This window comes from Floridaenema aerugineum BLCC-F46, assembly GCF_041929345.1.
GTDB classification, from domain to species: Bacteria; Cyanobacteriota; Cyanobacteriia; order Cyanobacteriales; family Aerosakkonemataceae; genus Floridanema; species Floridanema aerugineum.
Genome location: NZ_JBHFNQ010000090.1, coordinates 1 through 57,671, shown reverse-complemented (window position 1 = coordinate 57,671; position 57,671 = coordinate 1). Strand labels below are relative to the sequence as shown.

The window sequence follows — 57,671 nt, the reverse complement described above, 5'->3', positions numbered from 1 at the left end:
ACAAAATGTACTTGGCGACCGTTACGTTCAAAAACTAAACAGGTAACTATGGCCCGATCGGAATTATGTAATCCATAAACTAACTTTCCTGCTTGATACTGACTTTCTAAATATTTGGTTAATTGCTGCCTTTGCTCTGAATTACCAGCAATAACCATACGTAGTATATCATCAAACTTTTTATAATCTGTAGAATCTAAGAAAATATTTTTATATTCTCCCCAATCTGTGTCCCTAACTTTTAGGTTTAAATTCATAGAAAATGCTCCTAAATAGTTTTCCAGCTTGATTTTTGACAAATACCATTGCTGTTGTAACCAATTACCTACTGGCGATTCGCTTTGCGATCCCTTCGGGAATCGCACTTTTGCCTCCTGCATCAGTTTTCTTTCATCAAAACTCAGTTTCAGATTGGCGATTGGAATCGGATGAAAATCGATCTCTTGACCGTAAATTTTCCTAAATTCATTTAAAACTTCCCTGTAAATATAATTACCTTTTTTCTCTTCATCAGTTGTTGCAAATACCAAAAAACTGACGATTTCACCACGTTGACTAGGAATATCTTGCCAACGACATTCCAATCCAGAAAAATCTGCTTTTGGCTGATCTTCTGGATCTTTAATCAAATAAATATCAGCATAATCAGGGTTTTTAACTAAATCTGTGGCATGAGTTAAACCATAACTATTAAAAACTGCTTGATGATAATGTTCCGAAATTTTTAACTTGGCAATTTTGAGATGATAGCCATTTTTATTTACTGCCGAAACCGGAACAATTCCCACTCGTAAATCTAACTTAAATTCCTGCTTCGCTAAAATCTTAGTAGCTAACAAAGCTTGTTTAGTTTCGCGTAAAAGTGAAGGCGGAATTAACAGGGAAGCACCATCTCCACCGAATACAAAAGGCACTTCAAAATTTTTCGCAATATTTAAAATCGCTACAATTGAACAAGCACCAATTAAGTTAACTTCCTTGTAACGACCGGACTCGATCGCTTTCGTAGAACCCACTATATCTGTAACAATCACTTGCCAGTCAGGAGGTACAGAAACGTAATTACTGGAATTAGTAATTTCCAGAAAATCTGCTAAAGCGGGTAACTCAGAATAAAAATAATCGCTGGACATACTTTTCCTAATTGCCAGTTCAGGGTTGAATAAGTAAGGTACCTTTAGTAATTCTCAAGAGTTTGTGTCTGGAATCAAGAAACCCTCTCGAACTTTAGTTAACATTGCCGGAATTGTAGCTGTAGCAACCCTGATCAGTAAAATTTTTGGATTAGTGCGTCAGCAAGCGATCGCCGCCGCCTTTGGAGTTGGCGCAGCTGCCAATGCCTACAGCTATGCCTACATCCTCCCAGGTTTTTTATTAGTATTGCTAGGTGGCATCAACGGCCCATTTCACAGTGCTTTAGTTAGCGTACTAGCGAAACGGGAAAAAGAAGAGGCTGCCCCTATTGTAGAAACAATTACGACCTTTGTCAGCGGGATTTTATTACTAGTTACGATCGCTTTAATTATTTTTGCTGAACCATTAATGGATTTAGTGGCACCCGGATTAAATCAAACCCAAGGAGTCACCGCAGCACAAGCACAGACATTTGCACTTACCAAAGCGATCGCCATTCAACAACTACAAATTATGGCACCAATGGCGTTATTTGCAGGTTTAATTGGGATTGGTTTTGCTACATTAAATGCCGCAGATCAGTATTGGTTGCCTTCAATTAGTCCCCTATTTTCTAGCATTACAGTTATTGGAGGATTGGCAGGTTTAGCCATAGTTTTAGGTGGCAAAATCACCACTAATGAATATGCAATGTTAGGTGGACAAGTGTTAGCGATCGGCACTTTAGCCGGAGCTATTTTACAATGGTTAGTGCAGGTAATTGCTCAATGGCGATCGGGTTTAGGAACCTTACGTTTGCGCTTTGACTTTCACAATACTGGAGTCAAAGAAGTGCTGAGAATTATGGCACCTGCCACCTTTTCTTCCGGGATGTTACATATTAACGTTTACACCGATTTATTCTTCGCTTCTTTCATCCCCAAAGCTGCTGCTAGTTTAAGCTATGCCGGACTATTAGTACAAACTCCATTAGGCATTATTTCCAATGTTTTATTAGTTCCCTTTTTGCCAATCTTTTCCCGACTTGCCGACCCTAAAGATTGGTCAGAATTAAAAGACAGAATTCGTCAAGCATTAATTCTCACTGCCCTGACAATGTTACCATTAGGGGCAATCATGGTTTCTTTAGCAATGCCGATCGTCCAAGTAGTTTATCAAAGAGGCGCATTCGATAAACAAGCATCTCAACTAGTAGCATCTTTGCTAATTGTTTACGGCATTGGAATGTTTTTCTACTTAGGGCGAGATGTCTTAGTCCGAGTATTTTATGCCTTGGGAGATGCAGATACACCCTTTAGAATTAGCGTTTTTAATATCTTTCTCAACGCCCTGTTAGACTTCATTTTTTTCAAACCTTTTGGCGCACCAGGATTAGTCTTAGCCACAATGGGAGTTAACATTACTTCCATGATCTTTCTCACCTGGAAATTGCATCAAAAACTCAATGGTTTACCCATGAAACAATGGTCATTAAAAATCGGCGCTTTAGGTGGCGCTAGCGTCTTTACTGGCGTAATTTCTTGGGGTGTTAGTTGGAGTTTCCAAAGATTTATTCCCCAGCAAAACTTGTTAATTCAACTCTTAGAATTGACTATTGCTACATTAGTTGGTTTAGCCGTTTTTGCCTTCTTCGCCACAAAATTGAAACTACCAGAAGTAGATATTTTAGTTTCTCGGATTAAACAAAAAATCCGTAGGTAAGCAAAAAGACTTCTTGCAAAAGTAAAATATCCGCATTTTCATCTGTGTTCATCTGTGTTTATCTGTGGATATCTGTGGTAAAAAAATCCCAGAACTCTGACTTTTGCAAGAAGTCCAAAAGAATTCCTACATATTGCGTTGAAATTCTTCCAAAATATCCATCAAATTTACTTGACTAGCAGTAGGAATCAAATCTGCCAAAGGAAGATCGCGTTTGCCACCAATTTTTACCGGAATATCCGCCAAAATTTGCAACACTTTGCTTTCACTTAAAGAGTTATCTTCAAGCATTGGATAAACCTGTTCAGCAACCACAGTATGCAAATGTGCTTCGCGTAAATAAAGATGCCATTTGGCAATATCGATATAAACATTACTGCCAATTTCAGCTGCGAGAGATTCGATCGCTTGTGAAGTATTTGTCTTAGCCATAATCACTTATTCTGGTAAAATTGCTCAGAAATCTAGTTTTATCCTATTAAATCAAACTCGATTGGGTTGCAACATCCCTGAAAAGTCAGAGAATTTATCTTAACCAGAGGAGGATTTAGAAGCAGTTTCATCCGTTACAATTGTGGGTTGAGAGTAATTAGCGATCGCAAAAATATACAAAGCGTGGGCAAACAAAACTGTCGCCCATCCGCCTGTCACCCAAACTGCCCAAGGCCAATCAGCCTTTTGGAAATTATGGAAAAACCATAACCCGGAATTACAGGCAGCAAAAATTGCTACATGAGTGGCAAAATTCATCCGGTCATCGAGTTTGCGGAAAGCGGGGTCATTGCGATCGGGTTTTCGGGGCCAACGAGGAGGCATAAAATATTTCTAGTAAGTTGAACAACGTTAGTACTTATTTAAATTGTAGGGTAAGGGTTGCGCGGGTGAAGCGATCGCTCCCTTTGTAGGGTGCGTTAACGCCAGTGTAACGCACCATTCCACTATTCTCTGAAAATCGGCAATGCTTTTAATATCTGAGATATTTTCTTCGTCAAATTCGTCAAAATCATAATACATTTGTCATAAACTTAGACTCACTCAACCCCGCTAGCCTGTTGTTGCCTAGCCTCTCTAATTTCGCGCATCCGTTTTTGATATTTGAAAGCGATCGCACTCGCCCATTCACTCATTTCTCTAGCTTTTACTTCAGCATCTTTAAATACTTCAAGCATTTCCAGTAATATTTTTTCATCAGGTAATTCTTTCATGGTAATGCCTGTAACTTCTTAGCAACTCTAATTTCAGCTAAACGTTTTTCATACTTTTGGTTGATCTCCAAAGTAAAATCAGCTAATTCCTTCATCTGATTCTCGGTAATTTTAGCTAATTCGAGCAATTCTTTCATTTTGGCTAATTCGCCTTCACTCATAGATGGTTGTGTCACGCTCAGTCCTCCAAACGAGTTTTTAGTTGATTAGCATTCATTTTAGCTTCTAAAACCCTTCCTAGAATTAGTCCTAAATCTTCACCAGCATCTTGAACAACTTCAGCAGGTACATCGTTAGGTGAAATTTGCTCGACAAGATTGCTAATTCGACTTCTGTTAATTTCTACGAAAAATAGAGTATTGCTCAAGGCAGCAAAAAACTGCATCAATATTTCATTTTCTGGAAAGAGAGACAATCTTTGCCTGACTAAGTTCAGTCCTGCGATCACATCTCCCTCAGTCTCATCTAACTCGCGGTTGAGTCGGTCAATTAGTGCTTGAATTTCTGATGGAATAGGCATCTAAACTTAATTTTAGGGGCTGTTCTCAGAAGTTTGATTACTGCGATCGTCTAGTTTGCGGAAAGCGGGGTCTTTGCGATCGGGTTTTCGGGGCCAACGAGGAGGCATAGAAAAACTCTAAATAAAAGGACAATTGATTTGTTTACTTTAATTTTAGAGTAATATTAATCCCTGATTGGAAACTTCCCCTTGGCATCGGACAACATTTGTAAATATCTCACCGAAAAGTACCCAGCACAATTTGTCCGCTGGTTACTTAACAAAGAACCCCAAAATATCCAAGTCCAGAAAACTGAATTAAGCGTCGAACCAATTCGCGCCGACAGCCTAATTTTATTACAAATTGACGAGCAAATACTCCACCTAGAATTTCAAACCTTACCCTATTCCCAACCCCCACTCCCATTTCGGATGCTGCAATATTGGGTAAGACTGCAAGCACAATTTTGGGGCAAAGAAATAGTGCAAGTGGTCATTTTCCTCAAAGAAATTGCCTCCGATGCTGTCTTTACAGACTCTTACCAAAGTACTAACATCAGCCATCAATATCGCGTGATTCGTTTGTGGGAACAAGATGCCGCACCTTTCTTAGCAGATCCAGGACTTTTGCCGTTAGCTAGCCTAACTAGAAGTAATGAGCCTAACATTTTATTAGAGCAAGTTGCCAGCCAAATCGCTAGGATTGAAGAAATAGAACAGCGCCGTAATATTTCAGCCTGTGCTGAAGTTCTCCCTGGGTTACGATTTAATCAAGCTTTAATTCGTCAATTAATTAAAGGGGAATTTATGCGGGAATCTGTAATTTACCAAGAAATCCTTCAAGAAGGTGTACAACAAGGAAAGAAACAAGGAGAATTAGCTTTAATAATGCGCCAGCTAAACCGTCGATTTGGTTCAGTTGATCCCCAGTTACAAGAAAGCCTGGAAAACTTATCGATTTCTCAATTAGAAGAATTAGGTGAATTGTTGTTGGATTTTTCGACAATTTCCCAATTAACTGATTGGTTGGAACGCCAGGAATAATTAATTTAACCCTAAGAAACCGGGTTTGATAATCTGAAATAAACCCGGTTTTTTCCTGGGAAGTTCGATCGCCATTAGCTAGACTGACTCTCTGCTATTGACTGCACTTGTGCGATCGACAAATCCAACGCCTCTGCAATTTGTTCCACCGTCAAACCTAACGCTAATAACCTTGGTACAGCCTCTAATTTTGCTTCCTGTTTACCTTCCTGTTTACCCTCTTCCAAACCTTCCTGTTTAATTGATTGATACATCCTTGTTTGCCGAAATTCATCATCTATTAAACCCAACATTTCTGCTAATTCCTCCCGACTTAACTGAGTAAGTTTGTACAACAAGATAGTTTCGATTAATTCTAATATTTCTCGCGTAGTCGCTGCATCTTCAATTTCCTCCCTTGTTTGCAAAATTAATCTTCTTGCCCGTTCAACAGCCGTTTCTTCCCTCTCAACTATTAATTGTACAATGCCAATTCCCAGCGATGTAGTTTCTCCCAATTCATTTAGGTAGATGCGCCTAACTCGCTGACTATCAATTAATTCTTGATAGGTTGCTAAGTCATCTGCCTCAACACTGCGATTAGGATAAATTACAACCACACGCCATAAATTCACCCCCGGATTTTGCCGGAGATAAAGAAAGACTTCGGCGAACAAACGGCGATAAAATGACAAATCTAACTGAAACTGAACTTCTACAAAATAAACTGGTTGTCTGGTGACATCGGATTTGGGAACAAAAACTCCATCCATCCGAAAAGCAGTTTGCTTGAGTTCCACAGAGGTAAATTCATAATTTCTCGCCTCGTTATATTGGCGATCGATCAATTCAAAAAATATCCCCGGAAACTCTTGAAACAACCGATAAAAAAGCGTATCTGTTCTCAATTTCTTACCTCAATCTGCCCTTTGATAATCTCCCGACTTCCCACCCGTCTTACTAATTAACCGAATCGCCTCAATTTGCATCGATTTTTCCAAAGCTTTCGCCATATCATAAAGCGTCAACGCTGCCACAGAAACCGCAGTCAAAGCTTCCATTTCCACACCAGTTTCCGACTTAGTTTTTACTCTTGCCCGAATTTGATATCCCGGCAATTCGGCATCTGCGGTAATCTGCACCTCCACCTTTTGCAAGGGTAGGGGATGACAAAGGGGAATTAACATCGAAGTCTGTTTCGCTGCCATAATTCCAGCAATCCTCGCTGTTCCCAATACATCTCCTTTGGGGGCATTTCCCGATCGAATTGCCTCCAACGTCTGCGCTGACATCCGCACCTGCGCCGCTGCTACCGCTTCCCTGACAGTGGCTTCTTTGGCTGAAACGTCTACCATACGCGCTTCCCCGCTTGCGTCCAAATGAGTTAAAGGAGAATTTTCCCAAAAGTCTTGCATAATTTTGAAAACCTGTGTTAATATAAGATTCTGTGAGTCAAACACAAGGGCTTGTAGCTTAGCGGATTAGAGCGTGTGGCTACGGACCACAAGGTCGGGGGTTCGATCCCCTCCAAGCCCGTCTCTGAAGGATAAAGGAGTTAATCCTTTATCCTTTATTTTTGCTTTTCTCGTTCCCCGGTTCAACCGGGGAACGAGGTGAAAGGAGGTTCTACCTCCATTGCTGCAAGATCTGAGTTTATCCTTTATTTTTTTAGCTATTGGTCAAAGTCATTTGTAATAACCAATAACTAATAAACATCTGAACCTTGTAGAGACGTTGTATACAACGTCTCTACAATTGACAAGTAACAATACTATCTTGCTGTATTTTGCCCGATCGCACCCACCACTTCCCTCACCCGATAGATCGGTCTTCCTTGAGATTCATGGTAAGTTCGCATTAACAACTCTGCCAACAATCCAAAACTAAATAATTGCACACCAGCTAGTAACAACACAACTGCTAAAACCAACAAGGGACGATTGCCAATTTCTTCTCCTAATACTAATTTGACAAAAGTTAGATAACTTCCAATTGTAATTCCTGCAAACATGGAGATTAAACCCAACCATCCAAAAACGTGCATGGGACGGGTGAGAAACTTCTTCATAAACCAAATAGTTAACAAGTCCATTAATACCCGAAAAGTTCGCCCTAAACCATACTTACTTTGACCAAAACGACGCGCATGATGACGTACAGGAATTTCGGTAATTCTCGCACCTTCAATGTAAGCTAATGCAGGTAAAAAGCGATGTAATTCGCCGTAAAGATTCATGTCTGCAACTAGTTCGGAACGGTAAGCTTTTAAAGAGCAACCATAATCATGTAATTTTACTCCTGTAACTTTGCCAATTAACCAATTAGCAATTTTAGAAGGTAGCAGTCGGTTTAAAGCAGCATCTTGGCGATTTTTCCGCCAACCACTTACTAAATCATAACCTTCTTCCAACTTGGCAATTAATAAGGGAATATCGGCGGGATCATTTTGCAAATCGCCATCTAAGGTAACAATAACCTGTCCTTTAGCGTAGTTGAAACCTGCTGCCATTGCCGCAGTTTGACCGTAATTTCGCCTTAGTAAAACTGCTTTTAAATCTGTTCTTAGTATGGCTTGTTCGCGGAGTAGTTGGCTAGAACCATCTTTGGAACCGTCATCTACTAAAATTATTTCGTAGCTGAGTCCTGAATTTGTTAGGGAATTAGCGATCGCATCAATCAAATGCGGTATACTTTCCACTTCATTATAAATCGGCACTACTACCGATACATTTAGTTGATAGGGAAAAGCATTCTGCCGAACCGTGTTTTGGTAAATTATCGCAGTCATGATCACTCCTCAAAAAATTTTAACTGCAATTCTGTTTGGCAAAGATTAGTTGGGAAAAACTTCCTAATCCTGCGCCAGCAGTTTCCGCCAAAATACTAATTAAGCGGTATAAAGCAACAGTGGCTAACATTATAGCGGGAGAAAAGCTGCCACCTAAAATTGTGAGTATTGTAGCTTCAAATACTCCGAGTCCTCCGGGTGCCCCTGGCACTATTAAACCCAAAAGCCAAGCTAAACTAAAAGCTGTGAATAGTAATGGTATTTTACTGGGTTCGATCGCACTCAGCGCCCTTAATGTTAACAAAAACCCTGTCCCCCTCAATCCCACAAAGCAGATTTCTCCCAGCAAAGGTACTAGAGGGTAACTTGCAACTGGCAAAGCAGTTCCCTCAACATTTACTGATCCAGACTTTTGTTTTAACTTACTCAGTTTTTCAATCACTGGGTTTAAAATTCGCGGATGAATAGCTATTAAGACTACCACTAATCCAAAAAGTTGCCAACCGAAAAAAGATGAATTTTTAGACCCGATCAAGGGAATGCCAATTATAGCAACAATTAGGGCGCTGGCTGCCATCAACAAAGGTTCTAATAATACAGCAACAGTGGCTATTTCTAGAGAAACACCTTGTTGTTTAGCGGCGACAATGCGACCATAGAAATGCCAAACATTTCCGGGAATATACTTAGCAATATTCGTTTTTAGGTAAACAGGAATTGCCCAAACTGCGGTAATTGGTTGTTTCAGATGATGAAAAATCCACACCCAAACCCAAGCCGACCAAATATGTGCTAGTAAGGTGATGGTAAGTGCGATCGCTAAAATTCCCCATCCTCGATCGCTAATTCTAATTGCCGCCACTCCCGCCGCATGATCCTTCAATTGTTGCGCCAAAAAAAACAGCGTCCCCCCCAAAATCACCCAGCGCAAATAAGGCTTAAATTTTGCATATCCTTGTTTTATCAAGTTACTTATTCTCATTATTTCCCAATCCTGTAGGACAGGCATCTTGCCTGTCAACATCCCTGTCAACATCAATACCCAATCCCCTCACCACTCTGCCAAAACCTCGTAATTGCTGATAATAATTTTTGCTAACTTCATCATCTCGATCGGAAAGTGAATCGATCGCAATTCCATTCCGCCCTAACTTTTCCCCAGAACTGTGAATATAACAGTTATTGCCTAAATAAAGTCCCACATGAGTTGCCTTTTCACTATTACCAAAAAAGACAAAATCCCCCGGTTGTAACTCTTCAAAAGTCACCTTTTCTAGAAAAGCTTCCTGTTGATAAGCATCTCTGGGAATCCAAATTCCCGAAGCAGCAAAAACAGCTTGCATCAATCCCGAACAATCGTAATTTGGCCCTAATGTACCACCCCAGAGGTAACAATTGGGTTGTTTCATGGCATTTTGGGTAAAAGCAATGATTTCGGGTAACTTATTTTGAATTTCTTGGGGAGAAAGCGCGATCGGCTGATATGCTACTTCTGCCTGTACGAGAAACTTTAAATCATTCTTTAACAACCATCCCGGATAATTATCCTCCACCAAACAAACTGAAACCGCCATTTCCACTTCATTTGGCAAAACTTTCAGGTAACGTCCCACTTTAGCTTGAGTTGCCAAACGATTACAACTAGGAGAATCATATATATTGAGGTCTGTTTGGCAGATGTACTCAATTGATAGACTAAGATTCATAACACCTACTACTTTCAGGAGTGCTTCAGAGATCGGAAGTGACTTTGCCTAAAATATTTCTGGGTAAAGTTAAAAATCAACCATGAACAATTTACATCTAGCAATAGAATGAGCTTTTTCCGCAAAGACGAAAAACTAGAAAGTCTGGGTAATCAGATTTTACAGGCAACTTGGGCAGAATTCCCCGAATTAGGTCACAACCAAGTAGCCATGACTTGGATTGTCTACGATCCTCCCGTCGTAGTAAACACTGGAGGGGCTTTAAATCCCGAAACCTTTTGGCAACATCAAGTTCGGGGTTTTAATTATCGGGGATTCGATCGCATTTATCCCGCCAGCATCGTCAAGCTATTCTACCTCGTTGCCGTTTACGAATGGATCGAAAAAGGCATGATCCAAACCTCCGCCGAGTTAGAAAGAGCCATCCGCGATATGATCGTAGACTCCAGCAACGATGCCACCAGCTTAATAGTCGATGTATTAACAGGCACCACCAGTGGGCCAGAACTCACAACAGGGCCTTTTGAAACTTGGAAATTACAGCGAAACTTAGTTAACCGCTACTTTCATTCTCTAGGATGGGCAGAATTAGAAACCATCAACGTCAACCAAAAAACTTGGTGTGATGGTCCCTACGGGCGCGAACGCCTGTTTGTCGGAGAAATGATGGAAAATCGCAATATGCTGACCACCAACGCCACCGCCCGCTTGCTACATAGCATTATTGGCGGAGTTGCGGTATCCTCCAGAGCATCCCAAGCAATGATGGCATTAATGAAACGTGACCTGAAACGGGTTGACTTAAACAGCGAAGACGAAAATCAAATTACAGGTTTTCTCGGTGGAGGACTTCCCCAAAACGCCCAAATTTGGTCAAAAGCTGGTTGGACAAGTCAAGTGCGTCATGATGCTACATACATTGAGATTCCCGACAAACCACCTTACTTGTTAATCGTCTTTACCGAAGGCAAAGTCCACAGTCAGAACAAAGCCATTTTACCTTTCATCTCTCGGCAAGTACTTGCCGCTACCAGCAACCTATGAGTTTCTGAAAAAGCTTTTGGGTTATCACTGTAGGATGGGCATCTTGCCCGTCCTCTTAACTTGTGGGAAAATTCTTCCTTTAGTTGGTAGCAAAACTTATAAAAACACCCTAGATTAAAATTATAGAATGAATTTAGTATAAAAATTCACAGATCTTTTAAGATAGAACTAATTTGTTTGTGAGGAGTAACAGTGAATAACCTTTTTTTGCCACGCGCTGTTTTTCTGCTTAGTCTTACAGCTTTTGCTGGTGGGATTGGTAATTTACCCGCTAAAGCTGAAACAGCAAAAGTGAAATTTTCGGGTAACTCTCAGTGGATGGTTGCCCAAAGTAATCAACAAAATTCGGTACAAATATCATCAAGTAACTTAGGGGAAGTTGACCAATCAAATATAGGATCTGCGATCGATTCGGCTGAACAACAATTAAAAAATTCTTCATCTGACGACAAAAAGTCACCAGTTCCAGGCACAACTGTTACATCGGCGGCAAATCTGCTAGGTCAAACTGTTACTAACTCTAATTCCCGAACTTCTACCGCTACAACAGAGAACACTAGAACCAGTAATTCTCGAACCAAAAAGGGGACTCAAGTAGCACAGTTTGAAATAGAACCAGGTCGAGAAACTCGTTCCGGTTCTAGCTACGTTGGTGCTGGCGGTAACATCGGTTTAAGTGGTGAATCGGGAATCGGAGAAAATGGTTTTGCCTTATTTAGTAAAATTGGTTTAACCAGGGCATTATCTGTGCGACCAATGGTGGTTTTTGCTGGTGATACTGACTTTATCATCCCGATAACTTACGATTTTGCGATCGCCGCCGAACCATTCCAAAGAATTAATTTAGCTCCTTTTGTCGGTATAGGCGCAATTATCACCACCTATCGCGAACGCAATGCTGGTCTTGCCTTAACGGGCGGTGTAGATATTCCCATCACCGCGAATTTTACCGCTGTAGGTAGCGTCACACTAGGTTTTGTCGATACTACCAGTGTGGGTATATTGTTGGGTGTGGGTTATAACTTCGGTCAAGGATTTAGATTCTAAGATTTCGTGAATGGGGGCAATTGTCAGCCGATTCTCCAGAAATGTCGATTGCACCCCTTTCTTTGCACAAGGGGGTTTGCTTCCTAAATTACCTGAGAAATTCTCAGGAAAAATACTATTGATAAATCAAAGAAAATTATTTACAGAATTTTGTCAACTTATTGTATAGGTGCTTACCAGAAATTGTTAGTTGAAGATTTTAGTAGCCTTAAGTAGTAAATTTTATAAAAATTGCTCAATGCGAAAATCAACCATATAGAATAAAATTAATCATAGTGTGATTTTGACTTTTGGCAATAAACCAAGTCTTTGTGAGGAGTGACCGTGAGTAATATTACAATTGATTTCCAGAAAAACCTTTTTCTATATGTTGGTGCGATCGCTAGTGGATTAACTGTATCCCTAACTACTCTTAATGGATTACCCGCCCAAGCTCAAACAGTTAATAATAGCAGCCCTTCGATTCAACAAACCGTTAACAGCAACATATTTAACCCTGACCTAACCTTAACATCAGAAGAAATTTCCCCATCCCCAAAAGCAGCTGCTTTCAACATTCAATCAGAAGCAACACAAACCGAAATCCCAAAAGCAGAAGCAAAAAATCAACCCTTTCCGGGAACAACAGAAACCTCAGCCTCAGTTTTGTTAGAACAACCTCAAACAAAAAGTCAACTCGCACAATTTGGCGATGTTGAACCTAGTCGGACAACTACTGGTAGCGGTTACATAGGCATAGGCGGTAACTTAGGAGTTGCAGGCGGCACAGCCATAGGAGATTTAGGCTTTACCCTGTTTGCCAGATTTGGCTTGAGTAGAAATTTTTCCGTCAGACCAGCCTTAATAATTGGCAATGATTTCGACATTCTCTTGCCCATAACATACGACTTTGCCATAGAAAATACTCCTTTCCTGCCTTTCGTTGGCGGTGGCTTGCTAATCACAACTGAAAGTGGCAATGTCGGCGGCTTAATTACTGGCGGAATTGATGTTCCCATCAGCAGGCAATTTACCGCCACAGGTCGCTTGAACGTTGGCTTTACCACTAAGGATGCCGCACTTGGATTCATCTTCGGTATAGGCTACAACTTCGCCCCCGGATTTGGATTCTAAGGGACTGGGGACTAGGGACTGGGGACTGGGGACTAGGAGGTGGGGAGAGGGAGTCAGGAGGTAGGGAGAGTTTCTCGTAAGGAGAGTGAGAGAGTTTTGAGTTAATAATCGAACCCATCTCCCCATCTCCCCATCCCCCCTGCACCGAATGCACCGAGAGCCCCTACTTTGGGCTAACTTTCCCTGTGACCTTCAATTTACCGTCATCTAAGACAGTCCAAACATCGTAGCTGCCGATGACATCGCCATTTTCATCGATGTCAACGTTGCCGCTAGCACCTTGGTAATTAATGTCTTTGCCTTGACGAACTAATTCCAAAGCTTTGCAAACGTCGGTTACTTCTTCACCAGGGGCATTCGCAACTTCGCGAATTTTACTTTTAATTCCTTCCCCGGTGTTTGATTTAGAAGCTTGTGCTGCCAATGCTAACAAAGCAGCCGCATCCCAAGAGTGGGGAACAAAAGCGCTTACCGGGCGTTTTTCCTTTGCTTCCCAAGATTTGGTGAACTCTGTAAGTGATTGACCGCTGGCACCGGGAACAGTTCCGATCGCATTCGCTAAAATAAACTTACCATCACTAGTTTTGCCCACTTGTTGCGGAAATTCAGGAGAATACACACCATCGGTAAGCATTACCGTGACTCCCTTCATTAACCCTTGTTCGTAAGCAGACTTGAGCAACAAAGAACCAGTTTCAGCATACAAAACTGCTACTACCGCATCAGGTTTACCAGCAAAAGCCCCAGCTGCTTCTGATTCAAAAGTAGTCGCTTTTGGGTCATAACGAGTCGGTTTAGCTTCGTTGACTACCGTTCCCCCTAAAGCTTTAAAGGCTTTGACAAATTCCTGTTCAAAACCTACACCGTAATCATTATTAATTACAACCGTAGAAACTCGCTTAAAGCCTCTTTCACTCGCTAGTTTAGCTAAAGCTTGGGCCTGATAAGTATCTGGTGGGGCAGTCCGCGCCCAAAAACCTTGGAAATCACCCTTTTTGGCTCTTTCGGTAAATACTGGACTCGTACTACCAGGAGAAATTAACATTACTTTGTTCCGGGCCGCAATATCTACAGCCGCACTAGATACACTGCTAGCAAAAGAACCCACAACTCCGGCAACTTTATCCACTTCTGCTAGTTTAGTCATTGCCGCTGCCCCAGCTTCCGGTTTCGTTTGGTCATCTTCCGAAATTAAGGTGACAGGTTGACCGTTGACACCACCACATTTATTTACAGTTTCCACTAACAACGGCACAGAGGCAATCATCGGTTGTCCAATGGATGCTAAGTCCCCTGTGGAAGGTAGCAAAGAACCAAGTCTCAACCCATTTCCCGTCGCCGCTGGCGTTGGCGCAGCCGTAGGGGTAGTGGCAGCGTTTTGGGCGGCGGGAGTGGGAGTCGTAACACCAGCGTTGTTGGTAGTGGTTGTTTGACAAGCAGCTGCCAAAAAGCCTGTAATTAAAGGGATAATGGCGAGAGTAAGTTTTGTTTTTAGCTGTAGGATAGGCATCTTGCCTGTCTCACTTGGTTTTTTCGGTCTTTTCATCATTTGGCTACTGAACTTCTCCACAGTCAACTACAAATACAGGGCAAAATTGGCTCTTTGATTTTAACCTTCAGTTGGTTGACAAAAACTTTATCATCTTCTATGTGTTTCGCCAAAATTACTCAGATCTTACAGCAATGGAGGTTCTACCTCCTTTCACCTCGTTCCCCGGTTGAACAAATGGAACGAGAAAAAAATAAGTACCGCTCTTTGTATAAAATGAACATTGTCGATCGGTAAGCGAACATTAGCTAGTCTTGAGTTTTCCAGGTAGTTCACCTCTCAATGATTCATAATATAATCAGTTTCTAAAGTAAAATATTCTATTGCATTTTCCTCTAAGTCTTTTCGCTCTACAACTAAAGCGCCTGTGTATTCTGCTCCTGGTTTAAATTCAGTACAAAACCACTGATTGTTGAGTAAAATATTACTTTCTGTACTGGATAAATTAATTGCGTTTTCCGGTGTAATAGAAACTGCGATCGCTTGCAGTCCACTCAATCCCTCACCAGTCGCTTTGAGATAAGCTTCCTTAATAGTCCAAAACCGAAAAAATAGTTGTTGCTGTTGTGATTCTGGCAGCGCATTAATTAAGCTAGATTCACTTCGGGAAAAAAAGCGTTCTGCTAATTGTTGTACATCAGCGATCTGCCGCAAATACTCTAAATCAATTCCGACTGCACGATTAAGCGCGATCGCATAAACTGCTAAATCTTGCGAATGAGATACATTAAAACACAGCCTCGCTTCAGTATCAATATTATTGAGCTCCGGCTTCCCTTGCTGCGAGTACCTAAACTCTAGTCGATCCGGTTCTATATTTAAATAGCCACTCAAAATAATTCTTAATAATCCCCGACTGGCAATATACTTCTTTTTATCTCGTTCAAAATAAAACCTGTCCGCCCTCTGCCGTTCATCTAAAGACAAATTTACCGCTAACTTTGTCAATAACTCTGGCCGTAAATCTATATCCGCCCGCCAAATATGCAGAGCGTTTTTTAGATTAGTTAAATTAATTAAATTTTTGCTGGGATAATGCCATAATATCATAAAAGTGGAAAATGTCTTACTCTTGGATTAAAATAAATTATTAAACCTAGATTAGGAGTTTAAATGTAAAATATCATAATCTTAAAGCCACCAAGCTGAAAGAGCAAATATAGAACACCATTTTACAACCTTAGTGTCAATGCCCAAACAATAATTTACAGATAAATTGAGAATCAGAGGGAAAATTTTCAGGTAAAGAAGTGACGGTTCTTGACTTATATGTTTTCCTAAACCTTATCCCCCTTTGACCGATCAAATGAACAGAACAGGAAATCATAACTCTTATTCCTCTGCGATTTGGCGCTATAGTATAGCGATTTTAACAGTAAGCTTGGTTCTGGGGATAAACTTACTCCTTGAACCGTTGTTCGACACAGAAAGTCCATTTCTCCTGTTTTTTACCGCCGTGATTATTAGTGCGCTGTATGGGGGAATTAGGGCAGGAGTCTTAGCTACAATTTTGTCAGCATTAATTTGCAATTGCCTGTTTTTCTCCCCGCTTGGTTACTTTTTTGTTCCCAGTGCGGGGCAAAGTGTGAAGTTGATTTTATTTATCTGGGAAGGCATTTTTATTAGCTACATTATGGGGCAATTAAATCTAGCGAAGGATCGAGTAAAAAGGGGACAACAGGCATTAGAATCAAATCAAAGAATAAATACTTTAGAAAGGGAAACAGAGCCAAATTATGCGGTTTTTTTGTTAGATGCAAAAGGGGCGGTTGCTAGTTGGAATCAACAGGCAGAAAATCTCAAGGGATATCAAGCAAAGGAGATTATTGGAAAGCATTTTTCTTGTTTCTATCCCCAGTCAGATATTGCCCAAAAAAAACCCGATCGCTACTTGCAAATCGCCGCCACAGAAGGACATATAGAAAAAGAAGGATGGCGAATTCGCAAAGATGGTTCTCTGTTTTGGGCAAACGCAATAATTACTGCTTTGCGAGATGAGAAAGGAAATTTGACAGGATTTTGCAAATTAACGCGAGATTTGAGCAGTCGCAGACAAACGGAAGATTCTTTGCCACAGCCAAACAATAACTTAAACTTAGAAACGCGCATCCAAGAACGCACCGCCCAACTAACAGCAGCAAATCGAGAATTACAGCAGCAAATCGAAGAAACAAAGAAAGCAGAAGCAGCATTGCAGATCAGCGAACAACGCTTTCGGGCTATCTTTAATCAGACATTTCAGTTTATTGGATTGATGAAATCAGATGGCACTTTAATAGAAGCTAATGAAACAGCCTTAAAATTTGGTGGATTAAAGCGAGAAGATGCGATCGATCGCCCATTTTGGGAAGCCCGATGGTGGACAATTTCCAGAGAAACCCAAGAAAGATTAAAACAGGCAATTCAACAAGCCGCCAACAACCAATTTATTCGCTACGAAGTAGAGGTTTTAGGTGCAAAAGATACAGTCATAACGATCGACTTTTCCATTAAACCAATATGCGATGAATCCGGGCAAGTAGTATTATTAATTCCCGAAGGGCGAGACATTAGCGAACGCAAACAAGCCGAACAAACATTGCAAAGCTTCTTCGACACAGCCCCAATGATGATGGGCATTGTAGAACTAATCGACGATCGAGACATCCTGCACATAGCTGATAATGCTACCACAGCGAACTTTTTTGGGATTCAAATTGAACAAATGCGAAACGCCACAGCCAGCGTTATAGGAGCCCCAAAGGAACATATTCAACAATGGATTAAACATTACCGAGAGGCAGAACGCACCCAAGCCCCCGTTCGCTTTGAATATACTCATGTTACTCAAGAAGGAGAACGGTGGCTATCAGCAACCGTTAGCTTAATTCCAGCAAAATTGAGTAGCCGTTCCCGGTTTGCTTATATTGTGGAAGATATTACCGATCGCAAACTTGTCGAAGCCCAAATTCACCAACTGAACACCGAATTAGAACAACGAGTCCAAGAACGCACCGCCCAACTAGAAAGAGAAATAGATGCCAGGGAACTCGCCCTCAAAGAACTACAGCAAACAGAAGAAGCACTACGCCACAGCGAACAACAGTTTCGCATGGTAGCCGAAACAATGCCCCAAATAGTTTGGACAGCCTTACCCGACGGTGCGGTAGACTACTACAACCAACGATGGACAGAATTTAGCGGCACTCCCCAAACAGCAGGATACAACTGGGGTTGGCAACCTATTCTACATCCAGAAGATGAAAAACGCACGGTAGAAGCCTGGAAAAAAGCAGTGCAAACTGGAGAATTCTACGAATGCGAACACCGCCTCCGAAGAACCGATGGCGAATTTCGCTGGTTTCTCAGTCGCAGTTTACCCCTTTGCAATAGTCAAGGGCAAATAATTAAATGGTTTGGTACTGCTACTGATATTCACGAACAAAAGCAGGTGCAAGAAGCCTTAAGGCAAAGCGAACAAAGATTCCGGGCAGCAGTTAATAATATCCCTGATACTTTTGTCATTTACGATGCGGAACGTCGTTTGCAGTTCGTTAATGCCGAAGGTTTGCGCAGAATTAAAAAGCCACTAGAAGCATTGTTAGGTCGTCGGGATGAGGAAATACATCCACCCGAAGTTACAGATGACTATCTACCATTCTTACAGTGGTCAGTGGAAACTTTGACTACTCAGAGTTTTGAATGCACTACTACCCTACCTAGCTATGGTACTTACACCGCAATTATTTCCTACATTCCCTTACTTAATGACCAAGGGGAACTCTATCAAATTCTTGGTATAACTCACGATATTACTAAGCGCAAACGTGCTGAAGAAGCTTTGCGGTTAAGTTTAGAACGCTTCCGCATTGCTTTAGAAAATTCCCCGATCGCCGTTTTCAACCAAGACCGAGAACTCCGCTACACTTGGATTTACAACCCTCGATTAGGCTACAAGGCAGATGAAGTTCTGGGCAAAACAGATGCCGATCTCATGCACCCAGATGATGCTGCTAAACTAACCGAAATTAAGCAGCGGGTACTTTTAACCGGGAAAGGAGTGAGGGAAGAAGTTCACGCCAGTAAAAACGGAGAGTTTTCTTACTATGAACTAAATGTAGAACCATTACGGGACGAATCCGATCGAATTGTTGGTATTACAGCTGCTGCGATCGATATTACCGAACGCAAACGCACAGAAGCACAGCTGCAAATTCGGGCAAAACAACAAGCGGCGATCGCACATTTAGGACAAAGGGCATTATCTGGCATAAACTTAGATGAATTGATGAAAGAAGCCACAAGTTTAATTGCTCAAACCCTGAATGTTGAATATTGCCAAATCTTGGAACTTTTGCCCGATAGACAACAAACGATCGTGCGTTCAACCTTTGGCTTCCCGGAAAGCGTCATCGGACAAAGCATATTTAATACAGGTTTGCCATCTCAAGCTGGTTATACAATAGATGCTTGTGAACCAGTAATAGTCAATAACTTAGCGTCTGAAACTCCCTTTACTCCTTCCCCCTTGTTCCCAGAATATCAAATTATCAGTGGACTAAGTACAATTATTGCCGGAGTTCCCCAACCCTTCGGTGTTTTACAAGTTCATACCACTAAGGAATACACTTTTACTGAGGATGATATTAACTTCTTGCAAGCTGGGGCAAATATCCTCGCAGAAGCAATTCAAAGACAAAAAGCGAGTGTTATTTTACAGCGACAATCAGAAGAGTTAGCTTTAGCAAATCGCCTCAAGGATGAGTTTTTGGCAACTATTTCTCACGAACTGCGGACTCCGCTTAATTCAATGTTAGGCTGGGCGAAACTTTTGCCTACCAGGAATTTTAGCCCGGAAACTGTGAGTAGAGCGATCGAAACTATTGCCCGCAATACTCAAGCTTTAGCACAAATAATTGAAGATGTGCTAGATATGTCCGATATCATTCGCGGTAGGCTAAATTTACAAGTTGAGCCTGTGTCATTGGATCTAGTGGTTGAAGGGGCGATCGCTTCCATTAATCTAGCAGCCGAAGCGAAAAATATTCAAATCTGCTCCCAGATCGATTACTCTGTAGGAATTGTTTTGGGTGATGCCAGTCGCTTACAACAAATAGTTTGGAATTTGCTCTCTAACTCAGTCAAATTTACCCCCAATGGTGGGAGAGTAGAAGTAAGGCTGACTACAGTTAATCACCTTGCCCAAATTCAAGTCAGCGACACCGGAAGAGGCATTAGTCCTGATTTTCTGCCTCATGTTTTCGATCGCTTCCGTCAAGAAGATGGTTCCATTACTCGTTCTTTCGGGGGTTTGGGTTTGGGGTTAGCGATCGTCCGTTACCTAGTCGAACTACACGGCGGTACAATTCTCGCCGAAAGCTCAGGTCATGGACAAGGCGCAACCTTTACCGTCCAACTTCCCCTCCTGTAAGACTCTAGGTGCTGGGGGGCTGGGGGGCAAGAAAGTAGGGGCAATTCATGAATTGCCCCTACTCAAAACTTTCCCAGTCTCCAGTCCCCAAGACCAGCCTAATTGTACAAAAAACGGAGAGGGAGGGATTCGAACCCTCGGATGGGTCTTACGAGTCCATCAACAGATTAGCAATCTGCCGCTTTCGACCACTCAGCCACCTCTCCAAGGTGACATTAATTTATAGTAGCACGCTTTTGATAGATAATCCAGCGAATTCCCAAAAAAAGTTTTGCACTTTCCCACCCTTGTCTAGCCTGCCCCCCTACCCGCAAAAGGTTCGGTTAACATTACTTGTCTGAGATCTGGCATAACTAGAACGCCAGTCCAGTAAAAGCTCTTGACAGAAAAACCAGCATAAGTATTGTGTAGGGGCGAAGCATTCGGGCGACAATTTATTGTACAAAACCCAAGATTTTCTGTCCGAATGCTTCGCCCTGCTGCGGCCTGTACAACGACCCACATTTAGTTCTTTTTGTCAAATACTTCTACTGGACTGGCGCTCTAGGAGGTGGAACCTCCTGTGTCCTCGTTCCCCGGTTGAACAAATGGAACGAAAAAAGCCCAAAGTATTTTAATTTACCAGATTATTTCACTCTTAAGTAATATCTTCACTTGCGCCGATCAATCTCTCCCTTAGCTGATGTTATCAGATCAATTGCTCCTTACTGTAAATATCAAAAGCTCAAATTTAACACTTGAGCTAATCAGGCGGCTACTAATTTTAATAATCTCTTGTTTCGGCTTTCATTTAATTACACCAACAGTTACAAAACTATGTTTTCCCCAATCAAAAAGCACATTGCTCTCATATCGGTGCATGGAGATCCAGCGATCGAAATTGGTAAAGAAGAAGCTGGCGGGCAAAATGTTTATGTGCGTCAAGTAGGTCAAGCATTAGCACAAAAGGGTTGGCTAGTTGATATGTTTACCCGCAAAGCTAATCCTCAACAAGATACGATTGTACAACATAGCCTTAATTGTCGAACAATTCGTTTAAATGCAGGCCCGGAAGAGTTTGTGCCAAGAGATGATATTTTTGGATATTTACCAGAGTTTGTGGAGAATTTTCGCCAATTTCAGCAAGAAAATCAAATTACTTACCCGATCGTTCATACTAATTACTGGCTTTCTGCCTGGGTAGGGATGCAACTGAAAAATAAACTTGATATACAACAAGTGCATACTTACCATTCTTTAGGTGCAGTTAAATATAAGTCAGTCACCACAATTCCGATGATTGCTACTACCCGCTTAAGCACAGAAAAAGCGGTATTAGAATCAGCCCAGAGAATTGTGGCAACTAGTCCGCAAGAAAGAGATCACATGAGAACTTTAGTTTCTCAAAAAGGCAAAATTGACATTATTCCTTGCGGTACTGATATTAGTCATTTTGGTTCTATTAGTCGGATAGCAGCTAGAGAACAATTAGGAATTGACCCAGAAACTAAGGTAATTTTATACGTGGGTCGTTTCGATCGACGCAAAGGAATTGAAACTTTAGTGCGGGCGGTTGGTCAATGCCAAGCTAGGAAAAATCACCAGCTAAAATTAATTATTGGGGGCGGATTTATCCCCGGACATAGTGATGGGAAAGAGTCCGATCGCATTGCCAGCATTGTAGACGAACTGGGTTTAAACGATCTAACAATTTTCCCCGGAAGATTGAGTCGAGAAGTTTTACCAAATTACTACACTGCGGCTGATGTAACTGTTGTTCCCAGTCACTATGAACCCTTTGGGTTAGTAACAATTGAATCAATGGCTTGTGGTACACCAGTAATTGGCAGCGATGTTGGTGGTTTACAATTTACGATCGTACCAGAAGAAACTGGTTTACTCTGTCCGCCTAAAGATAACGCAGCTTTTGCAGCGGCGATCGATCGCATTTTGGGCAACCCAGAAAGGCGCAACAAATTAGGAATAAATGCCAGAGAACGAGTCGAAAAAATGTTTAGCTGGGATGGAGTTGCTGCTCAATTAACTAACCTTTACCTTGACTTACTCAAACAACCAAAAGCGAAACAATTCAGTAGTGTGAGTGCTTAGTAATACCAGTTGTTGTTTGCTCAGATCTTTGCTCAGATCCCCGACTTCTTGAAGAAGTCGGGGATCTAGATTCGGGTCTAGATTCAGCTTATCTTAGTCCTCTGCCTTTTTACTTCACCCACAGCTACACGGGGGAGGCGATGTTTAAAACTGCAAAGAATTTCCCAAGAAATAGTACCTAAAATTTCTGCCCAATCATCAGCGCCAATTTGAAAATTGCCATCTTTGCCTAAAACAGTGACTACTTCTCCTACTTGTAAATCAGGAATCGCACTAACATCGAGCATTATTTGATCCATTGTAATCGCTCCCACTTGGGGTACTTGCTGACCGCGAATTAAAACTTTCATTTTGTTAGAAAGGTTGCGGGGAATGCCGTCTGCGTAGCCAATTCCGATTACTGCTAAACGCATTTCTTGCTCAGCAATGAATTGATAACCGTAGCTTACACCAGTACCAGCAGCAATGGTTTTCACTTGAGTAACTCTGGCTTTTACCTGCATGACTGGTTTAAGTTCTACCACTTGTTTTAAATGAGTTGCTGGGTAAAGTCCGTAGGTAGCCAAGCCAACTCGTACCATATCATAGTGTAAGTTGCGACTAGTTAAAGCCGCAGCTGTATTTGCTAAATGTAGTCGGGGGAATTGCCTACCTAAGTTGTTAATTTTTCTGTTATTTAAGCGAGTAGCAACTGCATTTTTCGCTGCTTCAAACCGCCGCTGTTGGTCTTTCATAATAGTTGGATCGGGACTATCAGCGGTGGCTAAGTGAGAATAGATACTGGCTATTTCTAAATTTGGACAATGATAAACTAGCTGGACAAAATCAGCGGCTTCTTGCCAGTTAGTTCCTAATCGTGACATTCCCGTATCTAATTTAATATGGACAGGTAAATTTTGATTCAGGGAAGCCAAAGTTTCCGAATAAATTAAAGCTTGTTGGGGAGTGCAAAGGGTGGGTTGTAATTTCCATTGTGCGATCGCTTCAATTTGCTCCGGCGTATTTGTTGCCCCTAAAATTAAAATTGGCGCATTTATCCCCGCTTGGCGTAACTCTATTCCCTCTGGTATTGTCGCCACTCCCAGCCAACTAGCTCCCGCTTGTAAAGCTGTTTGCGCTACAACACAAGCACCATGTCCATAAGCGTCTGCCTTTACCACCGTCATCAGTTGCGTTTGGGGTGCTAAAAGACTTTTCATTTGCTCTACATTGTGAGCTAAAGCTGCTAAATCTATTTCTACCCACGCACGTTCGCATCGCATCGCAGCTAAAGCAGAAGTTTGCTCCCAACTTAACATTCCGTCTCACTCCTTCATCACTCACACTCGATCGCCATTTGCCCAGCATTATCGGACAATACCTGACTGGTTTGGCAAAATTAAACCACTAAATTGATACTAGATTAACTTGTAAGTAAGTAAATTTTACATTTAGCTAACAGATAATGCCAAGGTGAATTTCAGTATTAATATCATTCTACAAATAATTTTTTTACTTCAGGAAAGGGGAATGATTTCAGTTAAAGGTAAAGGCGAAATGAAAACATATTTTTGGCAAGACAAGCTTTAAAAATGACAAAATAAAAGCAGTTGTCTGGCAAACTACGTAAAATTAGATAATTCAATAAAAGCAACAGCTAGTCCAGGGGATAGAGGGGTGTTTTTGCCGGATAATTCGGTAAATTTAGCTAAATTCAGCCAGAAAACTAAAATTAGCTAAACTGTCAGGGTAGCGTTCTTACTGACTCATTGTTTGACCGATGAAAATTCAATTAGTACGACAATCGATTAATGTATATCTATGAGAATTCGCCTTTTACCCTACATAGCAGCATTATCAGCAGGAATGGTAGTTCTAGCTGGTGTCTGGATGATCGATCGCTCAGAGGGAAAGCGCTTCCGGGAAAGTAATCGCGCCGATGTGTTGCATCAACTCAGCACTGTCCGCGCCAAATTAGAAGGCGCTTTAAACTCCCGATTATTTCTGGCGCGAGGGTTAGTCGCTTATGTTTCCAATCATCCAGAAATTGACCAAGCAGAATTTGAACGCCTTGCCAAAGTGTTAGTTTCGCAACAAACTGGCATTGGGAGCGTGGCATTGTACAGAGATTCGATCGTAACTCACATTTACCCATTAAAAGGTCATGAAGCAGCGATCGGATTCGATCCTTCATCAGTACCCGAAGAACGAGAGGCGATTCAACGAGCAATTAACAGCAGAAAAACCGTAATTGCAGGGCCAGTAAACTTAGTAGAAGGGGGTGTAGGTTTTATCAATCGCACTCCCATTTTTCTTTCACCCCCCAACGAACCCCCGGAAAGTGGAAGATATTGGGGATTAGCAGGTGTAATCGTGGACAGAGACACGATTTTTCAAGAAGCAGGACTGATAAATTCGGGAAATCAACCAAAAAATCTTCCCCAATCTCATCAACAAGTGGAATTTGCTTTGCGGGGAAAAGATGGATTAGGGGAACAAGGGGAGGTATTTTTCGGTAATGGCGCAATTTTTAGCAAAAATCCGGTAATTTTAGCAGTAAAATTGCCCAATGGTTACTGGCAAGTAGCAGCAATACCTGTGGGTGGTTGGTCAAAACAAGCGCCGATTTCCCAATGGTTGCGAATCGGTGGCGGAATTTCAGCTTTATTAACTGGTATTTTGGTGTATATTTGGGTGCGATCGCCAGAACATTTACGCCGAGCAGTACAAAAAGCCACGATCGCTTTAAAAGAATCAGAAACTAAATATCGGGAATTAGTTCAAAATGCCAACAGCATAATTTTAAAGCTAGATCCCCAAGGGAATATCACCTTTTTTAATGAATTTGCTCAAGGTTTCTTTGGGTATTCAGAACAGCAAATTATTGGCAGAAATATAGTCGGAACCATAGTTCCCTTTACTGGCAGTTCAGGTCAAGATTTAGCAGGCTTAATTAAGCAAATTTTCCTATCTCCTGAGATCTACAAACATCAAGAAAACGAAAATATTCGCAGCAATGGAGAAAGAGTGTGGATAGCTTGGCAAAATAAAGCTTTATTCGATCGAGATGGTAATTTTACAGGATTGCTTTGTATTGGTACAGATATTAGCGATCGCAAACAAGCCGAAGAAGCCTTAAGAGCTTCCCAAAAAATGTTGCGGTTGGTGATGGATAATATTCCCCAAGCCCTCTTTTGGAAAGACCTTAATTCAGTTTATCAAGGTGGTAATCAAAAGTTTGCCGAAGATGTTGGTTTAGGAGAGCCAGCCGCAGTTATTGGGAAAACTGAGTATGATTTTTGTGAAAGTGAAACCCAAGCCGAATTTTTACGAGCGATCGATCGACAAGTGATGGAAAGTAATACTCAAGTCACTCAATATTGTGAGTATTTTCACTTCAAAAATGGTCGAGAAGCTTGGTTAGAAACCAGTAAAATTCCCCTGCATGATGCTGCGGGAAATGTAGTCGGAATTTTAGTAACTTATGAAGATATCACTGAGCGCAAACGCACCGAAGAAGCCTTGCGGGAAAGTGAAAATAAATTCCGCTTATTATTTGAACAGTCAGGAGATGCCATCCTGTTATTACAAAATGATAAATTTATTGACTGTAACCAAGCCGCTGTTGAAATGATTGGTGCTAACAGCAAGGAAGAATTATTAAATTTACATCCGGCTCAATTATCACCTGAAAAACAACCAGATGGTAGCTACTCTTTAAACAAAGCCAACGAAAATAATGCCTTAGCAATTAGTAGAGGAAATTGGAGATTTGAATGGACACATCAACGATTAGATGGCTCACAATTTCCCGTAGAAGTATTACTCACCGCTATCCCATTACAAGGTGAAAAAATCCTTCATGTAGTTTGGCGCGATATCACCGAACGCAAACGTGCTGAAGAAAATTTAAAAGCAAGTGAAAGACGCTTACGCAGACAAAGTACCGCACTTTTAGAATTAGCAACTAACAGCAAACTTACCAGAGGTGATTTAGTAGAAGTAATTCAAGAAATTACCGAAACAGCAGCTAAAACATTGGAGTTAGAAAGAGCCAGCGTTTGGTTGTATAAACCAGAGAAAACAGGAATTATTTGCTTGGATTTGTATGAGCGAAGTAGCGATCGCCACTCTTCAGGAATAGAATTATTATCACAAGACTACCCCAACTATTTCCAAGCATTACACACTCAACGAATTATCACCGTTCATCATGCTCATAAAGACTCTAGAACCAATGAACTATATGAGAATTATCTGCATCCTTTAGGGATTATTTCCCTGTTAGATGCACCAATTAGATTAAGTGGGGAAATGATTGGTGTAATCAGCCATGAACATACCGAAACAGCACGTAATTGGACTTTAGACGAAGAGAATTTCGCCGCCTCTTTAGCTGATTTTGTAGCCTTAGCAATGGAAGGGGTAGAACGTCGCCGCGCTCAACAAGCACTATTAAAAGCTAATGAAGAATTAGAAAATCGGGTAGAAGAAAGAACAGCAGCTTTAAAAGCAGCCAATCATCAATTACTAGAAGAAATTCGCCAAAGGAAACAATCAGAAGTAGCATTAAGCCAAGCCGAAGAAAAGTATCGCACAATATTTGAAAATGCCGTAGAAGGAATTTTCCAAACCTCAGTAGACGGACGTTACTTAAGTGCTAATCCAGCATTAGCCAGATTATACGGTTACAATTCTCCCGAAGAATTGATGAATAAGGTTCAAAACGTTGAACAGCAAGTTTATGTCGCTCCGCAGCAAAGAGCAAAGTTTATTCAATTAATCGAAGAACATAACAATGTATTTGGGTTTGAATCGCAAGTTTATCGTCAAGATGGAAAGATTATTTGGGTTTCCGAAAATACTCGTGCCGTCCGGGATGAGCAAGGAAAAATACTATATTATGAAGGGACAATCGAAGATATTACCAAACGCAAGACAACAGAAGAAGCACTACGTTACCAACAAGAACAAACCGAAAAATTACTGTTAAACATCTTGCCACAACCGATCGCCGAACGCCTACGAAAAGAAGAAAGCACGATCGCAGATATCTTTAAAGAAGCCACAGTTCTATTTGCCGATATAGTCGGATTTACCGAACTTTCAGCGAACATTCCCCCAGTAGAACTAATAGAAATGCTCAACGAAATATTCTCCACCTTCGATGAACTAACCGAAGAACACGGCTTAGAAAAAATTAAAACCATTGGCGACGCTTATATGGTAGTTGGAGGATTACCAATACCCCGCCAAGATCATGCTGATGCGATCGCAGAAATGGCATTAGATATGAAAACACAGATCGATCGCTTCAACCGGGAAAGTGGACAAAACGTACAACTGCGCGTAGGCATAAATACAGGCCCCGTCATCGCAGGCGTAATCGGCATCAAAAAATTCATCTACGACTTATGGGGCGACACAGTAAACACCGCCAGTCGCATGGAATCTCACGGATTAGCCGGACAAATTCAAGTCACAACCACAACCTACGAACTACTCCGAGATAAATACCACTTCCAAAAGCGAGGTAACATCCCCATCAAAGGCAAAGGAGAAATGACAACCTATCTGCTTACAGGCAGAATGCTTTAACTTTTGAGTTTCTCGTAAGGAGAGTTTTGAGTTTTGAGTTACAAAGAAACTTTAGAGTTTTGAATTTTACCCAGGAGTCCCCTGCTCCGAGAGCTCGGAGAGCCGATGTTGAAAAAAATTTCTGGCAGTCCGAATGAGGTACTGAGATTCTAAGACTATAATCTTGACATAATCAGTAAACTATTGACGCAATTTGAATTCTCATGGGCAAGGTTCTGGTGTTAAATGCCTCTTACGAACCGCTCAACATCACCAACTGGCGACGGGCGGTTATCTTATTGATCAAAGGTAAAGCAGAGCAAGTCGAACACAATGGGAAATACATTTATACAGAATTTCCCTTACCAAGCGTGATTCGGCTGCGTCATTACGTCCGAGTTCCCTACAAAGATATTCCCCTGACCAGACGTAATATATTGCACCGAGACGGGCACAGTTGTCAATACTGCGGTTATACAGGGGACGAATTAACCCTCGATCATGTTCTCCCTCGTTCTCGCGGAGGAGGCGAAACTTGGGAAAACATGGTGACAGCTTGTGTCCGCTGCAATATCAAAAAAGGCAATCGCACACCCTCAGAAGCAAATATGCTTTTAAGAAATCCACCGCGAAAACCGTACAGCAGTCTATATTTTGAAGTTGCCAAACATATAAAAAGCGGTACGCATCAAGAGTGGCGAAAATATGTTATCGGTGTTTGACAAACCTGCACGAAATCAAGTGCAGGTTTTTTTGTAAGAGAAGGGAACGGGGACTCTTGACTCTTGACTGGACAAGGGGACAAGGGGACAGGAGCGGGGTTAGGGGTTAGGGAAAAACTCCCCAGATCTTGAGCTCCCCAGATCTTGAGCTCCCCAGATCTTGAGCTCCCCATCTCCCCATCTCCCCATCTCCCCATCCCCCCATCCCCCCATCTCCCCTGCCTTCTTGCACTAGGGGCTTCTACCGAATGAAATACTCAACAGGGGGGTATGTACAATCTGGATTTTTTTGCGAAGATCGAAGGAGAAGCAACTTAACTCAACCTGGGGAATGCTGCTTTCTAGCAAGCATAATCACAGGAAATAAATTGTACATTCTAGACTTCGTAAAGTACCCCTACCCCTTTTTAATAGTATGCAATCTCGATCGATCGAGTCACTCGACCGTTTAACCCTATTAGCTGATTCTCCTGTGGAACTAAAGGCAAATATAGCCAACTCTGAATCTAATCTAAAGCGATCGGCTTCGTCTGCATCTGAATCGATAAACGAACCTATCAGACGTTCCCCCAGCCAATTATCTGCTCAAAAAACCCAAGCTCTACAACAAACCTTAGAGCGCCATCGGGGAGAAAAGCAAATTATAGTTGTTCAGGATTTCCCCGATCCCGATGCTTTATCATGTGCTTGGGCGTACCAACTAATCGCGCAACAATATGGGATTCAATGCGACATTGTTTATGGAGGTACCCTAAGTCACCAAGAAAATATTGCCTTGGTGAAACTGACTAACCTACCTGCAATGCGTTGGACACCGCAAGTCGTGAAAAACAAAGATTTGTCCTTGTATCAAGGTTGCGTATTAATCGATAACCAAGGTACTACCAGCCAATTAATGACGCAAGTCCAGCAAGCTGGAATTCCCACAATTGTAGTAGTTGACCATCACCAACTACAAGGTAATTTACAAGCTGAATTTATTGATATTCGTCCAGCTGTACGTGCCACATCAACAATTTTTACTCAATACTTGCAAGCAGGATTACTGGAATTAGATAACGGCATTAGCGAGCACGTAAAATGCGCTACGGCTTTAATGCACGGTTTACGTTCTGATACTAATGGTTTGCGACAAGCGCAGGAAGAAGAATTTCTCGCTGCTGCTTATCTTAGCCGTTTTTACGATCCGCAAATGCTCAATGCTGTTTTACAGGCGACTCGTTCTAAACGAGTGATGGATGTAATTGAGCGTAGTTTGAAAAATCGGATTGTGAAAAATAATTTTTCGATCGCAGGAGTCGGTTATTTGCTTTACGATGACCGTGATGCCATTCCCCAAGCTGCCGACTTTCTCGTAACAGAAGAAAACGTGCATACGGCTGTGGTTTATGGTATTGTTCATGATGAAGATAAAGAGCGGGAATTAGTAGTTGGTTCTTTAAGAACTACTAAACTCACTCTCGATCCCGATGAATTTATCAAAGAAGCTTTTGGTCAAGACAATCAAGGACGTTTCTTTGGTGGTGGACGTTCAATGGCGGGAGGTTTTGAAATTCCGATCGGTTTCTTAGGTGGTAGTAACGAAAATTCCGAATATGCCAAACTGAAATGGGAAGTTTTTGATAGCCAGATTAAGCAAAAGCTTTTAAAACTAGTGAATCCCACCCATAACTTGATTGAAACCGAATAGTTGGGTAAAGTTGCAAGTTTGAGATTTTAGATTTTTGGCTTATTTTACTATACAATCAAGAATCTTAAATCTGGCGAGCAAAGCGTGTGCGGAATGCACGCAAATTAAGCAATGGTGAATTTGTACTTGGTGCGTCATGGGATCGCTGCGGAAAGAGAAGAGTATCCTGAAGATGGGGTAAGACCGCTGACGAGTGAGGGGAAGCGGAAAACCAAGCAAGTAGCTCAACAATTGTTTAAATTGGGTCTGCAGTTTGATTTAATTTTGAGTAGTCCTTTGGTGCGGGCTCGCCAAACTGCTGATATTCTAAAAGCGATCGGACTAAGTTCCCAACTAGAAGAATCCACAGACCTAACTCCAGAAGGTAGCATCTACTCTTGGTTAACTTGGTGGGAGGAGTGGCGAAACAAAGGTGGTAGTAGTCTAGCATTAGTTGGTCATGAACCAAACTTGGGAGAATGGACGGAAATTTTGGTTTGGGGTGAAGCAAAAGGCAATTTGTTAGTTAAAAAAGCTGGAGTTATCGGAGTGCAACTTCCCGAAAGTGGTTCTCCGATCGGTCGTAGTTTATTATTTTGGCTAACACCACCAAAGTTCCTGCTCTAACAACTGTTAAATCATTTCGGTGCTAAAGGTAACAGGTTCAGACTTTCTGGTAAGTTAGCCTGAAGAGATATTCAATTAAGCAAAGAGTAAGGATATGACCGTCTGCGAGTTTAGACCAGGTTTAGAAGGAATTCCCGCTGCTGAATCTGCTATTAGTCATGTTGATGGACACAAGGGAATTTTGGAATATCGGGGTATTAAAATTGAAGAGTTGGCAGAAAAAAGCAACTTCTTAGAAACAACCTATCTGTTAATTTGGGGTAAGCTACCAACTAAACCAGAATTAGATGCTTTTGAACATGAAATCCGTTATCATCGTCGGATTAAGTATCGCATCGTTGATATGATGAAATGCTTCCCAGAAAGCGGTCATCCGATGGATGCTTTGCAAGCTTCAGCAGCAGCGTTAGGATTGTTCTATTCTCGGCGCGATTTGCATAATCCAGCTTATATTCGAGCAGCTGTGGTGCGATTGATGGCGAAAATCCCGACGATGGTAGCCGCTTTCCAGTTGATGCGGAATGGGAATGAGCCAGTTAGACCCCGTGATGATTTGGGTTATTCAGGTAACTTTCTCTATATGCTTAATGAGAGAGAACCAGACCCATTATCAGCAAGAATCATGGATATTTGCCTGATTCTTCATGCTGAGCATACGATGAATGCTTCTACTTTCTCGGCAAGAGTGACTGCTTCTACTTTGACAGACCCCTACGCAGTAATAGCTTCAGCTGTGGGAACTTTAGGTGGGCCTTTACATGGGGGCGCAAATGAAGAAGTTATTGAAATGTTAGAAGAAATTGGCTCGGTGGAAAATGTTCGCCCTTATTTAGAAAATTGTTTGCAGCGCAAATCGAAAATCATGGGCTTTGGTCATCGAGTGTACAAGGTGAAAGACCCTAGAGCTACCATACTCCAAGGTTTAGCCGAGCAATTGTTCGACAAGTTCGGGATGGACAAATATTACGAAATTGCGGTGGAGTTGGAAAGGGCGGTGGAAGAGAAGTTGGGACACAAGGGAATTTACCCGAATGTTGACTTTTATTCCGGTTTGTTGTATAGGAAAATGGGTATTCCCACAGACTTGTTTACGCCGATTTTTGCGATCGCTCGTGTAGCTGGCTGGCTAGCCCACTGGAAAGAACAACTCGAAGAAAACCGCATCTATCGTCCCACCCAAGTTTACACCGGATACCACGAATCTCATTACATCCCAATGGATCAACGGTACTCTTGAGCGAGCAGGGGGCAGAGGGGCAGAGGGGCAGAGGGGCAGAGGGGCAGGGGGGCAGGGGGGCAGAAGGGTTCTCGGAGTGTTTCCCTAAACCCTAACCCCTAACCCCTAACCCCTAACCCCGCCCCAGTCCCCAGTCCCCAGTCCCCATCAGTCTATCTCAGGGTTAGTTATAAGCAGAAATTGTGATTGCCTTGCTGGGCTGTAGTCCCTGCAACGATATACTATGCAGAGAAGTCCTAAAAAAATCTTCACAAACTGAGCGATCGCATTTTCAGCGGTTGATTGGTTTGGGCGAGATCACGAAAAATATCGACAAACATGAACTCAGGAATAGACCTGCAAGGCATTTTTATTAAGTCTCTCACGGACTTTGGCATCCCATCGGGAGCAGCTAAAGCCTTATGGCTTCCCCTACCGATGTTCTTAATGATCATCGGCGCAACAGTAGGAGTGCTAGTTACCGTTTGGCTGGAACGGAAGATTTCCGCTGCTGCTCAACAACGCATTGGCCCTGAGTATATGGGCCCGTTTGGGGTGTTAGCGCCAGTTGCAGATGGAATTAAGCTGGTTTTTAAAGAAGATACGCTTCCGGCTAAGACTGACGGAATTTTGTTCACTTTGGGCCCAATTATCGTAGTTATCCCGGTGTTTTTGTCCTATTTAATTGTGCCTTTTGGACAAAATTTGGTGATTACTGATATTGGGATGGGGATATTTCTCTGGATTGCCTTTTCCAGTATTGCGCCTATTGGTTTGCTGATGTCGGGTTATGCCTCCAATAATAAGTATTCGCTACTGGGAGGTTTGAGGGCAGCAGCACAATCAATTAGTTATGAAATTCCTTTGTCTTTGTCTGTGATTGCGGTGGCGATGATGTCGAATAGCCTCAGTACGATCGACATTGTAGACCAACAATCTAGTTTAGGAATTCTCAGCTGGAATATCTGGCGACAACCTTTAGGGTTCATAATTTTTTGGATTTGCGCTTTAGCAGAATGCGAACGCTTGCCTTTTGACCTTCCCGAAGCAGAAGAAGAATTAGTCGCAGGATATCAAACCGAGTATTCAGGCATGAAATTCGCCCTGTTTTACCTTGGTTCTTACGTTAACTTAGTTCTCTCAGCTTTAATCTTCGCTGTTCTGTATTTGGGAGGATGGAATTTCCCCGTTCCCATTGAAACATTAGCCAGTTGGTTAGGAGTCAACGAAACTAATTCCTGGTTACAAATTATCACGGCTTCTTTGGGCATCGGCATGACCGTACTCAAAGCTTACTTCCTAGTATTTTTAGCAGTTTTGGTACGCTGGACAGTACCTCGCGTCAGAATCGATCAATTGCTAAATTTAGGATGGAAGTTTTTACTACCCGTTGGGTTAGCAAACTTGCTATTAACGGCTGCTTTGAAGTTAGCATTTCCAGTTGCGTTTGGCGGGTAGTCATTAGTCATTCAATTTGGGATTTTAGATTTTAGATTTTCGATTTGCTGGACAATCTTAAAATCTAAAATCGGCAATCCAAAAATGACTAATGATAAGAAACAAACTAACAGATGACGAGAGATTATGAAGTTCCTCAAACAGGTTGGAGATTACGCGAAAGAGGCGGTACAAGCTGCTAAGTACATTGGTCAAGGTTTATCTGTAACTTTTGACCACATGCGTCGCCGTCCAATTACGGTACAGTACCCTTACGAAAAATTGATTCCTTCGGAACGTTTTCGGGGTCGGATTCACTTTGAATTTGATAAGTGTATCGCTTGTGAAGTTTGCGTGCGGGTTTGCCCAATTAATTTACCTGTAGTGGATTGGGAATTCAATAAAGAAACGAAGAAGAAACAACTCAGACACTACAGTATTGATTTCGGAGTTTGTATATTCTGTGGCAATTGTGTGGAATATTGTCCGACTAATTGTTTGTCAATGACAGAAGATTATGAGCTTTCGACTTACGATCGCCACGAGTTAAACTACGATAACGTAGCTCTGGGTCGCTTACCTTACAAAGTAACAAATGACCCAATGGTGACACCTCTACGCGAATTTGTTTACCTGCCAAAAGGTGTTATCGACCCCCACGATTTGCCTCCAGGGACTCGCGGTGCTGGTAAACTACCAGAAGAGATTCTCCAAGAAACAGAAAAATAAGGCAAAAAGTAGCGATTATTGGGTAGTGGGATGCACCTACTACCTACTACCTACTACCTACTACCGTTATTAAAGGACAAAAAACTGTGAATCTAGCAGAAGGAGTTCAAATTGTTTCCTTTGGACTGCTGTCATTAATGATGATTGGTGCAGCACTGGGAGTCGTGCTGTTAGCTAATATTGTCTATTCAGCTTTTTTGCTGGGTGGTGTGTTTATTAGCATTGCCGGATTATACATTTTGCTGAATGCTGATTTTGTAGCAGCAGCACAAGTGTTAATTTATGTGGGAGCAGTTAACGTTTTGATTTTGTTTGCCATTATGTTGGTAAATAAAAGGCAAGATTTTACACCACTTCCTAACGCTTGGGTGCGGAAAGGTGCAACAGCTTTAGTTTGTGCTGGGTTGTTTGTGTTGCTCTTAACAATGGTTTTAGCAACTCCTTGGACTACAACAAAGGTTGTGGGTGTTGTCCCGGCTCAATCTTCTATTGTGACAATTGGCGAGCATTTTTTCACTGACTTTTTGTTACCTTTTGAGTTGGCTTCTGTGTTGTTGTTAATTGCAATGGTAGGGGCAATTATTTTAGCTCGTCGCGAGTTCTTACCAGAGCAAGTAATTTCTCCAGAAACACCACAACAACCTGCTTTGACTTTACCAGAAAGACCAAGGGAATTGTTAGTTGCAGGTAGTGATAAAAAGGTTTAAGTTTTGAGGGGGAGACTCAGGATTCATGCAGTTACAATTACAATATTTTCTGCTAATAGCAGCGGCTCTTTTCTGTATTGGGATTTATGGATTGATTACTAGCCGCAATGCTGTGCGGGTGCTAATGTCGATCGAACTACTGCTCAATGCCGTAAATCTGAATTTGATGGGTTTTTCTAATTTCTTAGATTCCCAAGCAATTAAAGGACAGGTGTTTACAGTGTTTGTAATTACTGTCGCTGCAGCCGAAGCCGCTGTAGGATTGGCAATTGTTCTGGCTATCTACCGCAACCGCGATACGGTGGATATGGAGGCGTTTAATTTGTTGAAGTGGTAATTGGGGACTCTTGACTGGGGAGATGGGGAGATGGGGGAAAAAGGAAAATTCATTAACTCAAAACTCAAAACTCTCCTTACGAGAAACTTTCCTAGTCAAGAGTCCCTAATCCCCTTAAAAATATAACGACTGGAGTTGGTTATTAAGTGCAGCTAAAACACATAATCATTGCACACAAAGCAGGAGATAACCTGAGTCGGCAATGGGCAGAAAATTGTGCGCGACAATTGGAAAAGCGGAATTGTCAGGTGTTATTGGGGCCTAGTGGAGCCAAGGATAATCCTTATCCGGTTTTTTTGGCTTCTTCGATTCACAAAATAGATTTGGCTTTGGTGTTGGGTGGGGATGGTACGGCATTGGCAGCAGCGAGGCATTTAGCGTCGGAAGGGATTCCGATTTTGGCGGTAAATGTGGGGGGACATTTGGGGTTTTTAACTCAGCCGTTTGAGGAATTTAAGGATACAGAGAAAGTTTGGGATCGCCTGTTGGAAGATCGTTATGCGATTCAACGGCGAATGATGTTGCAGGCGGCTTTGTTTGAGGGCGATCGCACTAATCAAGAACCGATGAGTCAGTACTATTTGGCTTTAAATGAAATGTGTGTAAAGCCTGCTTCTGCCGATCGGATGATCACTTCAATTTTAGAGATGGAAATTGATGGCGAAGTGGTAGATCAATATCAAGGTGATGGTTTAATTGTAGCTACACCTACGGGTTCAACTTGTTACACTGTTTCTGCTAATGGGCCGATTATTCATGATGGGATGCACGCGATCGCAGTTACTCCAATTTGTCCTTTAAGTTTAGCGAGTCGTCCCTTGGTTTTACCAGCTGGCTCTGTGGTAAGTATTTGGCCTTTGGGAGATTATGATTTAAATACTAAACTTTGGATGGATGGTGTTTTAGCAACTGCTATTTGGCCGGGACAAAGAGTGGATGTCAGAATGGCTGACTGTCTTGCTAAGTTTATTATTTTGCGGGAAAACCACTCTTATTATCAAACTTTACGGGAAAAATTAATGTGGGCTGGGGCGAGAATTCATTACAACAATAATCACCGTCAAGGATAGGTGATTGGGGACTGGGATTTTTGAATAGCAGTCATGCAATTTTACTATGGATAAAATCTATCAGCTTTGATTACCCTCAACATTGTAGAGACGTTATATATAAATGAGATCTTGCACTCCTGAGCGGAGCCTCTATTTCTCGTTACCAGGTTCAACCTGGTAACGAGGGTTGGGAGGTTCCACCTCCATACTCTGCAAGATCTGAGTATAACGTCTCTACAAGTGGGAAATTTAATGATTCTAAGCGATCGGTAAACAGTTCCTAGCTTCTTGGGCGATTTGCTCTACTTCATCATTAGTCATCGTTTGCAGTATAGCCAAAGCTTCTGGACTACCTAAACGATTGAGTGCTTGGACGACGCGATAGCGAATTTGCCAGTCAGGATCTTTGGCATAGTGACTCAGGAGAGGAACTGCGCGTAAGTCTCCCAATTCACCAAGAGAACTGATAGCGGCTGTTTTGACTAAATCTACCTCTGATTTGAGTGCTTCTTCTAGGAGATTAAAAGCTCGGCTGTCTGCCATTTCTCCTAAAGCGGCGATGATGCTCATTTGGAGCAACCATTCCGAGGTGTTGTGGTAGGTTTGTTCTAAGTCTTTGAGAGCTTCTTTTAATTGTAAAGCTCCTAGACAGTCGGCGGCGGCGGCTTGAACGTCTACTTCCGAGTCGTTGAGCAGGCGATCGCGCAAGATGTCCAAAGATTTTTTCAGATTTTCCCAGCCAAGGGTGTCTAATTGACTAACGGCAGCGTAACGCACTCTAGGGTTGCTGTCCTTGATGGGGATTTGCACCAGCCTAAAGGCGTTACGTCTGTCTAACTGGCGCAGTTGGTTGACGGCGCGTAAGCGATCGCTAAGTTCCTCTGAACGAAGCAATTTTTGCACAGAGTCAGGAGTGATGGTCATTTGGTCAGTAAAAAGGGTTTTCAAAGAACAAAGCTGATTGGTCACAGGTCAAAAGATTTTAGATTTTAGATTTTAGATTTTGGATGGTTCGATCGCAAATCTAAAATCTCTTTGTGATTCAATGGCAAATGACCAGGACTAATAAACTAGTCTTGACTGGCTGCCATTGCCCGAATAATATCTCCGCGAGTGAGAATGCCGATAATTTGTCCAGCATCATCAATGACTGGCAAGCGACGAATGTTTTTGTCGTGCATTAATTGTGCTGCTTTCTGCAAGGGTTGATCCGGTTCAGTGGTAATTAACGAATCTTTCGTCATCACTTCTCCCACTGTTTGCCCCAAAGCTTTGTGTAAGTCTCGGTCATAGCGGGCAGGATTTTCTAAGTAAATCACGCTATCGAGAATCATAATATATGCTGGGGGAGTTACTCCGGTTTCCCGCCACATTAAGTCTGTCTCCGAGATCACACCCACTAATTTGCCAGCCTGATCCACTACTGGCAGACCACTAATACGTCGCTGGGCCATAATTTTAATCGCCTCTTGGAGAGGTGTTTCGGGCCGCACTGAAATCGGATCGCGGCTCATTACATCGGCAACAGTTTTGGGCATAATCAGACTAAATTTTTCCTAAGCAATTCCCCTGCTATCCTAATTGTAGGAAATAATACGGTTTTTCTGAGTGCGGTTTACACATTGTTAATTATTCGGGACTGGGGGGGTAGTTCTTAGCTTCGTTTGAGAGAGTTTTGAGTTTTGAGTTAAAGAGAAAGTTCCAAGTTGTCTCCTAGTCCCCTAGTCCCCTAGTCCCCTTGTCCCCAGTCCCTTTCGCAGTATGCTTGTAAGATGTGGATGCAGTTGGCGATCGCACCCAAATGAGCAATTTCATAACCGTGAGTGTTTTGGGTGGGAAAGCTTAAGCAGGCGGCGCGAGCGACGTGACCGAATTTCATGGCGATCGACGCATCGGAACCAAATCCGCTGAGAACTGCTAATTGTAAGGGTATGCCTAGTTCTTTGGCGACGGTTCGTAGGTCGTTATTTAATGATTCGTCATAGATTCCGTAACCATCTTGTGATAGTAAGACTGGTGCTTCTCCGTCTTTTATGGGATATTCGCTGGATAGGGGACAAATTTCTAGGGCGATTAAGGCTTCGAGTTTTTGGTTTTGGGTAAAGTATAGTGCTCCGATCGCGCCGACTTCTTCTTTTGCTGAGGCTACTAAATAAGTATCGACTGCGGGTTGTTTGATGTTTTCGGCTAGGGCTAGGAGGATGGCGATCGAGGCTTTATTATCTAAGGTGTAACTGGCGATGTAATCTTTGAGGCGGATCGGGCGTTTGCGGTGTTTGCCAATCACGACGCGAGTTCCGGGGCGAATGCCTGCTGCTTCTAGTTCTGCGGTTGTTAGTTTGGTTTCTACCCAGGTGTCTTCCCATGTTAGGGGTTTGTCTTCTTGTTGGGCTTTTTGGGGTGATTCGTGGGAGATGTGGCGAGATCCAAAGGAAAGAATTCCACTTATTGTTTGATTGTCGCCGAGTAAGTCTAGTACTCCTTCGCCGTAAACCCAAGGGAATGCGCCGCCTAGTCTGCGAATTTGGATTTTTCCTTCTGATTCGATGCTTTTGACGATCGCGCCAATTTCGTCTTTGTGGGCGGTAATGGCGATCGCTCTGGTAGAATCTTTTCCGGGGAGGTGGGCGATGGCGTTTCCGGCGCGATCGATCCAAGCTTTTACTTGTATTTTTTCAAAGTGTTGGAGTAAGAGGCGATCGATTTCACTTTCTGCGCCACTGGGAGAATGATGCAATACTAATTCTTCGATGATATTGAATAAATTGTCGTAGGTTGAAGTGGACATTTTTGGTTTTTTTTAACGCAGATGAATGCAGATTAACGCAGATGAACGCAGATGTTTATCAGAGTTTTTGGCTTCGTTTATAATCTTGGTTTTTTTACCACAGATGTCCACAGATGAACACAGATGAACACAGATGTTTATGAGGGTTTTTGGCTTCGTTAAAGAATCCGATTCCCGTAGGATAGGCATCTTGCCTGTCATCCCCGTAGGATAGGCATCTTGCCTGTCATCCCCGTAGGATAGGCATCTTGCCTGTCATCCCCGTAGGATAGGCATCTTGCCTGTCATCCCCGTAGGACAGGCATCTTGCCTGTCATCCCCGTAGGATAGGCATCTTGCCTGTCATCCATCTCAGTAAGTATTTAATTTTGTGTTGAACTAGATTGATTTTTCACTTTCAATGCTTCTTTAGCAGATATTCCTTCGGTTGGAGTGCCAAAAAACCAAATTGTTCCTGCTGCTTCAGCGCGAGTTACAGGTTTTTTGGGTTGAAATAAAGTAGTATATCCGAAAACTCGACGAATATTAGAAGCATCTCCGTTTTGAAAATCTGTTAATACTGCTTTTAAGGCTTTGGGTTCAATTTTAAAGGTATCTTGGAAACCCCAAGTTTGTTTAATTGCATCAAAAGTTGCGCCAGAAGTTGTTAATTTTGTATCTAAGGGAACTTTCCAAAGTATCATTTGTTCGCGGGTTAATGGCGCATCAGGACGAAACAATAATGCAGTGTTATCTCCTGAAAGTTGACTAGGAATTATTCCCGCTTCTGCTAATCCTTGAATTGCCGCAAAGTCTGGATCTGTACGCGGTACGTCTTGAAATGTTGGTTGGGAACTTTCGTTAGCTAAACGCATTTGTTTTGCTGGTTGATTGGCTTGAATTTGATTATTTGCTGCCATTAACCAACGGGCAAATTCTCTTTTGGTAATTACTTTGTTTGGTTCAAATACTGTAGTGTTGTCATCGGTTTTCCCGGTTTTGGCGGGAGTTAATACTCCTAATTCTCCTAATTCAGTTACAAAAGAACGTAATTCTTTAGGGGTTTTGTTGATATCGGAAAATGTTAGTGATGTTCCAGTTAAAATGGTGGCATCAGGTGCGGAAGTTTCTTGTGGTGTAGGTGTCGCAGCTACTTCCGGGGTTGCTTCTGTTGTGGGGGAAGGTGTTGTTTCGGCAGTTGTTTGCGGTGTTTCTTTAAGGTATTGAATCGTAAATTCTGTAACTCCGGGATTTTGGGTAGGTACAGAGGCAACAGTAACTTTTAAATCGTTTAAACGTGCTTCTAAATTACCTGTTTGTCGATCGGGTTGATCTAAAAGTTGCCAGTTATTATCTTGAAATTGTTGTTTATAGAAATTCTGAATTTTGTCTGCGCTGTCAGGAGTAAACCAGCGAGTGTTAGTAACTGGTAATGTGGAGGTTACTTCTTGTAATTGTGCGTTGGGGTAACGGGGAATTTCTGTGGGAAAATCAGCTGGTAATTCTGCTATTGGTTGATTTTGGGGTTTCGTATTAGCAACCTTTTCCCCTAAGTTAGCAGGGTTTTGTTTTAATTGTGGATCTGCTGCGAAGGTTTGTTCCAAGTTTTTGCTGGCTGGATTATTGGCGCAAGCAGTTAGGGAACTTAGCAGCAGGATGATTAAACTTAAAGATATAGCAGGACGTTTAGTAAACACCGCAAAAACTCAGAATTATTTTTCATCCCTACCCTAGCGTATCAGTAAACAGGTTGCTGGTTTTGGGGGTGATGCGATCGGAAATTACACCCCCTAAACCGAGTTTTCCGATCGCATTAAGTTAATCTAAAAAATATTCGGGCTATTAGTCATCCGTTCTACACGACTTTGACAAGAGGGGCAATTACAACCAACAATAGATCTGATAATTTCCGATTTTCTGTCATTATTTTCTATTGTCAATTGTTTCTGGGTTGATTGTGCGATCGTACTATCTAAATTATTAGTGGGTTGTAAGTTAATTTCTCCAGCGATCGCCGCATTGCTGGATAATAAAATTACAGCTAGAGAACTACAACCAAGCAAACTCAACTTCTCTGTATTCATAATTCCTCTTGCCTAACAGTCTCGCTAAGTTATTTTATTCAATGATTGCTGCGATCGCCAACAAGTTCCCATTTTATATTAAATCGGAGATCCCCCATTATCCCCCTTAACAAGGGGGACTTAAACGAGAGTCTTGTTTCCTCTGGTTCCCACCTTGGTAAAAACGAGAGTCTTGTTTCCTCTGGTTCCCACCTTGGTAAAAACGAGAGTCTTGTTTCCTCTGGTTCCCACCTTGGTAAAAACGAGAGTCTTGTTTCCTCTGGTTCCCCCCTTGTTAAGGGGGGTTAGGGGGGATCAAGCCTCTGTAGCAAACATTTACCTCATCGATCTTATCTCGGTGAAAAACCTTTTCCCCGCGAAACTTTTGACCAAATAAATATTTCGCCGTTGCTACCTCCTGCGGCTAATTTGTTACCTTGGGGTTGCCAAGCAAGACAGGAAAAACCTTCATTTGCGCCATCAAGAATTTGTGCTATTTCTTTAGCTTTTTGCCAAATTCCGATTAACCCGTCTTCAGCAGCGGAGGCGAGGAGAAATGTTTGGGGTTGAAAGGCGATCGCCTGTACAATTCCATCATGACTATCTAATAATTTACCTTGCCAACCTATCGATTCGTCCGCAGCTTTTTCCCAAATTACAACACTTTGGGCACTCGCAACTGCTAAACGTGGCGCACCAATTGATGTTAACAAATCTGACCAACTTAAGGCGCGAATTTTCCCCGGAAAACCTCGCATTAACCAAGGTTCAGGAATATCCCATTGCCAAACTGCTAAAGTATTATCTAAGTTTGCAGAAGCAATAAAATTGCTGTCTCCTGACCATGCTAGATTTAAACTGGCAACCGGAATTTCTAAGTTTATTGGGTCGTCATCCCAGTTTTTAGCATCCCATATTTTTACGCCTAGCTGACCGCTAATTGCTAAGTTTTCCCCGTTGGGTCGCCAAGCTATACTTAATACGGAAGATGATTCAAAATTCAGGGTTACTTCTACTTCTTGGCTGTCAGCATTCCAAATTTGTACGTATTTTCCCATGCTAAATGCTAGCTGGTTAGTGTGGGGATGCCATGCTAGTTTATCAACCCAATTCGGCGCATTTTCTAAAGTGCTAATTAGTTGAGTTTCTTCTGCTTCTAACCGCCAAATTTTGACTTCTCCGTTTTGTCCTCCTGCTGCTAAGTATTTTCCATCAACAGAAAAGCCAAGACAATCTACAGATTTATCGTTTGCTGTTTGGAGATAGGTAAGATTTTCTCCATCTTTTAATAAGATAACTTCTCCGGCTGCGTCACTGGCGGCGAGAGTTTTTCCATCATTTGACCAAGCTACAACGGTGACATAATCTGATAATGTGCCTTGCCAAGTTTGGTCGAGGATTTTGTTAGCTGCTAAACTAAACACTGGCGAAAGTCCTCTTTTAATTGTGCTTCATCTAAGTTGCGTCCGATAAAAACTAATTCGTTTTTCCGGGTTTCGTTGGGTTTCCATTTGCGATCGGGTTTTCCTTCAAATATCATGTGTACGCCTTGGAATACAAAGCGTTGATCTTCTCCTGCTATGTTTAATATGCCTTTCATCCGAAAGATATCTGTTCCTTGAGTTCGCAATAAGTTAGATATCCAGTTGTTGAGTTTTTCTTCGTCTAATTCGCCTGATTCTACTATTGCTACTGAAGCTACTGTTTCATCATGTTCATGGGCATTTTCGTTCAGAAATTGCGGATCGATTTCTAAGGCGCGATTTAAATCAAAGGCGTTTACTCCTAGCAATGCTTCCATTTCTAATTCGGAGTTTTGAGTACGATAAATTTTCGCTATTGCATTCATCGCCCGGATTCGTTTTTCTAATTCTTCTAGTTCTTCGGGTGTAACTAAATCAGTTTTGTTTAATAAAATGACATCTGCAAAGGCGATTTGTTCTTGGGCTTCGTCGGTTTCCCAATGTTGCCAAATATGTTTCGCATCGACTACGGTTACTACTGCGTCTAAGGAGATTTTATCCCTCATGTCTTCATCGACAAAGAAGGTTTGAATTACTGGGGCGGGATCTGCTAATCCGGTGGTTTCTATTACTAGGTGATCGAATTTGTTTCGGCGTTTCATTAGGTTGCCAATTATCCTAATTAAGTCGCCTCGAACTGTGCAACAAATGCAGCCGTTGTTCATTTCAAAGATTTCTTCATCTGCGTCGATTATTAGTTGGTTGTCTATGCCAACTTCGCCAAATTCGTTGACGATTACGGCTACTTTTTTTCCGTGTTCGTGGGTTAAAATTCGGTTGAGTAAGGTGGTTTTTCCTGCACCTAAGTAGCCTGTTAGTACGGTGACGGGGACGAAGTTTTCTGTTGTGTTTGTCACGGTTATTGCCTCTCTTTTTTTGAACCGCGAAGACGCGAAGGACGCAAAGAAGAAGAAAAAGAGAATTTATAGCAGTCTTAATTATTTGTGTTTTTTCCTTTTTTTTGAACCGCTCCAGACGCAGAGGACGCTGAGGTATTTAAGGAGGGGTTATTTCACAGGTTAGTTAAGGCTGCTATGGTCTAGGGACTTGAGGATATTATAATCATTCTCATTCTACTTTATCTTACTGTTTGAGAATGTTTAGTTTTGTAAAAATGGTAGAATTTCGGCGGCGATTTCTTCGGGGAATTCTTCGTGCATTCCTAGAGAACCGTTGAGGCGGCGGGTTTGAATGTTGGGTAGTTGGGCTAGGTTTTCCATTTCTTGTTTTGATTTGGGGGGACATTGTTCGCCAATTACTATCATTATTGGTAAGGAAATTGTGTTAAATAAACTGAGAAATTCGCTGTTTGTTTGGATGGGATCTAATGCGCCTGTGACGAAGGCTACGGGGGCAAATTTTCCGCCCGGTTTTTGGGTGATTTGCCATTTTTTATCGATAAAATCAGAGGTAAGGATTTTTGGATCGGTGAATACGTGGCTTTGATACATATAGCTGAGGAAGGGTGGCGCAGTGTTTAAGCTGTAGAGAAGGTCGCCTAAGATTGGCGATCGCACTGTCTCCCGAATTATACTAAACCAATCTTCCTGTTTTCCTGTCATTGTGGGTAAGGGGCCTCGCCATGTCGGGGCGGTTAAAACTATATGCGAAAATAGTTCTGGTTGTTGGTTGGCTAACCCCATGACGTAACCTGCGCTGTGTCCGGCTGCGACGACGGCTACAGGGGTTTTAAACACTGTTTTGACGAAATCTGCCAAAAATTGCTGATATATGGCTGGTTTGTACTCTAGGGGTGGGCGATCGGATTCGCCAAAACCAGGCCAATCTAATGTTACTGTTTGAAAATGGGGCGCTAGTAAGTTGGCGATTCCTGCCATTTCGGAACGGCTGGAAACTGTGCTAAAAGCAGGTAAAAGTAAGACTGGTGTTCCTTCGCCTGCGGTTTCGTAAACTACCCACAATTGTTGACCTTGCCAGTTCCAAGCGTATTTTTGCAAGAGTCTGTCGGTGTTGGTGGGGTAAGTTGCTGGAGTTGTGGTGTTCATGGCTAGAAGGGAAAAAGGTTTTCGTTTGCATCCGTTCTAGCCTTTAATGTATTTCAGGTTGTCTGACCTCGCAACTGTCGCAAGGAACGAACACAGGCGGGACAATCGCAACCAAACAAAGCTACCGCAGACTCGCTTTCTTCTTCTGTAAAATCTAACATGGGTGTGTTGTCTTCTCCAGGTTGCACGTTAGTTGGTGTCACTAAAGCTATTGGTAAACTCGATTTTTTGACACAGACTAATTTCTTGGTGTGTACGGAAGGGGTACAAACTAAATCCTGTTTATTTGCTTCCGCAGTTTGGCTAATTATTTCCGATGCTTGTGCGGGGTTGATGGTGACAAACAATGACAGTATAGACCCTAAAAGTGTCGGTCTAGTCAGTAAAACCAGCAAAATTCTACTCATTGGCTTCCATCACAGATATCTACTTATTTGCACAGATTATCCGGTATATTACCGCAAAAAGAAACAGAAAAGCAAAAATCTCCCAAATTGCCCTCAAAATTTGGGTTCCAACCTCCTCCTTTTCTTCTCTCTGCGTCCTCTGCGTCTGGAGCGGTTTATATGGAATTATCGAGTTAAGCAGTTATTAAGTTGCTGATTAATTTCCAGCGCATTTAAAGAACGCCCAATAAATACTATTTGATTGCTAGGTTTTCCTTGCCATTCTTCATCTTTTAAGTCGTAACGTTTACCGCTAAGTTGAAAAATGTGCCTTCTGGTACTTTCTTTAAACCAAAGAATTCCTTTAGCCCGAAACACACCAACTGGCAATTTATCTTGTAAGAATACCTGAAATTTTTTCACGGCGAAAGGGCGATCGCTACGAAAAGAAAGCGAAACAAATCCGTCATTAGCGATATGATTGGCATTATTCGGAATATTGGCTAAATCGAGATTCTGGTAAAACTCAGTTGAGGAGAGTTTGACATCTAAAATTAAGGGTAGGGGAACTTGTCCGTATTGCGATCGTAAAATTCGCGCCCCACCTTTGATCGTATCAAAAAAGTTTTCTAATTCTGCGACTTTTTCTTCTGGGACTAAATCTATTTTATTCAAGATGATAATATCACCGTAAGCCACCTGATTAAGTGCGACCTGACTATCCATATCATCTGGTGTAAAATACTCGGAATCTACAACAGTTAAAACCGAGTCTAACGTGATAAACTCTCTTAATTCTGTGCCAATTAAGGTGAGAACGATCGGCAAAGGATCTGCTAAACCTGTAGTTTCAATTACCAGATAATCAATCCGGTCTTGTCGTTCTAAAATTTTATAAACTGCATCGACTAAACTAGTATTCATCGTACAACAAATGCAGCCATTACTCAATTCTACCATGTCTTCTTCTAAAGCAACAAGTACCTGGCTGTCAATATTAATGTCGCCAAATTCATTAACTAAAACTGCAACTTTCAAATTTTCCTGATTTTTGAGGATTTGATTCAGCAAGGTAGTTTTCCCGCTACCCAAAAAACCTGTAATTATGGTGACAGGCATTCCCCGCTTGGGAATTTCCGCCAGAAAATTTTGCTCTGGTCCTATTAATTGTTTCATAATTCAGAAGTGAGAGATTGATAGGAAAGCGCCTGTTTTTGCATGGTTTGAAAGATGTTGTAAAACCCATTGGCGCGAGAAGGAGTCAAACTAACATTCAAGCCCGTATCTTTAATAAATTCTGGGGAAAGTTCTAAAATTTCTGTGGGTGTTAGTCCGTTCAATCCGGTAATTAATAAACCTACCAAACCTTTAACTAACTGAGAATCAGCATCTCCTTGAAAATAAACTTTCCCGCCTTGCATCTCAGAGGTAATATAAACCTGAGAAACACAGCCAGGAACTTTGTTTTCAGGAAGTTTGGCTGCGGCGGAAAATTCTGGCAACTTTTTGGCATACCAGAGGAGTTGTTCGTAGCGCAATTTAGCATCGCTTTGACGGGCAAAACGTTGCACTATTTTGGCTAAGGAATCTGGTAATTGTGACATTTCTCCTAACCTAAAATCATGGCTACTTCTTTGGCAAAATAGGTTAAAATTAAGTCAGCCCCAGCACGTTTAATACTCAACAAAGTTTCTAACATTACTTGTTTTTCATCAATCCAACCTTGTTGGGCGGCGGCTTTAATCATGGCATATTCACCACTAACGTTATAAGCGGCGACTGGTAAATTTGTTTCGCTGCGAATTTGGTGAATAATATCCAGATAAGCTAAGGCAGGTTTTACCATGACAATATCTGCACCTTCGGCAATATCTAAGAAGGTTTCTTTTAATGCTTCTCTGGCGTTTCCTGCATCCATTTGATAGGTTTTTTTGTCACCAAATTTGGGTGCGGAATCTAAAGCATCTCGAAAGGGGCCATAATAAGCTGAGGCATATTTTGCGGAGTAAGCGAGAATGCCAACGTTAATATATCCTTCGGCATCTAAAGCTTTGCGAATTGCGCCAATTCTACCATCCATCATATCAGAAGGTGCTACCATATCTGCCCCTGATTCGGCTTGAGAAAGTGCCATTTTTACTAACACTTCGACGGTAGGATCGTTGAGAATTGTGCCGTTTTCATCTATTAATCCATCATGCCCGTGTGTGGTGAAAGGATCGAGGGCAACATCGGTAATTACTACTATTTGTGGTACTGCTTGTTTAATTGCTTGAACTGTTTGTTGTACTAGTCCTTCGGGGTTGTAACTTTCACTGCCTGTATCGTCTTTTTTGCTTTCGGAAATAACGGGAAAAAGGGCTATGGCGTTAATTCCTAATTGGGCAACTGCGGCGATTTCTTCTAATAGTAAATCTGGGGTGTAGCGATAGCATCCCGGCATTGATGTGATTTCTACTTTTTTTCCCTCTCCTTCCATGACAAAGAGGGGATAAATTAAGTCGTTGACGCTGAGATTCGTTTCTTTTACCATGCGTCGCAAGGCAGGGATACGCCGCAAGCGACGGGGGCGATGGGTTATGTTTGGTACGGAAGAGTCAGGGTTTGAGGTCATGGCGGCAGATTAATTATAGAATGATTCTCATTATATAATTAATCGTACCAAAGCTGGGAATGACAGGCTAGGAATGACAGGCTGGGAATGACAGGCAAGATGCCTGTCCTACGGGAAGGTTACGCCTAAATCTGTGTTTATCTGTGTTTATCTGTGGATATCTGTGGTAAAAAAATATTTCTATTCCAAAATTACATAATTTACTAAGTCGGTGATTTGGGGATCGGGGAAGCGATTTAAGATGCGCCAAAGTACTGTATAACTACCATCTGGATTGCGCGAAATTGGGCGAAAAGCAATTAATAAATCGCTGCTAGGTGTTGTTAGTAATAATTCCAGATTGCGGCGTTGTCTTTTGGTAATTTGTTCATTGTTTAATACTGCTTCTGGTAGTTGAAATTGCACTGTTCGCACTAAATAAGTGTGGTTTAAATTTGCTGGCGCTTGGGCAAAAAGTTTAATGCAACAAACATCGGCGATTTTTCCGGTGATGAAGAGGCGACGATCGATCTGCAACGCCTCCAATTTATCAGGTGGTTGATATTTCAGGAAAAATTCTCTCGTAGGTTCTGCAACATTTAATAACTTAGCATCGAGATTTTCAATTGGTACATTTCCTAAGTCTTCAATAAAGCCGTAATTTAATCCTTGCTGGACAATTTGAAATTGATTATTGTCAAGTTGGATTTCTAAACGGGGAACAAATACGCCGCTTTCTGCTAAAGGTGGATAAGGAAAACGTTCTAATCTACTTGCTAGTAACCGACTGCGTAATTCTTTCGCGTCTTGGCGATAAAATTCTGCTGGTAATATTCGGGCAATTCCTGTGTTTTCTAAGGCGAGAAATGGACTGTATAATTGATTAAGTGCTTCGGAAATATTGTAAGGATCTTCTGTTACTTGACTGGGAAAATTAAATCTAGTTGGAGGGGGAAAAAGTCCGGTTGCTTGGGAGAGTAATCTTCTGGTGGTTAACAGGGGGGTGGTTGCTTCGATCGAAATGGCGATCGCAGGTAAAACGGGAGGTAAATATCCCTCTATTGGTTGTTTAGCTTCTCTGCCAATTATAGGCGGTTCTGGTGAAGGTAAAGGTGTAATTTGTGGAGGCGAAATTGGTTGTACATCTCCTAATCTAACTATTCTCCCGTTAACGATCGGTTTGAGGTTTTCTAAGTTGTTGGTGGAAATGTAAAGGTAACAGTAAAGTTGTAATTGTTCGTTGGTTAAATTAGCTAATAGTGGCGGGTTGATAATGTTTCCAGAACTTACAGATCGGCAAAGATTGATTGGGGAAGCGTAGTAGCTTCTGAGGAAGCGATCGACTGCTGAGGTATGCAGGAAAAGTTGCGATCGCACTCCTCTGAGAAATTCTGGATCGGCGCTGGCGATCGCCTTTTCTAACCGAGAAACTAAGTAAATTTGTTCCTGTACTAGTTGTTGTGCTGGTTGCCAAAAATCAGCGTTTTGACTTGATTGATATGAAGGTATAAAGGGATTTTCTTGCGCCTTGGCAACCTGGGGAGAAAATAACAAAAGTAGTAATAGCAAAGATAAAGGCTTTTTCATGGTTTCCAGTTTTTATAATTACCGATCACCTTTTTACCACATCTTTTAATTTTGCCGATCTTGAATATTTTGCTTATCTTCTGTAGGGTGGGTAGTTTCTGCTGCTAATTCTTCTTGTGGCGATTCGGTTGGTATGACTACGACATTAGTTGTCTGAGCTTCTTTCTTTTTACTCCATTGATCGAGCACATCTTTAATTAAGACTTCCTTAATCCAAACTTGTCCTACAACTGTAATTGGCAAGGCTAAAACTAATCCCAGAAATCCAAAGAAGGTAGCAAAAACCACCTGAGACATTAAGGTAATTGCGGGTAAAAGTGCTACCTGTTGCGCCATTACGTAAGGAGTAATGAAGTTGCTTTCTAGTTGTTGAATAAATATGTAAAGAATCAATACAAAAAGTGATTTCCAAGGGTTATCTAATAAGGCAATACCCATTGGTAAAACTACGCTTAATGTAGGGCCAATATTGGGAATAAAGTTTAGTAATCCTGCTAAAACTCCTTGCGCTAATGCTAATCTCACACCAATAATTGAGAGTCCAATAAAACTTAATAAGGCAACCAAAGTCATACTAATGATTGCGCCAATTACCCATTTTCCTAGTGCTACTTCACACTCATTTAAAATTTCGTCTACTCGTCGTCGATAAAAAGAGGGAAATAGCCGCACAAATGTTTTGCGATAAGCTAAGGGTTGAGCTAACATCATAATTGTTAAAACTATGACCAATAAAAAGCTCAAAATCATCCCTAATGTATTAGAAACAAATACACCAGCACCACCAACTAATGATTGTACTAAAGGTTGTAATTGTTGGAATAATTGTTGGCTAGGTCGGAAAGCTTGTGTATTAGTAGTAGGTCGAGGGATAAATTGATTTATCCAAGGTGGTAAGTCATTAATTAGTTGTCTGAGTCTGGTATTCCAAATGTCGATCGCCTTCGGAAACAATTCAATAAGTTCTTGAGATTGGGCAATAAAAGGCGGTACAATTAAAAAGAAAAAGCCAATCGTAACGGCAAAAAATAAAACTAAGGAAACTATTACTGACCAAAATCTCGGCAGTTTTAATGTGTTGGTTAACCAACGGACTAATTGATTTAAGGAAGTAGCGAATACAATAGCCGCAAATACCAGCAAAAGCACTTGCCGGATTTCCCAAAGTACATATAAACAAATAATAAGAACTAATAAGCCGATTATTTGACCAAATTTCACTGTCATCACTCCCTAATATTTAGCTGATTTAGCTGTTAAATTGATCTAATAAATTGCGGTTCATTTTTAAAGTAAGGTTGGCTAAATTTACCGATTAACTGAGTTTTGCTGTTGTTGATATCGCCACCAGAGGGCGATCGCTAACAATATACTAGGCAAGAACACAACGAGCAGGGCAATTTCTGATGCTGCGGGAACATTGAAATAAGGGCAGACATATTTAATAATTGCTGACAAAATTGCGGAAAGGATAAATACTTTAAGAATAAATTCTGTTTTATTTTCCATTGTTTTATTCCCGTAAATTCCGGGGAATTTTTCCCATAAATATCTAAAATTCCCCGACTTTTTTGTAAATTTCAACAGGTAACTATCGTCGATATTCGTCACCACAATCACCAATATATTTGAATAAATCTTGGGATTGTTGTGTAACAGTATTGATTTGTTCGAGATCCTCTCGATCCAAGGTTAAATTGAACACTTTAGCGTGATCCGCAATGTGTTCGGCAATTCCTAATCTTGCGCCGACAATTACACCTCCAACTGCTGGTTTATCAAGTATATAACGAACCGCCACATTAGGAATACTAACTTGGTGTTTGCTGGCAATTCTTTGCAAAACTTCAAGCAATTCTTGGAATAAACTCCAACCTCCCCAAGCGTCAATCATATTTTTATATTTCCGCAAGGAAACTGTTTCTAAAGTCATCGGATTTGGTTCTGGTTGACCGAGATATTTTTCCGATAAAAAGCCACCACAAACAGTCCCGTAAGTAAAAAGTTTAACATTGTGTTGTTCGCAAAATTGAATCATTTTGACTTCGGGACGGCGATCGACTATCGAAAACTGCACTTGGTTGGAAACAATTTTGATCCCGTTATCTACAATTATTTGTAGATGTTCTGTGTCAAAATTGGTTAAAGCTAAATGCTTAATTTTTCCTTCTTCTTGCAATTCGACCATGTATTTTAGGGCATCTAAATAGTTAGAATCGCGATATTCCCACCAGTGAAATTGCATTAAATCCAGAGATTCTACTCCCATTCTGCGGCGAGAAATATCAATATTATCTTCCACTATTTTCCGGGTCATTTTCCCTGGTCTTGGCACCCATTTAGTGAAAGCTTGAATATTAGATAATGCAGCTTCTCCACTGTTAGCAACAAGGTGACGACGAAATTCGCCAATAAAGTCTTCTGCTGGCCCATAATGGTCGGCTAAGTCCCAAGTTGTAAAGCCTGCATCGACGTATTTAAACATACTTTCGATCGCTGCTTTGGGGTTAATTCTTCCATGTGCGCCAGACACTTGCCACATTCCGTTCAAGATGCGACAAATATTTAAATCTGACGTAAATTGCAATCGGCTTGATGCTGGTAAATTCATCTACTACTAAATCCCTTGGTTAAAAGCAGATGCAATAGATTTTAACATTATTGCTATATTATGCCGATCTAGCGATCGCGTTCCAAATCTCGAATTGCTTTTTCCCAATACCATTCTTCCGACATTCCCGGATATTTATAACGCGCCAGATTCACCAAACGTTCAGCAATATCTGGATATCCACCAACCATTGTAATTAGTTGCTTTTGTAACTCTGTTAAAGGTTTAGATTTTGCGTGCGAAAAGAAATCCGAATAATTTTTTCTTTGCTCACCTTGGGGACGAGATTGTACTTTTTTTATTTGCTCTAATACTTCTCGATATTTTTGCCAATCCCCACGATTAAAATAAATATTAGCAGCTTGTTGATAATCATCAATTGCCCCTGGTATATCTTGAAAATCTAAACGTGCAATTGCCCTTTGATAATAAGCTTCAGGCTCATCTAATTTTTCTTTGATCGCACGAGAATAATCTTCAATTGCTAAACGATGATTTGCCGATTTGTGATGAGCATTCCCCCGATAAATATAGGCATCAATATAATTAGGATCGATCTGTAATGCTTGGTTGCAATCATTAATTGCGCCGCCATAATCACCCATTTCCATGCGTACCATTGCCCGATAACAATAAGCTGGCAAAATTTGGGAATTTAGTTGTAATGCTTTATTTAAATCAGCAATTGCTTGTTGATTATAACCGAGTTTACTTAACACCATTCCGCGATAAGAATAGGCTTGAGCGTCATTATAATCAGCTTGAATTAACCAGTTTAAATCTTCCAAAGCTTGTGTTAATTCACCTCGTTGCACTTTTTGTAATACCCGATCGTAAAAACTAGCATGGGTAGCTAATGCAGTTTGGGCGCGATTTTGTTCTGCTTGAATTTCGGTAATACTATTAATGCAACGCTGACAATTTTGCTTATCTTTTTCTGCTAAATAAATGTTAGCAGCTTGCTTAAAACTGGCGATCGCTTCTGCTAAATTTCCCAAACGACGGTAAGCTGTTCCTTGTAAGCTATAAGCAGCAGCTAAATTGTTATTTAATTTCAAACTTTGTTCCGCATCAGCAAGCGCCCCAGCATTGTCTTTTAATGCTAACTTAGTCAATCCGCGACTTAAATAAATTTCCGTTCTTTCCGGTTGTAATTGCAAAGCTTGGTTGTAGTCAGCTATTGCGCCTGTGCGATCGCCTAATTCAAAGCGACACTTTCCCCGTTTATAATATGCCTCAACTAATTGGGGATTGATTCGCAAAACGCGATCGAATTCTCGCACTGCGCCTGCAAAATCTCCCGCTTGCGCCTTTTCCAATCCCCGATTGTAAAACTCTTGTTCTTGATCCATCTGACACAATCCATTTATCCAACTCTTGTTTATTACTTTAGCTCATAACAAAAATCCTGCGCCTCAAGGCTAAACTTACTAGCAGCAGGATTTTAATTTCAAATATCTTTTACTTTAATTAAAATTCATCAGCTAAGCAACTGATTCAAAGTAGTAGCGAAGTTTTCCACTTCAGGTTTACCAATTTCTCGCCAGCCATCATCACCCAAAATTACAGATATCTCGTGCTTGTTTGTTGGGTAAAATTTGGCGATCGTATTTGGCGATAACCATAGTTTCAATTTTCCCTCATCAGAAGGCTTTGCGGAAACTACAAACAAGCATTTTGAACAATTGCTGGGTACAGATAGCATTCGAGTTGTCGGCGGACTAACCATTAAATTAGTAGGCCAACAATCAAAAGTCAATTGGTGCTGGCGGGCAACTTTTAGTATTAATTGAAACTCTTCCCCAATCCCATTCTCCTCAGCCATCCGCAAAATTGATGCTAAACTCAATTTTCCACTGTTATAGTAAGTGGAAAATTGGCTGAATCTGGAAATAGCGAAATAGTCAGTTTTTTTTTCCACAGGTTCGGGGGGTTTACTTGGCGGAAACTGAGGAATTTTCGGGGTTAGTTTCTCAGTTTTTTCCTGTAATTCCTGCAATTGTTGTTGCATTTGAGCAAAACTCTCTAACAGTTGAGGAATCATTGCTACTTGTTCATTTGAACTAGTTAGCTGTTGTTTGAGAGATGCAATTTCTAATTTCAATTGTTGATTTTCTTGCTCTAAATAACTAGGATCGAATTCAGGTTTTACCGTTTCTAATTCCGTTATTTGAGGTGCTAAATTTTGTTGCAAAGACTCTACAATTTGTCTGATTTCTGTCATTTCTTGTGGCTCGTAACGTTCGTTAACCTGAGCAGACAACCCGGCAAAATAATCTTTTAATAGTTTGATATCTCTTTCTATGTAACCAGTATCAAAACCTGTGGTTGAATTTAATGTTGCTAGTCTTTCTTGTACTGTATCTGTAATTTGCCTTAACTCAGAAACTTGTTGTAACTCCCGCTCCCTAAACTCAGCTTTTAACTGAGTTAAATGCTCTTTTAATTGATTGATTTCTTGCTCCAATTCACTAGGATTAAAACTTGCAGGCGCGTCAGGTAATGTAGTTAAGCGTTCTTGAACTGTATTTGTTATTTGCCTTAACTCAGAAAGTTGCTGTGATTCTCGTTCCTTAAACTCAGAATTTAACTGCGCTAAGTTTTGTTTTAGCTGGTTAATTTCTTGTTCTAAGTAACTGGTATCAACACTAGCTGTTGTTGTCGGTAGTTCAGCTATTTTTCGTTGAAGCAAATTAGTAGTTTGTCTTAATTCTGTTATTTGGCGTAACTCTGTCCGCTCTTTGAACTCAGCACTTAATTTAGCAATATCTGCTTGCAATTTGGCAATTTGTTCCTTTTCGTCATTTTGGTAAATAACACCTTCTAATTCGATAACTGCTGCTTTCAATTCAACAAGTTGTATTTCTACATAAGTAGGATCAAATGTCGCCAAATTTTGGGTAATTTCTGGCTGTTCTTGGGTTTTTGAGGAAGTAAGGTTGCTCAAGGCTTCTTGCAGACTAACAAATTGTTTTTGCAGATCAGAAATTTCTGCTTTAGTAGGTTGAGAATCTACAGTTTTGCTAGCAAGCGATAAATCTTGAACTGAAGCTTGTAGCGATCGCATTTCCCCTGCAACTTCTTTATCTACCTGTTCGATCCGATTGTCGATTTCCGATACGATCGCCGTAATATCTTCTTCCAACTTTTGCTGAAATTTCCCTCTGTTGATCAAATTCAGCGACAGCGCTAAAGTCAGAGGAGCCGCCGCTACAATCATCTGTTGTGACCAAATTGCAGCCAGCGTCCCAGCCACACTAGCACCAACTGACACCTTCTCTGCAACCCTCAGACCGTTATTTTCGTTGCTAGCTTTCATGGAGTACACCTACAAATTGTAAATTTGTTTTGCCTGTTAAGTAAAATCTATCATATAATTTATCGCGTCAATAATTGATAACTTGTTCAGATTTCCTTTTCATCTGCGTAAAGTTTACCCAAGAAACTGAGTTTCTGTTGTACTAGCAGATTAGTCAGCTAATTTTGTGATATTTAAACAATTTAAGATACTCGATTTAATCGGGCGCTTTTCGTCCCAAAATATTAATGATGAATAAAACTTATTCGCTGCTGGAGAATTCAACAACTGAAATGTTTCGGATGCTACTTCCTGCTCATTAAAACTCAGGAAATAAACAGTATCATCAAACACAACTGGCTTTTCTTTTATCTTGCCTATTAATTTGAACTCTAACTTTTTATAAAGTCCAGAAATTGCAATTTTCCAAGGAGCAAAAGTATATGAACCAACTCCAAAAATAGAGAAAGGAGGATTATTAAGATAAATTTTGCTTTTTCTATTATTTAAGTAACTAGCGTGAGATTCCAGGTAACTCCAAGTTTTAGGAGCGATATTTTTTATTTTTTCAGTTGGTTCACCAACAAATTTTTGCGTAACCAAAACATATCTTTCTGTAATTTTTGTGCGATTTTGAGCTACATCAGAGCCTTTAAGTAAAGGAAAAAGGTAAGTCTCTTCAATATCGATTACTTCTCCTAATCCATTGATCAAAGAATCACCTATCCTGTGAAACTCCATAATATTTGAACAGTCATGCTTGATGCCAGAACGCCATTTGGTTTCAGCAGTTGAATCATACAATTGCTTTAATTGATCGAAAGAAATTACATCTTTTATAAGTAAATTATTTTTATAGCCTATTTGATGGCTCAAAGAACTGTCTAAACTATTAAATACATCACAAAAATATTTTTGATAGTTTGAGTGAAATTTACAAAATAACAGACAAGCTTCAACATTTGCATCAAAGTATTTCTTGGTATCTATTCTATAAGTTGCACAGTAGGAAATATTAAGTCTTTGCGAATGCAAATAGTTTAACAGCTTCCTTGAAACAGAAGTTTTACAAAGCATTGCCAGATAAGCTTCACGATTTTGTAACCAATGAACAACTTGAATTAACATCCATTCTGATATATCGAAATTACTTTTACCAGTGATTGCATCAAAACCAGTATGGTTGAGAAAGTTGTTCTTTTTAGGTAAATTTGCGCTTTCAATTGTTCCTTGTCGTGAATTAGTTACCCAAGGAAAGTTACCAAGCACTAGTATTTTACCATTTAAAGAACTTATTAATGATGACCAATCAAAAGTGAAAAAATCTCCTTGCTTTATCTCAACCCTTTCATTTTGGAAAATTGACTTTTTTTCCAATCCTTGTAAGTGATTCCAGTTTAATTCCATTCCAATAATTTTATTTGTTGAGCTAAATTTATCTATAGCTGCTTCGATAAAGTTACCTACTCCGCAAGTTGGCTCAACTATAAAATCAGGACTCACACCAAGTTCTATTAACTTTTGACATACCTTATTTGCTAACTCTAATGGTGTCTGAAAATCACCGTATTCTACTTTTGATTTGTGAATAGTACGAATCATGGGTTAGCTCTGTAAACTGTAATTACGCCTTCTTCCTGACTAGCACGCTCAATTACTCTGCTATACTGGAGTCTCCATTGTAAAGCATTGGAGATAGTTAAAAAACCTTGTAAAGGAGGATTTCCCAGTATTTCATCTGCAATATTAGTTGCTTCAATTTCATCAACTGGTAAATTGCGATCGAACATAAAAGCAATCAAATCATCTTTGTTGCCTTCATTTTCCAAAATATTACGAATTCCACGAGTCATTTGAAAATCAGCCGTTCTCTCAGAACTGACATAAATAGTATGCAAAATGTTTAAATTGGCGGTTTTGTTCAGACTGTTATCTGTTTTTTCATAAACGAATATCAACAGCGAATAGCCAAGACCGAAAATTTTTTGTCTTGCCGATCTAAAAGGGCATGATGATTGTGGTTGCTTAATGCTAGTTACTTTCACATCAACAAGTAAGCCAGGAAAATCTATGCCACTTGCTGAATTTCCCTCCACAAACTCGTAGCGCCCTTTGAGATAAAGCCTAAATTTTTGTTCTAAATATGTACCGACAGCTTTGCCGTCTGTAATACCGTAAAGTAAAGGTTCAAGATGTCTAGACTCAACGGCTGAAAATAATGCTGCTTCAGAACATAGAGTTTCTATAGTCAGGATTGGCATACTTGTAGCTAAAAATAGTGCCAAATAAATATCCTAACTTGAAATTATCCTTGTAGCATTTATTTTATATAAGAAATTAAAAAAGTGTTCAGCCATCAGCTATCAGCTATCAGCTTTTGACTGCTTATAGTGGGGGATTTAGACCCACCACTAAAGCTTGCCACTAATCGTTTACGATATAGTGGGGGACTTAAACCCATAATTATTAGCTGATAGC

The 57,671-nt window shown here is 41.1% G+C and carries 52 protein-coding genes and 2 tRNA genes (1 of these 54 running past the window's edge); 18 read left to right on the top strand and 36 right to left on the bottom strand.

Features of this window, described 5'->3' with window-relative positions; all coding sequences use genetic code 11:
- On the bottom strand, nt 1–1,133 hold the 5' portion of the coding sequence (locus ACE1CC_RS11335; RefSeq protein ID WP_413270566.1) for a DUF3095 domain-containing protein. 79 nt of this gene lie to the left of the window's left edge; 1,133 of the gene's 1,212 nt are visible here — the first part of the coding sequence; it begins with the start codon at nt 1,131–1,133; the stop codon falls past the left edge of the window.
- 64 nt (nt 1,134–1,197) lie between these two features.
- Here ACE1CC_RS11335 and murJ point away from each other — a divergent pair, with 64 nt between their 5' ends.
- A complete protein-coding gene (gene murJ, locus ACE1CC_RS11330) occupies nt 1,198–2,835 on the top strand; it encodes a murein biosynthesis integral membrane protein MurJ (protein WP_413270565.1) in 1,638 nt (545 codons plus the stop codon).
- 126 nt (nt 2,836–2,961) lie between these two features.
- Here the strand turns inward: murJ and ACE1CC_RS11325 are convergent, their stop codons facing one another.
- The 6 genes from ACE1CC_RS11325 to ACE1CC_RS11300 form a co-directional block, all read right to left on the bottom strand.
- On the bottom strand, nt 2,962–3,267 hold the full coding sequence (locus ACE1CC_RS11325) for a DUF3181 family protein (RefSeq protein WP_413270564.1): 306 nt from the start codon (nt 3,265–3,267) through the stop codon (nt 2,962–2,964).
- Between the two features lie 99 nt (nt 3,268–3,366).
- The gene (locus ACE1CC_RS11320) at nt 3,367–3,651 is read right to left on the bottom strand and encodes a 2TM domain-containing protein (RefSeq protein ID WP_413270563.1); all 285 of its coding nucleotides are present in this window, start codon (nt 3,649–3,651) and stop codon (nt 3,367–3,369) included.
- 27 nt (nt 3,652–3,678) lie between these two features.
- Nucleotides 3,679–3,849, bottom strand: a complete 171-nt coding sequence (locus ACE1CC_RS11315) for a hypothetical protein (RefSeq protein ID WP_413270562.1) — start codon at nt 3,847–3,849, stop codon at nt 3,679–3,681.
- Between the two features lie 17 nt (nt 3,850–3,866).
- Nucleotides 3,867–4,040 carry a hypothetical protein gene (locus ACE1CC_RS11310; protein WP_413270561.1) on the bottom strand — a complete coding sequence of 58 codons (174 nt, stop codon included), beginning with the start codon at nt 4,038–4,040 and terminating at the stop codon, nt 3,867–3,869.
- Nucleotides 4,037–4,216: a hypothetical protein gene (locus ACE1CC_RS11305; RefSeq protein ID WP_413270560.1), complete on the bottom strand. Its 180-nt coding sequence runs from the start codon at nt 4,214–4,216 to the stop codon at nt 4,037–4,039. Before ACE1CC_RS11305 ends, ACE1CC_RS11310 begins: the two co-directional genes overlap by 4 nt.
- Before the next feature lie 2 nt (nt 4,217–4,218).
- A complete protein-coding gene (locus ACE1CC_RS11300) occupies nt 4,219–4,560 on the bottom strand; it encodes a hypothetical protein (protein ID WP_413270559.1) in 342 nt (113 codons plus the stop codon).
- A gap of 189 nt (nt 4,561–4,749) precedes the next feature.
- On the opposite strand from ACE1CC_RS11300, the gene ACE1CC_RS11295 reads away from it, so the two are divergent.
- Complete coding sequence (locus ACE1CC_RS11295; protein ID WP_413270558.1) at nt 4,750–5,583, top strand: Rpn family recombination-promoting nuclease/putative transposase; 834 nt, start codon at nt 4,750–4,752, stop codon at nt 5,581–5,583.
- A 74-nt stretch (nt 5,584–5,657) separates the two neighbouring features.
- Here ACE1CC_RS11295 and ACE1CC_RS11290 read toward each other — a convergent pair whose 3' ends face one another.
- A complete protein-coding gene (locus ACE1CC_RS11290; protein WP_413270557.1) occupies nt 5,658–6,470 on the bottom strand; it encodes an Rpn family recombination-promoting nuclease/putative transposase in 813 nt (270 codons plus the stop codon).
- A 9-nt stretch (nt 6,471–6,479) separates the two neighbouring features.
- Nucleotides 6,480–6,977 (bottom strand): cyclic pyranopterin monophosphate synthase MoaC, encoded by a 498-nt coding sequence (moaC, locus tag ACE1CC_RS11285; RefSeq protein ID WP_413270556.1) that lies wholly within the window; start codon nt 6,975–6,977, stop codon nt 6,480–6,482.
- 47 nt (nt 6,978–7,024) lie between these two features.
- Between moaC and ACE1CC_RS11280 the strand changes: the two genes are divergently transcribed.
- Nucleotides 7,025–7,098 (top strand) — tRNA-Arg (locus ACE1CC_RS11280).
- A gap of 235 nt (nt 7,099–7,333) precedes the next feature.
- Here the strand turns inward: ACE1CC_RS11280 and ACE1CC_RS11275 are convergent.
- From ACE1CC_RS11275 to ACE1CC_RS11265, 3 genes are read right to left on the bottom strand one after another with little or no spacing between them, the layout of a single operon-like run.
- Nucleotides 7,334–8,350: a glycosyltransferase family 2 protein gene (locus tag ACE1CC_RS11275; protein ID WP_413270555.1), complete on the bottom strand. Its 1,017-nt coding sequence runs from the start codon at nt 8,348–8,350 to the stop codon at nt 7,334–7,336.
- A gap of 19 nt (nt 8,351–8,369) precedes the next feature.
- Complete coding sequence (locus ACE1CC_RS11270) at nt 8,370–9,332, bottom strand: lysylphosphatidylglycerol synthase transmembrane domain-containing protein (protein ID WP_413270554.1); 963 nt, start codon at nt 9,330–9,332, stop codon at nt 8,370–8,372.
- A complete protein-coding gene (locus ACE1CC_RS11265) occupies nt 9,319–10,056 on the bottom strand; it encodes a C40 family peptidase (RefSeq protein WP_413270553.1) in 738 nt (245 codons plus the stop codon). The genes ACE1CC_RS11270 and ACE1CC_RS11265 overlap by 14 nt, the downstream gene beginning before the upstream one ends.
- Nucleotides 10,057–10,164: 108 nt before the next feature.
- Between ACE1CC_RS11265 and ACE1CC_RS11260 the strand changes: the two genes are divergently transcribed.
- The 3 genes from ACE1CC_RS11260 (at nt 10,165) to ACE1CC_RS11250 (ending at nt 13,260) form a co-directional block, all read left to right on the top strand.
- Nucleotides 10,165–11,100: a serine hydrolase gene (locus ACE1CC_RS11260; protein WP_413270552.1), complete on the top strand. Its 936-nt coding sequence runs from the start codon at nt 10,165–10,167 to the stop codon at nt 11,098–11,100.
- A gap of 192 nt (nt 11,101–11,292) precedes the next feature.
- Nucleotides 11,293–12,147 (top strand): hypothetical protein, encoded by an 855-nt coding sequence (locus ACE1CC_RS11255; protein ID WP_413270551.1) that lies wholly within the window; start codon nt 11,293–11,295, stop codon nt 12,145–12,147.
- Nucleotides 12,148–12,471: 324 nt separating this feature from the next.
- Nucleotides 12,472–13,260 carry a hypothetical protein gene (locus tag ACE1CC_RS11250; protein ID WP_413270550.1) on the top strand — a complete coding sequence of 263 codons (789 nt, stop codon included), beginning with the start codon at nt 12,472–12,474 and terminating at the stop codon, nt 13,258–13,260.
- A 163-nt stretch (nt 13,261–13,423) separates the two neighbouring features.
- Here the strand turns inward: ACE1CC_RS11250 and ACE1CC_RS11245 are convergent, their stop codons facing one another.
- Both ACE1CC_RS11245 and ACE1CC_RS11240 read right to left on the bottom strand, forming a co-directional pair.
- A complete protein-coding gene (locus tag ACE1CC_RS11245; RefSeq protein WP_413270549.1) occupies nt 13,424–14,770 on the bottom strand; it encodes an ABC transporter substrate-binding protein in 1,347 nt (448 codons plus the stop codon).
- A 318-nt stretch (nt 14,771–15,088) separates the two neighbouring features.
- The gene (locus tag ACE1CC_RS11240; RefSeq protein ID WP_413270548.1) at nt 15,089–15,859 is read right to left on the bottom strand and encodes a 4'-phosphopantetheinyl transferase family protein; all 771 of its coding nucleotides are present in this window, start codon (nt 15,857–15,859) and stop codon (nt 15,089–15,091) included.
- Nucleotides 15,860–16,115: 256 nt separating this feature from the next.
- Between ACE1CC_RS11240 and ACE1CC_RS11235 the strand changes: the two genes are divergently transcribed.
- A complete protein-coding gene (locus ACE1CC_RS11235; protein ID WP_413270547.1) occupies nt 16,116–20,219 on the top strand; it encodes a PAS domain S-box protein in 4,104 nt (1,367 codons plus the stop codon).
- Between the two features lie 114 nt (nt 20,220–20,333).
- Here ACE1CC_RS11235 and ACE1CC_RS11230 read toward each other — a convergent pair.
- Nucleotides 20,334–20,425, bottom strand: a tRNA-Ser gene (locus ACE1CC_RS11230).
- Between the two features lie 610 nt (nt 20,426–21,035).
- Here ACE1CC_RS11230 and ACE1CC_RS11225 point away from each other — a divergent pair.
- Nucleotides 21,036–22,307, top strand: a complete 1,272-nt coding sequence (locus tag ACE1CC_RS11225; protein ID WP_413270546.1) for a glycosyltransferase family 4 protein — start codon at nt 21,036–21,038, stop codon at nt 22,305–22,307.
- Nucleotides 22,308–22,390: 83 nt separating this feature from the next.
- On the opposite strand, the gene alr is transcribed toward ACE1CC_RS11225, so the two are convergent.
- Entirely contained in the window at nt 22,391–23,605 is a 1,215-nt protein-coding gene (alr, locus tag ACE1CC_RS11220; RefSeq protein WP_413270545.1) for an alanine racemase, read from the bottom strand.
- 502 nt (nt 23,606–24,107) lie between these two features.
- Here alr and ACE1CC_RS11215 point away from each other — a divergent pair.
- The 10 genes from ACE1CC_RS11215 (at nt 24,108) to ACE1CC_RS11170 (ending at nt 36,377) form a co-directional block, all read left to right on the top strand.
- Complete coding sequence (locus ACE1CC_RS11215) at nt 24,108–27,884, top strand: PAS domain S-box protein (protein WP_413270544.1); 3,777 nt, start codon at nt 24,108–24,110, stop codon at nt 27,882–27,884.
- 203 nt (nt 27,885–28,087) lie between these two features.
- Complete coding sequence (locus ACE1CC_RS11210; RefSeq protein ID WP_413270543.1) at nt 28,088–28,585, top strand: HNH endonuclease; 498 nt, start codon at nt 28,088–28,090, stop codon at nt 28,583–28,585.
- 415 nt (nt 28,586–29,000) lie between these two features.
- Nucleotides 29,001–30,275 carry a DHH family phosphoesterase gene (locus ACE1CC_RS11205; protein WP_413270542.1) on the top strand — a complete coding sequence of 425 codons (1,275 nt, stop codon included), beginning with the start codon at nt 29,001–29,003 and terminating at the stop codon, nt 30,273–30,275.
- A 111-nt stretch (nt 30,276–30,386) separates the two neighbouring features.
- Nucleotides 30,387–30,881, top strand: a complete 495-nt coding sequence (sixA, locus tag ACE1CC_RS11200) for a phosphohistidine phosphatase SixA (protein WP_413270541.1) — start codon at nt 30,387–30,389, stop codon at nt 30,879–30,881.
- Nucleotides 30,882–30,975: 94 nt separating this feature from the next.
- Nucleotides 30,976–32,118 carry a citrate synthase gene (locus tag ACE1CC_RS11195; RefSeq protein ID WP_413270540.1) on the top strand — a complete coding sequence of 381 codons (1,143 nt, stop codon included), beginning with the start codon at nt 30,976–30,978 and terminating at the stop codon, nt 32,116–32,118.
- 318 nt (nt 32,119–32,436) lie between these two features.
- Entirely contained in the window at nt 32,437–33,555 is a 1,119-nt protein-coding gene (nuoH, locus tag ACE1CC_RS11190) for an NADH-quinone oxidoreductase subunit NuoH (protein WP_413270539.1), read from the top strand.
- Between the two features lie 126 nt (nt 33,556–33,681).
- The gene (gene ndhI, locus ACE1CC_RS11185; RefSeq protein WP_413270538.1) at nt 33,682–34,263 is read left to right on the top strand and encodes an NAD(P)H-quinone oxidoreductase subunit I; all 582 of its coding nucleotides are present in this window, start codon (nt 33,682–33,684) and stop codon (nt 34,261–34,263) included.
- A gap of 86 nt (nt 34,264–34,349) precedes the next feature.
- On the top strand, nt 34,350–34,970 hold the full coding sequence (locus tag ACE1CC_RS11180) for an NADH-quinone oxidoreductase subunit J (RefSeq protein WP_413270537.1): 621 nt from the start codon (nt 34,350–34,352) through the stop codon (nt 34,968–34,970).
- 25 nt (nt 34,971–34,995) lie between these two features.
- Nucleotides 34,996–35,307 carry an NADH-quinone oxidoreductase subunit NuoK gene (nuoK, locus tag ACE1CC_RS11175; RefSeq protein WP_413270536.1) on the top strand — a complete coding sequence of 104 codons (312 nt, stop codon included), beginning with the start codon at nt 34,996–34,998 and terminating at the stop codon, nt 35,305–35,307.
- 146 nt (nt 35,308–35,453) lie between these two features.
- Nucleotides 35,454–36,377, top strand: a complete 924-nt coding sequence (locus ACE1CC_RS11170; RefSeq protein WP_413270535.1) for an NAD(+) kinase — start codon at nt 35,454–35,456, stop codon at nt 36,375–36,377.
- 240 nt (nt 36,378–36,617) lie between these two features.
- Here ACE1CC_RS11170 and nblB read toward each other — a convergent pair whose 3' ends face one another.
- The 20 genes from nblB to ACE1CC_RS11070 form a co-directional block, all read right to left on the bottom strand.
- A complete protein-coding gene (gene nblB, locus ACE1CC_RS11165; RefSeq protein ID WP_413270674.1) occupies nt 36,618–37,283 on the bottom strand; it encodes a phycobilisome degradation protein NblB in 666 nt (221 codons plus the stop codon).
- 146 nt (nt 37,284–37,429) lie between these two features.
- A complete protein-coding gene (locus ACE1CC_RS11160) occupies nt 37,430–37,897 on the bottom strand; it encodes a CBS domain-containing protein (RefSeq protein WP_413270534.1) in 468 nt (155 codons plus the stop codon).
- Between the two features lie 191 nt (nt 37,898–38,088).
- Nucleotides 38,089–39,147 (bottom strand): M42 family metallopeptidase, encoded by a 1,059-nt coding sequence (locus ACE1CC_RS11155; RefSeq protein ID WP_413270533.1) that lies wholly within the window; start codon nt 39,145–39,147, stop codon nt 38,089–38,091.
- Between the two features lie 362 nt (nt 39,148–39,509).
- Nucleotides 39,510–40,823: an S-layer homology domain-containing protein gene (locus ACE1CC_RS11150; protein WP_413270532.1), complete on the bottom strand. Its 1,314-nt coding sequence runs from the start codon at nt 40,821–40,823 to the stop codon at nt 39,510–39,512.
- 126 nt (nt 40,824–40,949) lie between these two features.
- Entirely contained in the window at nt 40,950–41,210 is a 261-nt protein-coding gene (locus tag ACE1CC_RS11145) for a hypothetical protein (RefSeq protein WP_413270531.1), read from the bottom strand.
- A 329-nt stretch (nt 41,211–41,539) separates the two neighbouring features.
- Complete coding sequence (locus ACE1CC_RS11140; protein WP_413270530.1) at nt 41,540–42,613, bottom strand: WD40 repeat domain-containing protein; 1,074 nt, start codon at nt 42,611–42,613, stop codon at nt 41,540–41,542.
- Entirely contained in the window at nt 42,601–43,569 is a 969-nt protein-coding gene (locus ACE1CC_RS11135; protein WP_413270529.1) for a CobW family GTP-binding protein, read from the bottom strand. Before ACE1CC_RS11135 ends, ACE1CC_RS11140 begins: the two co-directional genes overlap by 13 nt.
- Nucleotides 43,570–43,812: 243 nt before the next feature.
- Nucleotides 43,813–44,718, bottom strand: coding sequence for an alpha/beta fold hydrolase (locus tag ACE1CC_RS11130; protein WP_413270528.1), 906 nt, complete (start codon nt 44,716–44,718; stop codon nt 43,813–43,815).
- A 53-nt stretch (nt 44,719–44,771) separates the two neighbouring features.
- Nucleotides 44,772–45,125 (bottom strand): hypothetical protein, encoded by a 354-nt coding sequence (locus ACE1CC_RS11125; RefSeq protein ID WP_413270527.1) that lies wholly within the window; start codon nt 45,123–45,125, stop codon nt 44,772–44,774.
- A gap of 165 nt (nt 45,126–45,290) precedes the next feature.
- Complete coding sequence (locus tag ACE1CC_RS11120) at nt 45,291–46,280, bottom strand: CobW family GTP-binding protein (RefSeq protein ID WP_413270526.1); 990 nt, start codon at nt 46,278–46,280, stop codon at nt 45,291–45,293.
- On the bottom strand, nt 46,277–46,708 hold the full coding sequence (locus ACE1CC_RS11115; protein WP_413270525.1) for a SufE family protein: 432 nt from the start codon (nt 46,706–46,708) through the stop codon (nt 46,277–46,279). The genes ACE1CC_RS11120 and ACE1CC_RS11115 overlap by 4 nt, the downstream gene beginning before the upstream one ends.
- A gap of 5 nt (nt 46,709–46,713) precedes the next feature.
- On the bottom strand, nt 46,714–47,718 hold the full coding sequence (hemB, locus tag ACE1CC_RS11110; protein ID WP_413270524.1) for a porphobilinogen synthase: 1,005 nt from the start codon (nt 47,716–47,718) through the stop codon (nt 46,714–46,716).
- Nucleotides 47,719–47,898: 180 nt separating this feature from the next.
- Nucleotides 47,899–49,284 carry a hypothetical protein gene (locus ACE1CC_RS11105; RefSeq protein ID WP_413270523.1) on the bottom strand — a complete coding sequence of 462 codons (1,386 nt, stop codon included), beginning with the start codon at nt 49,282–49,284 and terminating at the stop codon, nt 47,899–47,901.
- A gap of 45 nt (nt 49,285–49,329) precedes the next feature.
- Nucleotides 49,330–50,505: an AI-2E family transporter gene (locus ACE1CC_RS11100; protein WP_459563829.1), complete on the bottom strand. Its 1,176-nt coding sequence runs from the start codon at nt 50,503–50,505 to the stop codon at nt 49,330–49,332.
- Nucleotides 50,506–50,592: 87 nt separating this feature from the next.
- Nucleotides 50,593–50,793, bottom strand: coding sequence for a hypothetical protein (locus ACE1CC_RS11095; RefSeq protein WP_413270521.1), 201 nt, complete (start codon nt 50,791–50,793; stop codon nt 50,593–50,595).
- 82 nt (nt 50,794–50,875) lie between these two features.
- On the bottom strand, nt 50,876–51,895 hold the full coding sequence (locus tag ACE1CC_RS11090; protein WP_413270520.1) for an aldo/keto reductase: 1,020 nt from the start codon (nt 51,893–51,895) through the stop codon (nt 50,876–50,878).
- Nucleotides 51,896–51,963: 68 nt separating this feature from the next.
- The gene (locus ACE1CC_RS11085) at nt 51,964–53,247 is read right to left on the bottom strand and encodes a tetratricopeptide repeat protein (protein ID WP_413270519.1); all 1,284 of its coding nucleotides are present in this window, start codon (nt 53,245–53,247) and stop codon (nt 51,964–51,966) included.
- 128 nt (nt 53,248–53,375) lie between these two features.
- On the bottom strand, nt 53,376–55,214 hold the full coding sequence (locus ACE1CC_RS11080; RefSeq protein ID WP_413270518.1) for a hypothetical protein: 1,839 nt from the start codon (nt 55,212–55,214) through the stop codon (nt 53,376–53,378).
- A 150-nt stretch (nt 55,215–55,364) separates the two neighbouring features.
- Nucleotides 55,365–56,795, bottom strand: a complete 1,431-nt coding sequence (locus ACE1CC_RS11075; RefSeq protein ID WP_413270517.1) for an SAM-dependent methyltransferase — start codon at nt 56,793–56,795, stop codon at nt 55,365–55,367.
- Nucleotides 56,792–57,454, bottom strand: coding sequence for a type II restriction-modification system restriction endonuclease (locus ACE1CC_RS11070; protein WP_413270516.1), 663 nt, complete (start codon nt 57,452–57,454; stop codon nt 56,792–56,794). The genes ACE1CC_RS11075 and ACE1CC_RS11070 overlap by 4 nt, the downstream gene beginning before the upstream one ends.
- Nucleotides 57,455–57,671 lie beyond the last annotated feature (217 nt).

Bases quoted from the DNA above. Each gene is read 5' to 3' on its own strand.
- ACE1CC_RS11325 (WP_413270564.1), bottom strand. From the start codon at position 3,267: ATGGCTAAGACAAATACTTCACAAGCGATCGAATCTCTCGCAGCTGAA.
- ACE1CC_RS11320 (WP_413270563.1), bottom strand. From the start codon at position 3,651: ATGCCTCCTCGTTGGCCCCGAAAACCCGATCGCAATGACCCCGCTTTC.
- ACE1CC_RS11315 (WP_413270562.1), bottom strand. From the start codon at position 3,849: ATGTATTATGATTTTGACGAATTTGACGAAGAAAATATCTCAGATATT.
- ACE1CC_RS11310 (WP_413270561.1), bottom strand. From the start codon at position 4,040: ATGAAAGAATTACCTGATGAAAAAATATTACTGGAAATGCTTGAAGTA.
- ACE1CC_RS11300 (WP_413270559.1), bottom strand. From the start codon at position 4,560: ATGCCTATTCCATCAGAAATTCAAGCACTAATTGACCGACTCAACCGC.
- moaC (WP_413270556.1), bottom strand. From the start codon at position 6,977: ATGCAAGACTTTTGGGAAAATTCTCCTTTAACTCATTTGGACGCAAGC.
- ACE1CC_RS11275 (WP_413270555.1), bottom strand. From the start codon at position 8,350: ATGACTGCGATAATTTACCAAAACACGGTTCGGCAGAATGCTTTTCCC.
- ACE1CC_RS11270 (WP_413270554.1), bottom strand. From the start codon at position 9,332: ATGAGAATAAGTAACTTGATAAAACAAGGATATGCAAAATTTAAGCCT.
- ACE1CC_RS11265 (WP_413270553.1), bottom strand. From the start codon at position 10,056: ATGAATCTTAGTCTATCAATTGAGTACATCTGCCAAACAGACCTCAAT.
- ACE1CC_RS11260 (WP_413270552.1), top strand. From the start codon at position 10,165: ATGAGCTTTTTCCGCAAAGACGAAAAACTAGAAAGTCTGGGTAATCAG.
- ACE1CC_RS11245 (WP_413270549.1), bottom strand. From the start codon at position 14,770: ATGCCTATCCTACAGCTAAAAACAAAACTTACTCTCGCCATTATCCCT.
- ACE1CC_RS11240 (WP_413270548.1), bottom strand. From the start codon at position 15,859: ATGATATTATGGCATTATCCCAGCAAAAATTTAATTAATTTAACTAAT.
- ACE1CC_RS11235 (WP_413270547.1), top strand. From the start codon at position 16,116: ATGAACAGAACAGGAAATCATAACTCTTATTCCTCTGCGATTTGGCGC.
- ACE1CC_RS11225 (WP_413270546.1), top strand. From the start codon at position 21,036: ATGTTTTCCCCAATCAAAAAGCACATTGCTCTCATATCGGTGCATGGA.
- alr (WP_413270545.1), bottom strand. From the start codon at position 23,605: ATGTTAAGTTGGGAGCAAACTTCTGCTTTAGCTGCGATGCGATGCGAA.
- ACE1CC_RS11215 (WP_413270544.1), top strand. From the start codon at position 24,108: ATGAGAATTCGCCTTTTACCCTACATAGCAGCATTATCAGCAGGAATG.
- ACE1CC_RS11210 (WP_413270543.1), top strand. From the start codon at position 28,088: ATGGGCAAGGTTCTGGTGTTAAATGCCTCTTACGAACCGCTCAACATC.
- ACE1CC_RS11205 (WP_413270542.1), top strand. From the start codon at position 29,001: ATGCAATCTCGATCGATCGAGTCACTCGACCGTTTAACCCTATTAGCT.
- sixA (WP_413270541.1), top strand. From the start codon at position 30,387: ATGGTGAATTTGTACTTGGTGCGTCATGGGATCGCTGCGGAAAGAGAA.
- ACE1CC_RS11195 (WP_413270540.1), top strand. From the start codon at position 30,976: ATGACCGTCTGCGAGTTTAGACCAGGTTTAGAAGGAATTCCCGCTGCT.
- nuoH (WP_413270539.1), top strand. From the start codon at position 32,437: ATGAACTCAGGAATAGACCTGCAAGGCATTTTTATTAAGTCTCTCACG.
- ndhI (WP_413270538.1), top strand. From the start codon at position 33,682: ATGAAGTTCCTCAAACAGGTTGGAGATTACGCGAAAGAGGCGGTACAA.
- nuoK (WP_413270536.1), top strand. From the start codon at position 34,996: ATGCAGTTACAATTACAATATTTTCTGCTAATAGCAGCGGCTCTTTTC.
- nblB (WP_413270674.1), bottom strand. From the start codon at position 37,283: ATGACCATCACTCCTGACTCTGTGCAAAAATTGCTTCGTTCAGAGGAA.
- ACE1CC_RS11160 (WP_413270534.1), bottom strand. From the start codon at position 37,897: ATGCCCAAAACTGTTGCCGATGTAATGAGCCGCGATCCGATTTCAGTG.
- ACE1CC_RS11155 (WP_413270533.1), bottom strand. From the start codon at position 39,147: ATGTCCACTTCAACCTACGACAATTTATTCAATATCATCGAAGAATTA.
- ACE1CC_RS11145 (WP_413270531.1), bottom strand. From the start codon at position 41,210: ATGAATACAGAGAAGTTGAGTTTGCTTGGTTGTAGTTCTCTAGCTGTA.
- ACE1CC_RS11130 (WP_413270528.1), bottom strand. From the start codon at position 44,718: ATGAACACCACAACTCCAGCAACTTACCCCACCAACACCGACAGACTC.
- ACE1CC_RS11125 (WP_413270527.1), bottom strand. From the start codon at position 45,125: ATGAGTAGAATTTTGCTGGTTTTACTGACTAGACCGACACTTTTAGGG.
- ACE1CC_RS11120 (WP_413270526.1), bottom strand. From the start codon at position 46,280: ATGAAACAATTAATAGGACCAGAGCAAAATTTTCTGGCGGAAATTCCC.
- ACE1CC_RS11115 (WP_413270525.1), bottom strand. From the start codon at position 46,708: ATGTCACAATTACCAGATTCCTTAGCCAAAATAGTGCAACGTTTTGCC.
- hemB (WP_413270524.1), bottom strand. From the start codon at position 47,718: ATGACCTCAAACCCTGACTCTTCCGTACCAAACATAACCCATCGCCCC.
- ACE1CC_RS11105 (WP_413270523.1), bottom strand. From the start codon at position 49,284: ATGAAAAAGCCTTTATCTTTGCTATTACTACTTTTGTTATTTTCTCCC.
- ACE1CC_RS11095 (WP_413270521.1), bottom strand. From the start codon at position 50,793: ATGGAAAATAAAACAGAATTTATTCTTAAAGTATTTATCCTTTCCGCA.
- ACE1CC_RS11090 (WP_413270520.1), bottom strand. From the start codon at position 51,895: ATGAATTTACCAGCATCAAGCCGATTGCAATTTACGTCAGATTTAAAT.
- ACE1CC_RS11085 (WP_413270519.1), bottom strand. From the start codon at position 53,247: ATGGATCAAGAACAAGAGTTTTACAATCGGGGATTGGAAAAGGCGCAA.
- ACE1CC_RS11080 (WP_413270518.1), bottom strand. From the start codon at position 55,214: ATGAAAGCTAGCAACGAAAATAACGGTCTGAGGGTTGCAGAGAAGGTG.
- ACE1CC_RS11075 (WP_413270517.1), bottom strand. From the start codon at position 56,795: ATGATTCGTACTATTCACAAATCAAAAGTAGAATACGGTGATTTTCAG.
- ACE1CC_RS11070 (WP_413270516.1), bottom strand. From the start codon at position 57,454: ATGCCAATCCTGACTATAGAAACTCTATGTTCTGAAGCAGCATTATTT.